Origin of the sequence: Streptomyces sp. NBC_00885, assembly GCF_045207475.1 — a bacterium.
Taxonomy (GTDB): domain Bacteria; phylum Actinomycetota; class Actinomycetes; order Streptomycetales; family Streptomycetaceae; genus Streptomyces.
Window position 1 is genome coordinate 6,369,248 of sequence record NZ_CP108796.1, and the last position, 56,542, is coordinate 6,425,789.

Consider the following 56,542-nt stretch of genomic DNA (forward strand, 5'->3'; position numbering starts at 1 on the left):
CGCCCCCTTCGGGCGAGGGAGCAAAGGGCTCCTTCGCATCATCTCCCCAGGTCCTCCGTACGCTTCGCGTGTGTCCGAGAAGCATTCCGTGAAGAACGTGCCGGCGCCGTACCACGAGCATCCCGCCGAACAGCCCCGCGGTCCGAGACGTCTGCCGACGCTGCTGGCTCTGCTTCTGCTCGTACTCGCGGGCTGCACCACATCGCGTCACAGTGACAAGCCGACTCCCGGGCCGACCGCCGGGCGCTGGCAGCCCGAGCCCGGTGTGGCCTGGCAGTGGCAGCTCAGCGGCAGGCTCGATCCGACCGTGGATGTGCCGGTGTACGACATCGACGGCTTCGACCGTCCCAAGTCCGCGGTCGACGATCTGCACCGCCGTGGCCGCAAGGTCATCTGCTATCTCTCCACCGGCGCCTGGGAGGACTTCCGCCCGGACGCCGGGAAGTTCCCGAAGTCGGTGCTCGGCCGTGGCAACGGCTGGGACGGCGAGCGCTGGCTCGACATCCGGCGTACCGACATCCTCGAACCCCTGATGGCGGCGCGCATCGACATGTGCCGCACCAAGGGGTTCGACGCGGTCGAGCCGGACAACATGGACGGCTACGCCAACACCACCGGCTTCCCCCTCACCGCCGCCGACCAGCTGCGCTACAACCGCCTGATCGCCCGCCTCGCCCACGACCGCGGCATGTCCGTGGGCCTCAAGAACGATCTGGACCAGATCCCGCAGCTGGTGGGGGACTTCGACTTCGCGGTCAACGAACAGTGCGCGGAGCACGGGGAGTGCGAGGAGATGACGCCGTTCATCGAGGCGGGCAAGGCGGTCTTCCATGTCGAGTACGAGCTGAAGACCAGTGAGTTCTGTCCCGAGGCCCGGCGGCTGAAGCTCAGCTCGATGCTGAAGAAGTACGAACTGGGGGTATGGCGCGTGCCCTGCTAGCCGAGGGCCAGCGTGATCAGCGCAGCCGTCGCCGCGGTCTCGGCCAGCGCGCCGAAGACGTCCCCGGTCACCCCGCCGAAGCGCCGTACGCAGTGACGCAGCAGCAGTTGGGCCGCGCCCAGACCGGCCAGGACCGCCAGGGCCTGGTGCAGTGCGCCGCCGTATCCGCCAAGGAGCGTGCCCGCGGCCGCGCAGCCGGCGGTGGCCAGCGCCGCGACGGTCAGCCCGGTGCGTACGGGAACGCTCTCCGTGACCGCCGCGCCGAGGCCCTCCGGGCGGGCCGCCGGGATGCCCGTGCGGGAGGCGAGAGTCAGGGCGAGGCGGGCCGTCACGGCCGAGACCGCCGCGCCGACCGCGCCGTACGCCCAGCCCTCGGCGTACAGCCCGGCCACCGCCGCGACCTGCGCGAGGAGCACGAACAGCAGCGTGATGACCCCGAACGGACCGATGTCCGACTGCTTCATGATCCGCAGCGCGTCCTCGGCGGGCTTGGCGCTGCCGAGACCGTCGGCCGTGTCGGCGAGGCCGTCGAGATGAAGGCCGCGGGTGAGCGCCGCCGGGACGGCGACGGTGGCCACGGCCGCGAGCAGCGGGCCCGAGCCCAGCAGCGTCAGCACTCCGCCGATGCCTGCCGCGAACAGGCCCACGACCAGACCGGCCAGCGGCGCGCACAGCATTCCGGCGCGTGCCGCGTCCCGGTCCCAGCGCTTCACACGGACCGGAAGGACGGTCAGGGTGCCGAAGGCGAAACGTATACCGGCCGAAGAGATCACCGGCGAAGGGTAGCCCGGCCCACCAGTCGGCCCGACAGAGGGTAAATTGCGCAAAGAACCACATATCGGGAGCAGGTGGCATGGGTCACTGGTTTTACCGCAACATCACAGAGCCGGGAAAGCTCCCGATGCTGCTCGCGCTGACCTCCTTCGTGCTCACCTTCCTGATCACCCGCACGATCGTCCGGATGATCAGGGCGGGGCGCGGGCCCTTCCGGAACGTCACGCCCGGCGGCATGCACATCCACCATGTGGTCCCCGGCGTCATCCTCACCGTCATCGGCGGCTTCGGCGCGGTCGGCAGCGGACGGCACGGCGTCGCCGCCGCCGTCTGCGCGGTCATCTTCGGCATGGGCGCGGGTCTCGTCCTGGACGAGTTCGCGCTGATCCTCCATCTCGACGACGTCTACTGGAGCGAGCAGGGGCGTCAGAGCGTGGAGGTCGTGGTGCTCGCCGCGGCCCTGGCACTGCTGGTCCTCAGCGGCTTCGCACCGCTCGGCGTCAACGACATGAGCGCCGACGAACGCCAGGACCGGGCCTCGCTGATCCTGACGCTGGTGATCAACTTTCTGCTGGTGCTCATCACGATGTTCAAGGGCAAGCCACGGATGGCCCTCATCAGCGTTCTGGTGCCGTTCGTGGGAATCTTCGGGGCGGTACGTCTTGCCCGGCCCGGCTCGCTCTGGGCCCGTCGCTTCTACCGCAACCGCCCCAAAGCACGCGCCAAGGCCCGGCTGCGCTCCTTCCGCCACGACCGCCGCTGGGACCGCAAGCGGCGCAAGCTTCAGGATCTGATCGGCGGCGCGCCCGACCGGCCCGCCGTGCGCGAGCGCTGAAGTCTGCGCCGCCTTCGCCGTCGCAGCGCCGAAATCCCGATCACCGCGAACACGGCCACGATCGCCGTCAGATGCTCCTTGCCCGCGAGGTTGTTCTTGACCAGCACCTCGATGATCATCGCGGCGATCACCAGCGAGGCCGTGAACCAGGCGTGGTAGCGCCAGCAGACGAAGAGCGCGAGACCGATGACGGCCGCGGACGGGCCGGTGTCGACGACCTGGGCGTCGGAGGCCGGCAGCCCGAGGACATGGTCGGGACCGAGCGAGACGCCGATCCGTGCGTACGTCGTCCCGGCCAGCGTCGCCACGTACGCGATGACCAGTGTCCGCCACACGCCAAGACAGATCTCCGCGATCCCGAACACCAGCAGCACCTGTGCCAGCGCTCCCCACACCGGCAGATCCAGCGCGGGCACGAACAGCGACAGCGGGGTGCGCAGCAGGGCCACCCACAGCGGGTCATCGGCTTTGACGAAGCCGGTGTCGCGGACCGGGCCGAAGCCCCAGGACTGGTTCTGCACCACCTGGAAGAACGCGGTGAGGCAGACCGCCCCGAGCGTCATCGGAACGGCCCGCCACTTCTCGGTGACGATCGCCGTCCGAAGAGTCGAGTACAGGGGCTCCCACTCGCGGCGTGCGAACGCGCGCAGTGTGCTCAACGCTTGGTCTCCAGGTGTCTGCGGTGCATCCACTTGGGCAGGCCGGGCGCCTCCAGAAAGCCCTCGGCGCGGCCAGCGGCGATACCGATGCGCAGCAGGTCGGCGCTCTTCTCGAAGAGCATGAAACGGGGCTCCCAGATCGGTCGGTACTTGGCGTTGGCGCGGTAGAGCGACTCGATCTGCCACCAGCGGGAGAAGAAGCTGAGCAGCGAGCGCCACAGCCTCAGCACCGGACCGGCGCCGAGCTTCGAGCCGCGTTCGAAGACCGACCTGAACATCGCGAAGTTCAGCGAGACCTGTGTGATCCCGATTTCGTTCGCGCGCTGCAGGAGTTCGATGACCATGAACTCCATCAGGCCGTTCTCGGAGTCCCGGTCACGCCGCATCAGATCGAGCGAGAGGCCCTTGGGGCCCCAGGGCACAAAGCTCAGCACGGCTCGCAGCACGCCGTCGCCGTCCGTGCATTCGAGTATCACGCAGCGGCCGTCACCCGGATCGCCCAGCCGGCCGAGCGCCATCGAGAAGCCGCGTTCGGTGGCCCCGTCACGCCAGTCGTCCGCCCGCCGGAGAAGGACGTCCATCTCCTCGGGCGCGATCTCCTCGTGGCGGCGGATCCGCACCTCGTACCCTGCGCGTTTGACCCGGTTGCAGGCCTGGCGCACGGTCCGCATCGCGCGCCCGTCCAGGGTGAAGTCGTCGGTCTCGACGATCGCCTCGTCGCCCAGCTCCAGCGCGTCCAGGCCGTGCCGGGCGTAGATGGTGCCCGCTTCCTCGCTCGCGCCCATCACGGCGGGGATCCAGCCGTGTTCGCGGGCCTCGGCCAGCCAGGGGCCGATCGCGCCGGGCCAGGCCTCCGGGTCGCCGATCGGGTCGCCCGACGCGAGCGAGACTCCGCCGACGACCCGGTAGACGACGGCGGCCTTGCCGGTGGGGGACCAGACCACGCTCTTCTCGCGGCGCAGCGAGAAGTAGCCGAGCGAGTCCCGGTCGCCGTGGCGCTGGAGCAGCACGCGCAGCCGTTCCTCGTCGTCCTCGCTGAGCGGGTCGACGGCCCGCCGGGAGCGGAAGGCCGCGTACAGCACGGCGAGCAGCAGCAGCGTGGACAGGACGTTGATGGTGACGTTCACCCAGCCGGGCGTCGCGATCCCGGCGAAGCGGGAGTCGTCGGCGGCGAGTGAGACCAGGCGCATCGTGCCGTAGCGCCAGCGCTCCAGGAAGGTGGAGTGCCCCGTCGAGGAGTTGGTGGCGGTGACGAGTATGGCGGCGAGCAGCGAGGTGACCAGCAGCCCGCCGGCGGCGACGGCCGCGGCCAGCCGGGGGTTGGAGCGGTCGCCCCTCGCGTAGAACTCCCGCCGCCCGAGCGCCAGGGCGAGCACGAAGGCGCTGGTCAGTCCGAGCGAGATCCAGTTCTGGACGTGCTCGCGAATGTCGGGGTCGACGGCGATCGCGAGGACGAAGAGCAGCAGAAAGAGCCCCGCCAGCACGAAGTTGAGGATCCATGCGGCCCGCTTGCGGCGGCGCATGGTGATGGCCAGGAAGAGCGTGAAGGCTCCGGAGGCGAAGCCCGCGGTCAGCAGATACGGCGTGAAGTAGTCATCGATGTTGTGGCGGCGCAGATCCTGGCCGAGAGAGACCCAGACGGCGCTCAGGAGGTTGATGAACGTCACGCCGCGCAGATACCAGACGGCGAACGCCGCGCTGCGCCGCGAGCGGTGGGTGCTACGGCTCGTGCTGGGGCTCGTCTCTACGGTGGACAAACGGACCTCTCCCATGAAACGCGATGATATGGGGCATCACGCGCCAAGATGGGCGAGGCTGCGGTCGCCCGGTTATGGGCGGCCGCGCCGTCGCGTCAGTCCGAATCGCTCTCCACCGGCTCTGTGCGCTCCGGCAGTTCGGCCGCGAGCGCGGCAGCCGCCTGCACGAGGGGGAGCGCGAGCAATGCCCCGGTTCCTTCTCCCACAGTGACGCCCTGATCGAGCAGCGGGTTGAGCGCCATCCGGTCCAGTGCCTTTGCCTGCGCCGGTTCGCCGCTCACCTGGCCCGCGAGCCACCAGTCCGGCGCGCGGAACGCGGCACGCTGCCCGACCAGCGCACACGCCGCCGATACGACTCCGTCGAGGATCACCGGCATCCGGCGTACCGCGCTCTGCAGCAGGAAGCCGGTCGTCGCCGCCAGATCCGCGCCGCCCACCGCCGCCAGCAGCTCCAGCTGATCACCCAGCACCGGCCGGGCGCGCCGCAGCGCGTCGCGGATCGCCGCGCACTTGCGCATCCACGCCAGATCGTCGATGCCCGCGCCGCCGCGCCCGGTCACCACCGAGGCGTCGGTGCCGCACAACGCGGCGATCAGCGTGGAAGCGGGCGTGGTGCCGCCGACGCTCAGATCGCCGAGTACGACAAGATCCGTGCCGGAGTCGGCCTCCTCGTCGGCGATCGCCATGCCCAGGCGTACGGCCGCCTCGGTCTCCTCGATCGTCAGCGCGTCCTCGACGTCGATCCGTCCGCTGCCGCGCCGCACCCGGTGGCGTACGACCTCCTCGGGCAGCAGCTGCGGGTCGCAGTCCAGACCGGCGTCCACGATCCGCACCGGCACACCCGCCCGGCGGGCCAGTACGGCCAGGGGGCTCCCGCCCTCCAGCGTGGCTCGCACGAGCTCGTGCGCGGAGCCGGACTCCCGGGCGGAGACGCCCAGTTGGGCCACTCCGTGATCACCGGCGAAGAGCACCACTCGCGGCTGCACGATGGGCCTGACCGGAACCGAGGCCTGCGCGGTGGAGAGCCACTCGCCCAGCTCGTCGAGCCGCCCGAGGGAACCGGGCGTCACGATCAGCCGCTCCCGGCGTTCCTCGGCGTCACGCCGGACACCGCTGTCGGGGCGCTCGATCAGATCGGAGAAGTCATCGAGATTCAGCCTGCTCATTCGCCGAACAGTACCGGCAGCCGTGCCGCGTCCGCGCGGCGCCCGTCAGCTGCGCAGCACGATGGCCTGGCCCGCGACGACCAGCAGGAGGTGCTCGCACTCGTCGGCGAAAGCGGCGTTGAGACGGCCCAGTTCGTCGCGGAAGCGGCGGCCCGAGGCGGTGGCGGGCACGACGCCGCTGCCGACCTCGTTGGTCACCGCCACGACGGTGCGCGAGGTGGCCCGTACGGCCGCGACCAGCTCGGCGACCCGCTCGCGCAGCGCGTCCTCGCCGCCCGTGGCCCAGGTCGCGTCGTCCCAGGCACCCACCTTGTCCATCGCGTCGGTCAGCCACAGGGACAGACAGTCGATCAGCAGCGGCGGCCCGTCCTCGGCGAGCAGAGGTACGAGATCGCAGGTCTCGGCCGTACGCCAGGAGCCGGGACGGCGCTCGCGGTGCAGCCAGACTCGGGACGCCCACTCGGTGTCGCCCTCCCGGCTGCCGCCGGTCGCGACGTACAGCACCTCGGGGAAGGTCTCCAGTCTGCGCTCGGCCTCCAGCGACTTGCCCGAGCGGGCGCCGCCGGTGACAAGGGTGCGGCGGGGGAGATCCGGTACGGCGTGGTACTCGCCCACGATCAGCGTCGTCCCGTCGGGCACGGCCCGCGCACCCGCGGCCGCGAGCCGGCGAGCCAGCTCCGGGGCGCCGCCGGGAACGTCGTGGTCCAGGTGCACGGCGACGACATCGGTGGTCGGGCCGATCGCCCCGGACGCGCGCAGCCGGGAGATCGCGTCGGGCCGCCCCACGACATCGCCGAGGACCATCTCGTACGCGGCCAGGCCCTCCGCGAGACCCGCGGGTGCGCCGCCCGGGGGCAGGTACAGCAGCCGCTCGCCGTCCGGTGACGTCACCTCGTACCCCGTGCCCGGGTTGTCCATCGGCACGGCCCGTACCCGGTGCCCGCTGATCAGCGTCAACTCCCGTCCGTCCGGCACCCGCCCGGCCGCGGGCAGCCCGGCGGGCAGATCGACCGCGGGCCCGCCGTGCGGATGCGTCAGCAGCACCTGCCGTACGCCGACGAGGGAATGCCCCGCCCGCGCGGCGGCCAGGGCGGCGCCGGGCGTGAGATCGAGCAGCAGGGCCCCGTCGACGAGCAGCGCCGTGGCGGCCCGCGCGGACGCCCCGCGCGCGGTGGCGCACACGGCGCACGGACAGTCGGGCCGGGGGAGTCCGGCGGGCGCGCCGGTGCCGAGCAGTGTCAGTTCCACGCCTCTGATCCTCCCGCGTCACCGCGGGGCGTGCGCGCCCGGCTACGCTGCGGGCAGCAGTGATCAGCTGGTGGCCCCTGGGAGTGGGAGGCGGACATGGCATGGACGTGGCGTTTCGAGAAGTCCGACGGAACGGAGGTCCAGCCGGCGGTGCAGCCGGAGGAGTTCACGACGCAGGGTGACGCGGAGTCCTGGATCGGCGAGGTCTGGAAGGACTTGCTGGAGGGCGGGGCGGACCAGGTGGTGCTGTCGGAGGACGGCACGAAGATCTACGGCCCGATGAGCCTGCACGCGGACCAGGGGTAGCGAAGGCTCAGGTTCGTGAGCCGGAGGGGCTGATCTTCAGCCCCTCCGGCGTTTGAGGAGCGCGGAGGTTGGGGGTCCCCCCGGACAGAGTCTGGGGGGAGGGCGGGGTGGGGAACAGGCCCGCCGCAGGCGCCCCCCGCCCCGCCCCGATCACCGCGCCGTCGCCAGGAACTGCGTCGCTGCCAGCTCCCCGTACAGCGGATCCGACGCCACCAGCTCGCCGTGCGTCCCCACCGCCCGCACCTTCCCCGCGTCCATCACCACGATCCGGTCCGCCAGCGTCACCGTCGACAGCCGGTGGGCCACCACCAGCACCGTCACCTCGCGCGACACCTCGGCGACCACATCCCGCAGCGCCATCTCGTTGACCGCGTCCAGCTGCGAGGTCGCCTCGTCCAGAAGCAGCAGCCGCGGCCGCCGCAGCAGCGCCCGCGCGATCGCCACCCGCTGACGCTCGCCGCCCGACAGCTTGGAACCGCGGTGCCCGACCACCGTCTCGAGTCCGTCCGGCAGCCGGTCAACCAGAGCATCGAGCCTGGCCCGTACGAGAACGTCCCGGATCTGCTCCTCGCTCGCGTCCGGCGCCGCGAAGACCAGGTTCTCGCGCAGCGTTCCCGACAGCACCGGAGCGTCCTGCTCGACATAGCCGATCGAGGCCCGCAGATCGGCCAGCGGCCAGTCCCGTATGTCCTTGCCGTCCACGAGGATCCGGCCGCCGCCCGCCTCGTAGAAGCGCTCGATCAGCCCGAAGACCGTCGTCTTGCCCGCGCCCGACGGGCCGACGAAGGCCGTCATCCCCGCGCCGGGCACCTCGAAGGAGACGCCCTGATGGACAAAGGGAAGATCGTCCCGGTAGCGGAAGGTGACGTCCTTGAAGACGACCGAGGCGGGCCCCGTGCCGGGGACGCCCTGAGGCGGTGTCAGCTCTTCCGTCTCCAGCCGCTCCGCCTCCACGATCCGCGCGATCGCCGCCGAGCCCACCTGGTACTGCGAGGCCGCCTCCACCAGCTTCGACACCGGGTCGATCAGATAGAAGAGAAACAGCAGGAACGCCACCAGCGTCGAGACGGAGATCGCGCCCGAGGCGACCCGCGCCCCGCCGATCCCCAGTACCGCCAGGAACGACACCTGCACTGCCAGGCCCACCGACGACCAGGCCGCCGACTGCCACTTCGCGGACCGCACACCGTGCCGCCACGCCTCCCGCGCCGCCTTGGCCACGACCTCCGTCTCGCGCTCCTCCGCGCCCGAGGCCTTGACCGTACGGAAGGCTCCGAAGGCCCGCTCCAGCACGGTGGATATCTCGCCGACCGCTTCTTGCGAGCGCTTCGTCGCCTGCGCGATCTTCGGCATCAGCAGCCCGACACAGCCGCCGATCAGCACGATCACGCCGAGCGTGACACCGAGCAGGACCACGTCCATCAGGCCCATCATCACGATCGTGGCGAGAAAGGCGAGCCCGCCGGTCGCCGCCGAGACGATCGACTGGGTGGTCACCGCGCGCAGCAGCGTGGTGTCGGAGGTGACCCGGGACATCAGATCGCCGGGCTGGGTGCGCTCGACCTCGGGCAGCTTCAGCCGCAGCAGCCGCCCGATCAGCGAGCGGCGTGCGGCGAGGACCACGGACTCGGCGGTGCGCTCCAGGATGTACGTGCCCACCGCCTCGATCGCCGTGCCGAGCACCACCAGAGCGGTGAGCAGCAGCAGGACGCCGGTGATCGACTCGTCCTGGCCGAGCTTGTCGACCAGGGACTTGGCGGCGAGCGGCTGGGCGAGAGCGGTCACCGTGCCCACCAGGGCCAGGGACGCGCCGAGCGCGACGACCCAGCGGTGCGGCCGGAAATGTGCGTACAGCGCCCGCCAGGTCTCCCGGGCCGGGAGTCTGACGGGCGGCTTCTCTGTGGCTTCTGCGGTGGTCACTTCAGTGAGGACGCGAAAAACCCCAACATGCCTGTGCCGAAGCCGAATTCAGCCACGAATTCGGCCGGAAGCGCCCTAGGTCCTGTCCGGTCGATCTTGCCGGGTTCGCGTGCCCTGGCACGGCACTCCCCCGTAGCCCTTCGGGCACGGGAGGTACCCCCACGCTGCGTTGTCGTCAGTCGCCTACGCTCCGCGTGGGCTCGCCCCCTGCCTTCGGCGGGGGGACCCCCATCCTCCGGCCTGCGATGCACCACGCCAGGCCCCGCTCGCTGATCCGGCCTGATCGACCCGACAGGGCCTAGATCGTGTCCGCAAGGTCTCGCCCGGCCGCGCGGCGGCGCAGCCGCACCCGCGTCCTCAGCCCCGTACTCCGCACAGATGCAGGAGCGCCGCCACCCGGCGGTAGGGCTCCGTGCGCCCCGCCCGGTCCTCGGCGGCCAGCAGCCGTTCCAGCTCTGTCGCGGCGGGCAGCTGGGCGTCGTTCGGCACGTTGTCGGTGAAGACCCGGACGCCGTACCAGGTGTGCAGCGGCGCCGCGATCCCCGCCAGGGTCGCCGTCAGCGCCTCCAGACGGTCCGCCCGCACCGACAGTCCGAGCCGGTTGGTGTACGTGTCCGAGTCGAAGGCGGTCAGTGCCCCCGGCCAGTCCCCGGCCAGGCCGGGCCGCATGGCGAGCGCGTCGCCGTTGCGCACCAGCAGGGAGAGCAGGCCCCCCGGCGCGAGCATTCTGGCCAGCCCCGCGAGCATCGCGTCCGGCTCCTGGACATACATCAGCACTCCGTGACAGAGCACCACGTCGAAGCTGCCGGGCAGGAAGTGCACCCCGGTCTCGCGGCCGTCGCCCTCGATCAGCCGGACCCGCTCGCGGATCCCGGCCGGCTCGCCCGCCAGCGACTCATGGGCCGCCTTGAGCATCTCGGCGTCCGACTCCAGGCCCGTCACGGTGTGACCCGCGCGCGCCAGGCGCAGGGCCTGGGTGCCCTGGCCCATGCCGACGTCGAGGATCCGCAGCCGCTGTCCGACCGGATAGCGCGCGGCTATCTGCTCGTCGAGCTGCCGGGCGACAAGCTCCTGGCGGACCATGTTGCGCAGTCCGCCGAGCCCGGCCAGCCATTCGGCCGAAGCGCCCCCGAATCCGGAGACTTCCGGGCTCAGGGCCGCTCTCCGCGCTTGACCTGCGGCTTCGGCAGACGCAGTCGGCGCATCTGGAGCGTACGCATCAGGCCGTAGGCGACCGCGCCGCGCTTGGGCTCGTTCGGGAAGCGCTCGTTCAGCTGCTTCTTCAGACGGAACGCCAGGCCGATGGAGTCGACGATGATCAGCACGATCACGCCGAGCCACAGCAGCAGTGCGATGTTCTGCAGGGAGCCGACCCGGACCATGCTCAGGACCAGGATCACCACCGCGAGCGGCAGGAAGAACTCGGCGATGCAGAAGCGGGAGTCGACGAAGTCCCGCACGAACCGGCGGACCGGTCCCTTGTCACGGGCCGGCAGATACCGTTCGTCGCCGCTGGCGAGAGCCTCGCGCTGCCGGGCCAGGTCGGCACGGCGGGCCTCCCGCTGGCGCTTCGAGGCCTCCTTGCGGTCGGCCGGCGCGCTGGAGGCACGGCGACGCTGGGTCTGGGCCTCACTGCGCTTGGGCGTGGGGCGGCCCTTCGGGGCCTCGGGGTCGCGGGGCTGCTTGGAGAGGTCTACCTGCACCTTGCCGGTGGGGGACTTCTCTTCCTTGGAACGGCTACCAAACACAAAGCCCAAGGGTACGGGGTAAAGAGGAGGTGCGGGACCGCAGGTCCCCCTTTGGAACGGCGGTGGGGGAGACGGGCGGGCGCATGGACCCCACGCCGGTGGGGAACGATCCCGCAACACCGAGCGTCAGTACAGAACAGAAGCCGGTCACAAGCCGGACAGAGCGGACGTCACCCGTGGTTTCCCTGACGGTCACCTACTCCTTGGGCCTGATCGGCCCCGTGAGCAGTCGTCCTTGGGGAGGAGCGCATCCGCTCCCGAACAGTGCGGTAATGGATGCAGGGCCCGTACTGTGGGTTCTGTTGGAGTGCTGAAGCTGAGTCCGTCAGAAGGGGGCGCGCGAAGCCCATGAGCGGTGTCATGAAGCGTATGGGGATGATCTTCCGCGCGAAGGCAAACAAGGCCCTTGACCGGGCCGAGGATCCGCGCGAGACCCTCGATTACTCGTACCAGAAGCAGCTGGAACTGCTGCAGAAGGTGCGCCGCGGAGTCGCCGATGTGGCGACCTCCCGCAAGCGGCTGGAATTGCAGCTGAACCAGCTGCAGGGACAGTCGACCAAGCTGGAGGACCAGGGCCGCAAGGCGCTGGCGCTCGGCCGTGAGGACCTGGCGCGCGAGGCGCTGTCCCGCCGTGCCTCGCTCCAGCAGCAGGTCACCGACCTCGAGACGCAGCACCAGACGCTGCAGGGCGAGGAGGAGAAGCTCACTCTCGCGGCCCAGCGGCTGCAGGCCAAGGTCGACGCCTTCCGTACGAAGAAGGAGACCATCAAGGCCACGTACACAGCGGCCCAGGCACAGACCCGGATCGGCGAGGCCTTCTCCGGTATCTCCGAGGAGATGGGTGACGTCGGCCTGGCGATCCAGCGGGCCGAGGACAAGACCGCGCAGCTGCAGGCCAGGGCGGGCGCGATCGACGAGCTGCTCGCCTCCGGCGCCCTGGACGACCAGTCCGGGATGGCGAAGGACGACATCGCCGCCGAGCTGGACCGCATCTCCGGTGGTACTGATGTAGAGCTGGAGCTGCAGCGGATGAAGGCCGAGCTGGCGGGCGGCCCGAGTTCCTCGCAGCAGGCGATCGAAGGCGGAAACGGCACGCAGGACGCCGCTTCGCAGCAGAACCGCCCGAAGTTCGACAAGCAGTAGGGACTCGTCATGATCGTACGGATCATGGGGGAGGGTCAGCTGGAGGTGGCCCAGAGCCATCTCGCCGAACTGAACAAGCTCGACGACGAGCTGCTGGCCGAGATGGTGAGCGGCGACAGCCCCGGCTTCCGCCGCACTCTGCACGCGCTCCTGGGGAAGGTCCGGGAGCTCGGCGAGCCGCTGCCGGACGACTCCCTGGAGCCGTCCGAGCTGATCCTTCCCGCTCCGGACGCGACGCTCGAGGACGTACGGGAACTGCTCGGCGACGACGGCCTCATTCCGGGCTGACGACCTTCGGCAGACGGCCCCCGGCCGGCCTCCTCACTCCAACACACGGCGTGCCCCGCCCCGGTTGATCCGGAGCGGGGCATTCTGCTGTTTTCTGCTGTGCTCGCGGGTGTACGCGGCTGCCGCGGCACGCCGTACCGTTGCTGGATGTGACCTCACTCGCCACCGGGTTCGCCCGCACCCAGCACTGGCTCCGCGCGCATCCGCTGGCGCTGGACGGCGCGCTGGCCGCGGTTGTGCTGATCTGCATGATCGCGGGGTCCTTCGCCGACCCGAACGGGCGGCACGGCCCGGAGTTCGGCGGCCGCACCCCCGAGCTGCGCAGTGTGGTGCTGATGGTCCTGGTGGCCGGGGCGCTCGTCTTCCGCCGCCGCAACCCGATGGCCGTCCTGGTCTTCACCGGAGTGGTGTCCGTCTTCGAGCTGGTCGTGGGGGAGCCGCCGGCCCCTGTCGCGATGAGCGCGGTGATCGCGCTCTACACGGTCGCCTCGCGCACCGACCGGCCCACCACCTGGCGGGTCGGCCTGCTGACCATGACAGTGCTGACCGGCGCGGCGATGTTCTTCGGCTCGCCCCCCTGGTACACGCAGGAGAACCTCGGCATCTTCGCCTGGACCGGGATGGCGGCGGCCGCAGGCGATGCCGTGCGCAGCCGCCGCGCCTTCGTCGACGCAATAAGGGAACGGGCCGAGCGCGCCGAGCGCACCCGCGAGGAGGAGGCCCGGCGTCGGGTCGCCGAGGAGCGGCTACGGATCGCCCGCGATCTGCACGACGTGGTCGCGCACCACATCGCCCTGGTCAATGTGCAGGCCGGAGTAGCGGCGCATGTCATGGACAGACGCCCCGACCAGGCCAAGGAGGCCCTCGCCCATGTGCGGGAGGCGAGCCGCTCAGCGCTCAACGAACTGCGTGCCACGGTCGGACTGCTGCGGCAGTCCGGCGACCCGGAGGCCCCCACCGAACCGGCCCCCGGCCTGGACGTCCTCGACGAGCTGGTCCTCACCTTCCGGCAGGCCGGACTGCCGGTCGAGGTGGCCCGCGCCGACGACGGCGTGCGGCTTCCGGCCGCCGTCGACCTCGCGGCGTACCGGATCATCCAGGAGGCGCTGACCAATGTGCAGAAGCACGCGGGCTCGGACGCCAAGGCCGAGGTCAGCGTAATCCGGGTGGGTCCGACGCTGGAGGTCACGGTCCTCGACAACGGCGTGGATCCCGACGGGCAGACGGACGGCGGCGGCCACGGTCTGCTCGGGATGCGCGAGCGGGTCACGGCGCTCGGCGGGGCGCTGACCGCGGGCCCCCGTTACGGCGGCGGCTTCCGTGTGCAGGCGATACTTCCTCTCAAGACCCGTACGGGGGAGGACAGATGACGATCAGGGTGCTGCTCGCCGACGACCAGACACTGCTGCGCAGCGCGTTCCGGGTCCTGGTGGACTCCGAACCCGACATGGAGGTCGTCGCCGAGGCCGCGGACGGCGCCGAGGCTCTCGCCCTGGCACGCTCCGCCAAAGCCGATGTGGTCCTGATGGACATCCGGATGCCCGGTACGGACGGGCTCGCCGCGACCCGCATGATCAGCGCGGACCCGGAGCTGGCTCATGTACGCGTCGTCATGCTCACCACCTTCGAGGTCGACGAGTACGTCGTGCAGTCGCTGCGGGCCGGGGCCTCGGGCTTCCTCGGCAAGGGCGCGGAACCGGAGGAACTGCTCAGCGCCATCCGGATCGCCGCCGCGGGCGAGGCACTGCTCTCGCCGGTCGCCACCAAGGGCCTGATCGCCAAGTTCCTCGCGCAGGGCGGCACGTCGGACGACGGGCAGGAGACCCAGGCGTACTCCGAGCGCCTTGCCGGGCTCACCGGCCGCGAGCGCGAGGTCCTCGTCCTGGTCGGCGGGGGCCACTCCAACGACGAGATCGCCGAGCGTCTCGCGGTCAGCCCGCTGACGGTCAAGACCCATGTGAACCGGGCGATGGCGAAACTGGGCGCCCGCGACCGCGCCCAATTGGTGGTTGTCGCGTACGAGTCCGGCCTGGTACGTCCAAGGGTGGAGTGAGCCGGCGGCCCGCATACTCCAGCTGCGGGCTTCGGAGGCGGTACGGGCCGAGGTCGCGAAACTCGACGACGTCACCGACGTACAGAGCGACCTGGCACAGAGCATCCCGCGGATCTCCGTCCGGGCGAACGCGAAGGCCGCGGACGCGGGCTTCAACGAGACCACGCTGGGTCTGGCGGTCGGCCAGGCGGTGCGCGGCACCCCCTCGGGCAAGGCGATCCTCGACGACACCGAGCGCGATGTCGTCATCACCTCCGCCAAGCCGGCCAAGACGCTGGCCGAGCTGCGCGAGCTCCCGCTCGGCCCGGTGAAGCTCGGTGAGATCGCCGATGTGAAGCTGGTCCCCGGCCCGGTCTCCATGACCCGGATCGACGGCTCGCGGGCCGCGACGATCACGGCGAAGCCGGCCGGCGACAACGCGGGCGCGGTCTCCGCCTCGCTCCAGAGCAAACTGAAGTCCCTGGACCTTCCGGAGGGCGCGACCGCCTCTATCGGCGGCGTCTCCTCCGACCAGGACGATGCGTTCGCCTCGCCGGGCCTGGCGATGCTGGCGGCGATCGCCATCGTCTTCATGCTGCTGGTGGCTACGTTCCGGAGCCTGGTCCAGCCGCTGATCCTGCTGGTGTCCATCCCCTTCGCGGCGACCGGCGCGCTCGGTCTGCTGATCGTGACGGGTACGCCGATAGGCGTACCGGCGATGATCGGCATGCTGATGCTCATCGGCATCGTGGTCACGAAGCACCGCACCCGGCGGCGGTCCCTTGCGGGGGACGCTGCCGGGTGTGGTGCTTTTCGGGTCATTTCGGGGTAAGGAGAGCCGCATGACGAGGTACGTACTGATCCCCGGCGCGGACGGCCGCGCGTGGTACTGGCACCTGGTCGTGCCCGAGCTGCGCGCACGTGGCCATGACGTGGTGACGGTGGACCTGCCCCAGGAGGAGTCCGCGGGGCTCGCCGAGTACACCGACGCGGTCGTGCGGGCGATCGGCGCGCCGGCGGGCGGCGAACTCGTCCTCGTCGCGCAGTCGCTGGGCGGATTCATCGCCCCGCTCGTCTGCGAGCGCATCGCCGTGGACGGGCTGATCCTGGTCAACCCCATGGTGCCTGCCCCCGGCGAGAGTGCGGGGGACTGGTGGGCGAACACCGGTCAGGCAAAGGCCCGTGCGACCTTCGCGGTGCAGGAGGGCCGGAGCCCGGACGCGGCCTTCGACATGCTGACCGACTTCTTCCACGACGTTCCGCAGGAGGTGACCGTGGAGGCCATGACCCAGGGCGAGGCCGGACCGACGGTGGCCGTGTTCACCCAGCCCTGGCCGCTCGGCTCCTGGCCGGACGTCCCCACCCGCTGCATCCAGGGGCGTGAGGACCGCTTCTTCCCGCTCGACTTCCAGCGCCGCGTCGTGCGAGAACGACTGGGCATCGCCGTCGAGGAGATGCCCGGCGGCCACCTCCTCGCACTGAGCCGCCCGGCGGAACTGGCCGAGCTGATCTGCCGCTGAGCCCTGCCCCCTGTCCGCAAAGGGGGGTGCCCCGGCCGCGATCGGCCGGGGCGCCCCCTCACAGGCACAGCGCAAGCCTTACGGCAGCGCCAGCATCCGCTCCAGCGCGAGCTTCGCGAAGCTCTCCGTCTCCTTGTCGACCTGGATCCGGTTGACCAGGTTGCCCTCGGCCAGCGACTCCAGCGCCCACACCAGGTGCGGCAGGTCGATGCGGTTCATCGTCGAGCAGAAGCAGACCGTCTTGTCGAGGAAGACGATCTCCTTGTCGGGGTGCGCGTTCGCGACGCGGCGGACCAGGTTGAGCTCGGTGCCGATCGCCCACTTGGATCCGGCCGGGGCCGCCTGAAGCGTCTTGATGATGTACTCCGTCGAGCCGACGTAGTCCGCGGCGGCCACGACCTCGTGCTTGCACTCGGGGTGGACGAGGACGTTCACGCCCGGGATCCGCTCGCGCACGTCGTTGACCGAGTCCAGCGAGAAGCGGCCGTGCACCGAGCAGTGCCCGCGCCACAGGATCATCTTGGCGTCCCGCAGCTGCTCGACACTCAGCCCGCCGTTCGGCTTGTGCGGGTTGTACAGGACGCAGTCGTCGAGCGACATGCCCATCTCGCGCACCGCGGTGTTGCGCCCCAGGTGCTGGTCGGGGAGGAAGAGCACCTTCTCGCCCTGCTCGAAGGCCCAGTCCAGCGCACGCTTCGCGTTCGACGACGTGCAGATCGTGCCGCCGTGCTTGCCGGTGAAGGCCTTGATGTCCGCCGAGGAGTTCATGTACGAGACGGGCACGACCTGCTCGGCTATGCCGGCCTCGGTCAGCACGTCCCAGCACTCGGCGACCTGCTCGGCCGTCGCCATGTCGGCCATGGAGCAGCCGGCGGCCAGGTCGGGCAGTACGACCTTCTGGTCGTCGGAGGTCAGAATGTCAGCGGACTCGGCCATGAAGTGCACACCGCAGAACACGATGTACTCGGCCTCCGGCCGGGCCGCGGCGTCCTTGGCCAGCTTGAAGGAGTCGCCGGTGACGTCGGCGAACTGGATGACCTCGTCGCGCTGGTAGTGGTGGCCGAGGACGAAGACCTTGTCGCCGAGCTTCTCCTTGGCCGCGCGGGCGCGCTCCACCAGGTCCGGGTCGGACGGGGACGGCAGGTCGCCGGGGCACTCCACGCCGCGCTCGCTCCTGGGGTCGGCCTCGCGGCCGAGCAGCAGCAGGGCGAGCGGCGTCGGCTGGACGTCGAGCTCAGGGCGGGCTTGGGCGGTGGTCACGTCACGCACCCTTTCTCTTCTGCAGAGGCACTTCTCGTCTATTTGACGCTATCTATCATAACTGCTTCACGTCACTTTGACGATGTCCATAGCGTCGATGTGACGCACCCCCCTGCTCCCTCCCGTACACCCCCGGTACACCCCGCTGTCCACAGGTCGCTGCCCCTCGCTGGGCCGGTGTGCGAGCATGAAGGGGAAAGACCAGGGCTCGCCCGGAATGAATCCCGGGCCCCGCCGGTTGCAACCGTCGGCAAGCAGTCTCCGTACAACCCGGGAGAGAAGCAGATGTCCGTATCGGACGAGACCACCACCGTGAGCGACGGCATCCTCCTGTCCGACGCCGCCGCCGCCAAGGTCAAGGGCCTGCTGGAGCAGGAAGGCCGGGACGACTTGGCGCTGCGCGTGGCCGTTCAGCCCGGCGGCTGCTCGGGCCTGCGCTACCAGCTGTTCTTCGACGAGCGCTCGCTCGACGGCGATGTCGTCAAGGACTTCGACGGCGTGAAGGTCGTCACCGACCGGATGAGTGCCCCGTACCTGGGTGGCGCGTCCATCGACTTCGTGGACACGATCGAGAAGCAGGGCTTCACGATCGACAACCCGAACGCCACCGGCTCCTGCGCCTGCGGCGACTCCTTCAGCTGAGGCTTCGTACCTCGCACGTACGAAAGGCGGCGGCCCCGATGCCGGGGCCGCCGCCTTCGTCTGCTGCTTTTCCTGTGCCCGCGTGCTATTTCGCCGGGACGGACGGCCTCGCCGGCACGGCCTCACCCGTCGCCGCGTCCACGACCTTCCGGTCTCCCAGCGGCTTGTCCAGCGACACCTTCGCGGTGATCTCCTTGGCGATGGCGATGCAGACCCGGCCGGGGTCGGGATTCGTCTCGACGATCCGGACCGTCACCGAGGTGCCGCTCTCGCTCGCCTTCGCCGCGTAGTCGCTGCACACACCGCCCCAGAAGGTCAGGGCCAGAGTCCGCCCGCTCACGGTGTAGGACTCGATGCGCCGGTCGGACGGCGCCGGGGGAGTCTGCGGTGGCTCGGTCGGCCTGATGTCCTGCTGCGGCGGAGTGGTCTCCTTCAGATACTTCGGGTCCACCGCGAGCTGTGTGACCGTGAACGGCTGGGCGCCGCCCTTCGGCTTCACCTCGAACAGCCACGAGGGTACGAGCGCCTGCTGCCCGTCCACGTACTGCGCGGCCAGACCGAAGACGGCCTTGGTGACCGTCAGTTGCTCCGGACCCTTCACCGCGCTCTTCGGCATGCAGGGGGACTCGGGCTTCTGCTCGCCCTCCAGCGGAACCGGCGTGGCGCAGCCGCCGATCCCGGTCGTGCCGCTGCCCCGTGAATCCTTGTTCAGCTGCTTCAGCGCCGCCTGGGCCGAGATCACCGGGTACTCGTCGCTCTTCACGGGCGTCTTCAACTGCCCGCTGCCGCCCACCACATGACCGTCCGCGCCGACCTGGATCCCGGTCGTCCAGCCGTAGGTCGGCAGCCCGTCGACCAGCGGGTCGGCGTTCACCACGCGCACCGCGCCCATCAGTTGGCGTGCGTCCAGATCGGCGTCGCTCTGACCGAGCGCCTTCAGCACGGGCGACGCGGCCTTCTTCGCGGCCTCCTCACTCACCGGGCTCGCGCCCGTGGGCGAGGTCTCGCCGCGCGCAGGGCACTCCTTGCCCTTCAGACAGTTGTCGCCACCCGGTACAGCCATGAACCGGGCGAAGGTCCAGGTGCCCGGAGCCTGCTTGTTGACCTGGAGCAGGGGGCCCGCGCCGTCCTTGTCCGCCCCGATCTTCCAGGCCGGGCCGACCAGCCGGGGTGCGCCCGGCAGACCGAGCGCCTTCGCCAGCCGGGTCACCTCGGCCGCGGTCACGGCGCCCTTCGTACGGTGGACAGCGGCCTCGGCCGGTCCGGCCGGCAGCTTGCCCTCGGCCGTGTAGACCGCTCCGCCGCCCGAGGGGTCGGGTTCACCGGGCGCGATGCCGCCCCGGTCCCCGCCCTCCGTACGGCCTTCGACCGCGAGCGGGGGCGGATTCCCGTCGTGGCCCGGCGCGCCGCTCTTGGCGTCGGCGCTGTCGTTGCCGCCCCCGAAGCCCGCGGTCGCGAAGTACGTACCCCCGCCTGCGACCAGCACCGCCGCCGCCACCGAGGCGACGGCGAACGGGGAACGCCGGCGGCGGGGGCCGAGTTGCGTGTCCTGCGTACTGCTCACCGCATCGCTCCTTGTCTCCGTGACCCCGTCGGGCGGGGTCACGGATGGGACGGAGCGGGGGAGCGCACGGTTCCCTTGTGCGCGCTCAGTTGTGCGCTCTGGGTTGTACGCCCTTGACTCAGTCGCCGTATTCGGACATGGCGTCGAGCAACCTGGCCGAAGACGCCGGTACCACGACACCATGGATCTGCGACGGAGGCACGGGAGCGGGAACGGCGGCGGCGGGAACCACCCAGTGGGGCGCCATTCGCGCGCAATCTCCGCGGAGCTGGGCCAGACTGATCTCGGACTCTCGCGGCTCGCGCCGGGCGATGGGCTTCGTCATATCCGCACCGTATGCATCGAGAGTCCATGACAAAAGACCTACTATCGGGTAGTTTCCGCACTTCAGTGCGGGCGCCCAAACCCGGTAGCGTTAACTGTCAACGCCACCCCGCCACAGGAGCGTCCTCGCCGTGCGAATCGCAGTCACCGGCTCCATCGCCACTGACCACCTCATGACTTTCCCCGGCCGCTTCGCCGACCAGCTGGTCGCGGACCAGCTGCACACGGTCTCCCTCTCCTTCCTGGTCGACAACCTCGATGTCCGCAGGGGCGGTGTCGGCGCCAACATCTGCTTCGGCATGGGCCAGCTGGGCAGCGGGCCCATCCTCGTCGGCGCGGCCGGATCCGACTTCGACGAGTACCGCGCCTGGCTCGACCGCCACGGCGTGGACACCTCGTCCGTCCGGATCTCTGAAGTCCTGCACACGGCGCGATTCGTGTGCACCACGGACGCCGACCACAACCAGATCGGCTCCTTCTACACCGGCGCCATGAGCGAGGCCCGCCAGATCGAGCTGAAGTCCGTCGCGGACCGGGTCGGCGGCCTCGACCTCGTCCTGATCGGCGCGGACGACCCCGAGGCGATGCTCCGCCACACCGAGGAGTGCCGGACCCGCTCCATCCCGTTCGCCGCGGACTTCTCCCAGCAGATCGCGCGGATGAGCGGCGACGACATCCGCACGCTCCTGGACGGCGCCACCTACCTCTTCTCCAACGAGTACGAGAAGGGGCTCATCGAGTCCAAGACGGGATGGACCGACACCGAGATCCTGGGCAAGGTCGGCACCCGGGTCACCACTCTCGGCTCGAACGGCGTCCGTATCGAGCAGGAGGGCGAGGAGCCGATCGAGGTCGGCTGCCCCGAGGAGGACGCCAAGGTCGACCCGACCGGCGTCGGTGACGCGTTCCGCGCGGGCTTCCTGTCGGGCCTGTCCTGGGGCGTGGGCCACGAGCGCGCGGCGCAGGTGGGCTGCATGCTGGCGACGCTGGTGATCGAGACGCTGGGCACCCAGGAGTACACGCTGCGCCGGGCGCACTTCATGGACCGCTTCACGAAGGCGTACGGCCACGACGCGGCGGCCGAGGTCCGGACCCACCTGAAGTAGGACCCGGGGGCTCCGCCCCGGACTCCCGCGCCGTATTCAGCCCGTCCGGCGTTCGAGGACGTGCGGCCGAAGCCGGTGTACGGGGGTCCGGGGGCGGAGCCCCGGTTCACACCACCCGCCGCACCACATACGCCACGCCCCGCTCCGCCCCTTCCTCCCCGACATACTCCTGCCCCCGCATCTCGCACCACGCCGGAATGTCCAGCCGCGCCGCTTCGTCGTCCGAGAGCACCGTCACCGTGCCCCCCACCGGCACGTCCCCGATCACCTTCGCGAGTTCGATCACCGGGATCGGGCATCGCTTCCCGAGCGCGTCCACGACCAGGGACGCCGTGCCCGCGGTCGCGGTGTGCGAGACGGGCGCGCCGAGGCGTTCGCGTACCTCCGCGACCACCCCCGGCAGGACCTCCAGGAAGCGGTCGACGTCCTCCTCCGGCGTCCCGAGGGGGAGCGAGACGCGGACATTGCCCTCCGAGAGCACCCCCATCGCCCTCAGCACATGGCTCGGCGTGAGCGTGCTGCTCGTACAGGAGGAGCCGGAGGAGACGGAGAACCCCGCCCGGTCCAGTTCGTGCAGCAGAGTCTCTCCGTCGACATAGAGACAGGAGAACGTGACGAGGTGGGGGAGCCGGCGCACCGGGTCGCCCACCACCTCCACATCCGGGACCAGCTCCGGCACGCGCGCGCGGATCCGGTCCACCAGGGCCCGCAGTCGTACCGCCTCGTCCGCCGCCTCCGCCCGCACCGCCCGCAGCGAGGCCGCCGCCGCCACGATCCCCGGGATGTTCTCGAAGCCCGCCGACCGCCCCGACTCCCGTTCGTCGGCGGGACCTTGGGGGGCGAACCGGACACCCTTGCGTACGGCGAGCAGCCCCACCCCCGCCGGGCCGCCCCATTTGTGCGCGCTGCCCGTGAGCAGCGACCAGTCCCCGGCCACCGGTCCCCACGCGAGTGACTGCGCCGCGTCCACCAGCAGCGGCACCCCGGCAGCCCGGCAGGCGTCGGCGACCTCGGAGACCGGCTGCTCCGTGCCGACCTCGTGGTTGGCGGACTGCAGACAGGCCAGTGCGGTGTCCTCGCGCAGGGCCGCGCCGAACGCGGCCGGGGACACCGCGCCCGCCCGGTCCACGGGGACCTCGGTCACCGTCCCGCCCTCCGCCCCCTCGTACGCGCCCGCCGAATGGAGCACCGAGGAGTGCTCCACCGCGGAGACGACCAGGTGACGCCCGACACGCCGACGCGCGGCGAGCGCGCCGGAAATTCCCAGGTGAACCGCGCGCGTCCCCGAAGGAGTGAACACGAGCTCGTCCGGGCGGCAGCCCACGGCCTGAGCCGCCGCCTCCCGCGCCGCGTCCAACAGCAGCCTGGCGCGCCGCCCCTCGCGATAGAGCCGGGCCGGGTCGGCCCAGCCCTCGTCGAGGGAAGCCTGCAGGGCCTGCCGGGCGACCGGGTGCAGCGGAGCGGAGGAAGCGACATCGAAGTAAGGCACATCGCCACGCTAACTCCAGTACGCGGAAGGGGCGTCAGAAGCCTGCCGGAGGCCGGGATTCCAGGGGCTTTCCATCCCTTCGGGGTGTCGGACGGCGCGTTGGGCACCCTCCCCGCGCGACCCCAAATAGCGTCCAGTAGGGTTTGGTCCGCATAAACATCCAAACCCCTGCCCGCGTCAGGGCCGGCGACCGACCAGCGAGACGGCCGCGGCATGCCGCGCGGGCCGAGACTCTCGGGAAGGCGCTACGTGAGTCCCAACGGCTCCGACCGCTCGTCGCGGCGCCCGATGCGGCGGAAGCTGCTCCAGGTGCTTACCGCGGGCGTGGTCCTGGCGACCGCCTCTGGTTGCACATACAAGGACTTCCCCCGCCTGGGTATGCCCACCCCGGTAACGGAAGAGGCCCCTCGGATCCTCTCCCTCTGGCAGGGCTCGTGGGCGGCAGCGCTCGTCACGGGCGCGCTGGTGTGGGGTCTGATCATCTGGAGCATCATCTTCCACCGGCGCAGCCGCACCAAGGTGGAGGTACCTCCGCAGACCCGGTACAACATGCCCATCGAGGCCCTGTACACGGTTGTTCCGCTCATCATCGTTTCGGTGCTCTTCTACTTCACCGCGCGTGACGAGACGAAGATCCTCGCTCTCTCCAAGCCCGCCCACACGGTCAATGTGGTCGGCTACCAGTGGAGCTGGGGCTTCAACTACATCGAGAACGTGGCTGGCTCCACGGGTGACGCCAAGGCCGACAAGAACCTGGGCGCCATTCCGGACAAGTACCGCGCGGACTTCCCGGCGAACGCGGGCGGCGTCTACGACGCCGGTGTCCCGGGCACCCGGAACCCGCAGACCGGCAACCCGGGCCCGACCCTGTGGCTGCCCAAGGGCGAGAAGGTCCGGTTCATCCTGAGCTCTCGCGACGTCATCCACTCCTTCTGGGTCCTCCCCTTCCTCTTCAAGCAGGACGTCATCCCGGGGCACACCAACGTCTTCGAGGTGACCCCCACCCGTGAGGGCACATTCAGGGGCAAGTGCGCCGAGCTCTGCGGCGTCGACCACTCCCGGATGCTCTTCAACGTCAAGGTCGTCTCCCCGGAGCGTTACCAGCAGCACCTGAAGGAGCTGGCGCAAGAGGGGCAGACCGGCTACATCCCGTCGGGCATTGAGCAGACGGACCCGGCCAGGAATGCGGAGAAGAACCAACTGTGAGCATCCTCAACGAACCTCAGGGTGCCGCCGCAGCAGCTGACGACTCGTACGAGAACGAGCTGCCGGTACGGCGCAAGCAGCCGGGCAATGTGGTCGTGAAGTGGATGACCACCACTGACCACAAGACCATCGGCACGATGTACCTGGTCACGTCGTTCGCCTTCTTCTGCATCGGCGGACTGATGGCGCTCTTCATGCGCGCCGAGCTTGCCCGTCCCGGCACGCAGATCATGTCGAACGAGCAGTTCAACCAGGCGTTCACGATGCACGGCACGATCATGCTGCTGATGTTCGCGACGCCGCTGTTCGCCGGATTCGCGAACTGGATCATGCCGCTGCAGATCGGCGCGCCCGATGTGGCGTTCCCGCGGCTGAACATGTTCGCGTACTGGCTGTACCTCTTCGGCTCGATCATCGCGGTGGCCGGCTTCCTCACCCCGCAGGGTGCGGCCGACTTCGGATGGTTCGCCTACTCCCCGCTGTCGGACGCGGTCCGCTCGCCGGGTGTCGGCGCCGACATGTGGATCATGGGTCTGGCCTTCTCCGGCTTCGGCACGATCCTCGGTTCGGTCAACTTCATCACCACGATCATCTGCATGCGCGCTCCCGGCATGACGATGTTCCGGATGCCGATCTTCGTCTGGAACGTGCTGCTGACCGGTGTGCTGGTCCTGCTCGCCTTCCCGGTGCTGGCCGCCGCGCTCTTCGCGCTGGAGGCGGACCGCAAGTTCGGTGCGCACATCTTCGACGCGTCCAACGGCGGCGCGTTGCTGTGGCAACACCTCTTCTGGTTCTTCGGCCATCCAGAGGTGTACATCATCGCCCTGCCCTTCTTCGGCATCGTCTCGGAGATCATCCCGGTCTTCAGCCGCAAGCCGATGTTCGGTTACATCGGCCTGATCGGCGCGACCATCGCGATCGCCGGTCTGTCCGTGACGGTGTGGGCGCACCACATGTACGTCACAGGCGGCGTGCTGTTGCCGTTCTTCTCCTTCATGACCTTCCTGATCGCGGTACCGACCGGTGTGAAGTTCTTCAACTGGATCGGCACCATGTGGAAGGGCTCACTGTCCTTCGAGACACCGATGCTCTGGACGATCGGCTTCCTGGTCACCTTCACCTTCGGTGGACTGACCGGCGTCATCCTGGCCTCGCCCCCGATGGACTTCCACGTCTCCGACTCGTACTTCGTCGTCGCGCACTTCCACTACGTCGTCTTCGGCACCGTGGTCTTCGCGATGTTCGCCGGATTCCACTTCTGGTGGCCGAAGTTCACGGGCAAGATGCTGGACGAGCGGCTCGGCAAGATGACCTTCTGGACGCTGTTCATCGGCTTCCACGGCACGTTCCTGGTGCAGCACTGGCTGGGTGCCGAGGGCATGCCGCGTCGCTACGCGGACTACCTGGCCGCCGACGGATTCACGACGCTGAACACCATCTCCACGATCAGCTCGTTCCTGCTCGGCATGTCGGTCCTGCCGTTCTTCTACAACGTCTGGAAGACCGCCAAGTACGGCAAGAAGGTCGAGGTCGACGACCCGTGGGGCTACGGCCGTTCGCTCGAATGGGCGACGTCTTGCCCGCCCCCGCGGCACAACTTCCTCACCCTGCCGCGGATCCGCAGCGAATCCCCGGCGTTCGACCTGCACCACCCGGAGATCGCGGCGCTCGACCAGCTCGAGAACCACGGCGCCGGCAGCACGGCCATCACCGGCGGTAAGGAGGCAGGCAAGTGAGGATCCAGGGCAAGATGTTCCTCTGGCTGAGCTTCTTCATCCTCGTCATGGCGATCGTCTATGGCGTGTGGTCGCAGGAGCCGGCCGGTACCACCGCACTCTTCCTGGCCTTCGGGCTGAGCATCATGATCGGCTACTACCTGGCCTTCACGGCCCGGCGAGTGGACGCCATGGCGCAGGACAACAAGGACGCCGATGTGGCGGACGAGGCCGGCGAGGTGGGGTTCTTCTCCCCGCACAGCTGGCAGCCGCTCTCGCTGGCCGTCGGTGGTGCGCTCGCGTTCCTCGCCGTCGCGATGGGCTGGTGGATCCTGTACTTCTCGGCGCCGCTGATCCTGGTCGGCATCTTCGGCTGGGTGTTCGAGTACTACCGCGGTGAGAACCAGAACCAGTAGCGCTGCGTCAGCAACGCACGGGACGGGCCCGGATCCCCCTCACTCCTGAGGGGGATCCGGGCCCCCTCCATTTGCAGTCACTCGGCGCGCCGTTGCCGGGTGATCTTCATAACGTGTGCTTATGAACCACACGCCGCACATCCGCACCGTCCTCAGCTGCACTCTGCTGGTCGTCTCGCTCGGGGCGGGCGCGACCGCGTGCGTCGGCTCGGACAACCCGCTCGCCGCCAAGCCCTTCGACGCCTCCGAGCAGGTCTCCTTCAACACGCCCACCGGCAACGAGAAGGTGGACCCGGACAAGCCGCTGGAAATCACCGCCGAGGGTGACGGCGGCCGCATCACCGACGTGACCGTCATAGATGACTCCGGCCACTTCCTCGCGGGCGAACTCGACGCCGACGGCACCCGATGGCGTTCCACCGGCTCCCTGTCGGCCGGCGCCAAGTACACGGTGAGGGTGGCCACGGAGGACGCGAACGGCGCCCCGGGCGTCCGTACGCTGACCTTCGAGACCGCACCCGCCTCCAAGTTCCTGACGGTCGCGTTCGGCCCCAAGGCGGGCACGTACGGGGTCGGCCAGCCCATCACCGCCGAGCTCAGCCTCCCCGTGAAGGACAAGGCGGCCAGAGCCGTCGTCGAACGCGCCCTGAAGGTCCAGTCCAGCCCCGCCGTGGAGGGCGCCTGGTACTGGGTGGACGACAAGAAGCTGCACTTCCGCCCCAAGGAGTACTGGCCCAGCGGCGCGACCGTGAACGCCGTCAGCAACCTCCAGGGCGTCAAGGTCTCCGCCAAGCTCTACGGCGGCGCCTCGAAAGCGTTGAAGATCACCATCGGGGACCGTATCGAGGCCATCACCGACGCCGGATCGCACCAGATGACGGTCCAGCGCAACGGAGAAGTGATCAAGACCATTCCGGTGACCACCGGCAAGCCCGGCTTCTCCACCCGTAACGGAATCAAGGTGGTGCTCGCCAAGCAGTACTTCGTACGGATGCGCGGCACCAGCATCGGCATAGCGGAGGGCAGTGCCGACTCCTACGACCTGCCCGTCTACTACGCGACACAGGTCACCTGGAGCGGTGAGTACGTGCACGCCGCGCCCTGGTCCGTCGGGTCACAGGGTTACGAGAACGTCAGCCACGGCTGCACCGGGATGTCCACCGGCAACGCCGCGTGGTTCTTCGAGACCGTCAAGGAGGGCGACATCGTCAAGGTCGTCAACAGCGCCGGTGACGAGATGGACCCGTTCGGCAACGGCTTCGGCGACTGGAACCTCGACTGGCAGAAGTGGCTCAAGGGCAGTGCCCTGGTGGCCGACACCCCGGACGGCAGCAGCACCGCCGACGCGGCACGGCTGCGTCCTGAGGTCTGACCGGCGCGGGCGCTGCTCACGCCTCCACGGAGAGCCGGCCGCCGCGCAGCAGGGCGGCCAGTGTGTCCGCGAACTCCACCGGGTCGACCGGAAGGGTCACCGCTGCCTCGGCGCGGCTCCAGGTGGCCAGCCAGGCGTCCTGCGGGCGGCCGATCAGCAGCAGCACGGGCGGGCAGTTGAAGATCTCGTCCTTGATCTGCCTGCAGACGCCCATGCCGCCCGCGGGAACCGTCTCCCCGTCCAGGACGCAGACATCGATACCGCCCTCGTCCAGCCGCTTCAGCACGGCGGGAAGGGTCGCGCACTCGACGAACTCGACCGGGGGAACATCGGCCGCAGGCCTGCGTCCAGCCGCCAGGCGCACTTGCTCGCGCGTGTTGGCGTCGTCGCTGTAGACCAGGACCGTGGCGCTCGACTGCATTGTTCCTCCGAATCGACGGCGGCACTGCATCAGGAACCGATGCGCGGATGCTACTCCGATCAACTGGCTGTCAACAGCTCTTCGGACATGGCTTCGATGGGCCGTTCGGGCTGGACAGAGCCCACTGACACACCGAACGGCACCCCCCGGAGTGAGGGCGGGATAAGCGACCGACATAATGTCGGTCGTGGCGACAGCAACGACAGTAGAAACCGGGCACGCGCACCCGTCGGTCAATCGGCCGAACCTCACCAGCGTCGGAACCATCATCTGGCTGAGTTCCGAGCTGATGTTCTTCGCGGCCCTCTTCGCGATGTACTTCACCCTGCGATCGGTGACGGGCGCAGAGCACTGGAAGGAAATGGCTTCGGCCCTCAACTTCCCGTTCTCGGCGACGAACACCACGATCCTGGTGCTCTCCTCCCTCACCTGCCAGCTCGGCGTATTCGCCGCGGAGCGGGGCGACGTGAAGAAGCTCCGCGCCTGGTTCGCGCTCACCTTCGTGATGGGTGCGATCTTCATCGGCGGTCAGGTCTTCGAGTACACCGAGCTGGTCAAGAAGGACGGCCTCTCGCTGTCCTCGGACCCGTACGGCTCGGTGTTCTACCTGACCACCGGCTTCCACGGCCTGCACGTGACGGGCGGCCTGATCGCCTTCCTGCTGGTCCTCGGCAGGACCTACGCGGCCAGGAGATTCACTCACGAGCAGGCAACCGCCGCCATCGTCGTGTCCTACTACTGGCACTTCGTCGATGTCGTCTGGATCGGCCTCTTCGCCACGATCTACATGATCAAGTAACGGCGCGGGCACTCGCTGCCTGAAGCAGACACAGTCCAGAAGCATCGACGCAGAAGATCCTGACACCGGGGTAATCCGTGAAAAAGCTCTCCTCACGACGACGCCATCCGCTGGCGGCGGTCGTCGTCCTACTCCTCGCGCTGGCGGCAACTGGGGGGCTGTACGCCGCGTTCGCACCCGCGGACAAGGCGCAGGCCGATGAAACCGCCCAGTCCCTCGCCATCAAGGAGGGCAAGAAGCTCTACACCGTCGGCTGCGCGAGCTGCCACGGACCCGGCGGTGAGGGCTCCTCCGACGGCCCGTCCCTCGTCGGCGTGGGCTCCGCCGCGGTCGACTTCCAGGTCGGTACCGGCCGGATGCCGGCCCAGCAGCCCGGCGCGCAGGTGCCGAAGAAGAAGGTCATCTACACGCAGGACCAGATCGACCAGCTCGCGGCGTACATCGCCTCCTTCGGCGCCGGTCCGATCACGCCGACCAAGAAGCAGTACAGCCCCGAGGGTGCGGACATCGCCAAGGGTGGCGACCTGTTCCGTACCAACTGCGCCCAGTGCCACAACTTCACGGGTGAGGGCGGTGCCCTGACGAACGGCAAGTACGCCCCGAGCCTTGAGGGCGTGGACCCCAAGCACGTCTACGAGGCCATGCAGACCGGCCCGCAGAACATGCCGTCCTTCCCCGACACCACGATGCCGGAGAAGCAGAAGCAGGACATCATCGCGTACATCCAGACCGTGAACGGCGAGGACTCCGAGAGCCCCGGCGGCCTCAAGCTCGGTGGCCTCGGCCCCGTCAGCGAGGGACTGTTCGGCTGGGTCTTCGGACTGGGTGCGCTGATCGCAGTCGCCATCTGGGTCGCGGCCCACACCGCTAAGGCCAAGAAGTCATGAGTAGCCAAGAGATTCCAGAAGAGAACCTGCCCACAGCGCAGGACGACGCCGCGCACGGCGCGGTGGAGGTCGCGGAGGATCCGTTCGCGGACCCGGGCCTGCCGGCACACAAGCCGCGTATCCAGGACGTCGACGAGCGGGCAGCCAAGCGCTCCGAGCGCACGGTCGCCCTCCTGTTCACGCTGTCGATGCTGGCCACGATCGCCTTCATCGCCTCGTACGTGATCTTCCCGGTCGGCGAGATCGTCTACATCTGGCCGTTCGGTCATGTGAGCTCGCTCAACTTCTCGCTGGGCATGACGCTCGGCGTCGCGCTCTTCTGCATCGGCGCGGGGGCGGTCCACTGGGCCCGCACCCTGATGTCCGACCAGGAGATCGCCGACGACCGTCACCCGATCGAGGCCGAGCCCGAGGTCCGTGCCAAGGTCATGGCCGACTTCGCGGAGGGTGCGAAGGAGTCCGGCTTCGGCCGGCGCAAGCTGATCCGCAACACCATGTTCGGCGCGCTGGCCATGGTGCCGCTCTCCGGTCTGGTGCTGCTGCGCGACCTGGGCCCGCTGCCCGAGAAGAAGCTGCGCACCACGATGTGGGAAAAGGGCAAGCAGCTCATCAACATGAACACCAATGAGCCGCTGCGTCCCGAGGACGTCGTCGTCGGTTCGCTGACCTTCGCCATGCCCGAGGGCCTGGAGGAGGACGCGGAGGACTTCCAGAAGCAGATCGCCAAGGCGGCGCTCATGATCGTCCGGATTCAGCCGGACGACATCAAGGACAAGCGCGAGCTCGAGTGGTCGCACGAGGGCATCGTGGCGTTCTCGAAGATCTGCACGCATGTCGGCTGTCCGATCAGCCTGTACGAGCAGCAGACGCACCACGTGCTCTGCCCGTGCCACCAGTCCACCTTCGACCTCGCCGACGGCGCCCGCGTCATCTTCGGCCCGGCCGGTCACCGCCTTCCGCAGCTGCGGATCGGCGTGAACGCCGAGGGCAACCTCGAGGCGCTCGGCGACTTCGACGAGCCTGTCGGTCCTGCCTTCTGGGAGCGCGGATGAGTACTTCAGCAGAGTCCAAGCGCAAGGCGCCCGCCGGTGAGCGGGTGGCCGACTGGGCGGACGGCCGGCTCGGGATCTACGGCCTGGCCAAGGCCAATATGCGCAAGATCTTCCCGGACCACTGGTCCTTCATGCTCGGTGAGATCTGCCTCTACAGCTTCATCATCATCATCCTCACGGGTGTGTATCTGACGCTGTTCTTCCACCCGTCGATGAACGAGGTGGAGTACCACGGCAGTTACGTCCCGATGCAGGGTGTGCGGATGTCGGAGGCGTTCGCCTCGACGCTGGACATCAGCTTCGACGTCCGTGGTGGTCTGCTGATCCGCCAGATCCACCACTGGGCGGCCCTGATCTTCGTCGCGGGCATGCTCGTCCACATGATGCGCGTCTTCTTCACCGGCGCGTTCCGCAAGCCGCGCGAGGTCAACTGGCTGTTCGGATTCCTGCTGCTGGTGCTCGGCATGTTCACCGGCTTCACCGGCTACTCGCTCCCGGACGACCTCTTGTCCGGTACGGGTGTCCGCTTCATGCAGGGCGCGATCCTGTCGGTGCCGATCGTCGGCACGTATCTGTCGATGTTCCTCTTCGGCGGGGAGTTCCCCGGCGGCGACTTCGTGGCCAGGTTCTACTCGGTCCACATCCTGCTGCTGCCCGGCATCATGATGGGCCTGCTGGTGGGACACCTGATCCTGGTGTTCTTCCACAAGCACACGCAGTTCGCCGGTCCCGGCCGGACGAACAAGAACGTCGTCGGCATGCCGCTGCTGCCGATCTACATGGCCAAGGCCGGAGGCTTCTTCTTCCTGGTCTTCGGTGTCATCGCGGTGGTCTCGGCGGTCGCCTCGATCAACCCGATCTGGGCACTCGGTCCCTACCGGCCGGACCAGGTGTCCACCGGCGCCCAGCCCGACTGGTACATGGGCTTCTCCGAGGGCCTGATCCGGTTCATGCCGGGCTGGGAGATCAATGCCTGGGGTCACACCCTCGTACTGGGTGTGTTCATCCCGCTGGTGATCTTCCCGCTGGTACTGGTGGCGATCGCGGTCTACCCCTTCATCGAGTCCTGGGTCACCGGCGACAAGCGCGAGCACCACATCCTGGACCGCCCGCGCAACGCCCCGACCCGTACCGCCTTCGGTGTGGCATGGCTGACCTGGTACTTCGTGCTGCTGATCGGCGGTGGAAACGACATCTGGGCCACCCACTTCCATCTCTCGATCAACGCGATCACCTGGTTCGTCCGGATCTTCTTCTTCGCCGGACCGGTCATCGCCTTCGTGATCACCAAGCGGATCTGCATGGGTCTGCAGCGTCGCGACCGGGACAAGGTGCTGCACGGACGCGAGTCCGGCATCATCAAGCGCCTGCCGCACGGTGAGTTCGTCGAGGTCCACGAGCCGCTCAGCCAGGGCGCCCTGCACACGCTCACGGTGCACGAGCAGTACGAGCCGGTCGAGATCGGCCCGACGGTCGACGAGAACGGTGTCGTGCGCAAGCCCACCCGCAGCCAGAAGCTGAGGGCCAAGCTGAGCAAGAGCTACTACGGCGAGGGGAACCAGATCCCCAAGCCGACGGCCGAGGAGTTCAACGAGATCACGAGCGGCCACGGCCACCACTGATCCCACCCGGCCGCGTGCCGCGGTCGCCACAGCAGGAGCCCCGTCCATTCGCCGGACGGGGCTCTTCGCTGTGTCCGGGGCTGGATAGGGTGGGAGCATCCCTGTTCGGCTGTGGACCCTGGAGTGGACCATGAACGTTGTGACCCCGGTTGGCGGCGACAGCGTGGCGGCCCACTCCTGGCCGGGCGTGCTGGAGGCCCTTCTCAGCAACCGCGACCAGAGCGCGGATGCCACCGCTTGGGCCATGGACCGCATCCTCAGCGGCGAGGCGACGAACGCCCAGATCGCCGGCTTCGCGGTGGCCCTCCGCGCCAAGGGGGAGACGGTCGAGGAGATCTCCGGTCTCGTACGGACCATGTACGCGCACGCGAACCTGATCGAGGTGCCCGGGCCCAGCGTCGACATCGTCGGCACGGGCGGCGACGGGGCCAAGACCGTGAACATCTCCACGATGTCCGCGATCGTGGTCGCCGGGACCGGCGCGAAGGTCGTCAAGCACGGCAACCGCGCCGCGTCCTCGGCGAGCGGCGCGTCCGACGTACTGGAGAAGCTCGGCGTCAATCTGGAACTGACCCCGCAGCGGGTCGCCCAGGTCGCCGAGGAAGCGGGGATCACCTTCTGCTTCGCGGTGAAGTTCCACCCGGCGCTCAGGCATGTGGCGGCCGCCCGCAAGGAGCTGGGCATCCGCACCACGTTCAACTTCCTCGGCCCGCTCACCAACCCGGCGAAGGTGAAGGCCCAGGCCACCGGCGTCGCGGACGCCCGGATGGCGCCGATCATGGCCGGAGTGCTGGCCGAGCGCGGATCCTCGGCGCTGGTCTTCCGTGGCGACGACGGCCTGGACGAGCTGACGACGACGGCCACCTCGCGCGTCTGGGTCGTGCGGGACGGGACGGTGCGCGAGGAGGCCTTCGACCCGAGGGAGATCGGCATCGACCTGGTGCCGGTTCAGGCCCTGCGGGGCGCGGACGCCTCGTTCAACGCGGATGTCGCGCGCCGGCTGCTGAGCGGCGAGACGGGGCCCGTGCGGGACGCGGTGCTGCTGAACGCGGCCGGGGCGCTGGTGGCGCTGGAGCCGACGGACGGCACGCTCAACGAGCAGCTTGCGGCGGGCATGGCCAGGGCCGCGGAGTCGATCGACTCGGGTGCGGCGAAGGCGGCGCTCAAGCGATGGGTGGCTGTCAGCAACGTATAGGTCCTGTCCGGCCGATCTTGCCGGGCTCGCGTGCCCTGGCACGCACTCCCCCGTAGCCCTTCGGGCACGGGAGGTGCCCCCATGCTGCGTTGCGTCAGTCGCCGACGCTCCGCGTCGGCTCTCCCCCTGCCTTCGGCGGGGGGACCCCCATCCTCCGGCCTGCGATCGCACGCACCAGACCCCGCTCACTGATCCGGCCTGATCGACCGGACAGGACCTAGGCGCCCTCGGAGAGCGGGTTTTCGGAGCGCGGGCACCGGGGCGCAGTCCCCGTGCCCGCGTTCCGGGATGCGGACACGGCTTGCGGCGGCGCGAACGACTGGCATACTTCTCGGCAGGTCATGAGCGACAGCGAATAAGCCCCGGCTCGCTGTCCGGCAACCCTCCGTCCGTGGCGGGGTGCCCCGGGTGAAGACCAGGCCGCAGGCAGCAAGGTCTGCGGCAAGCGCGGACCCCTGCACACCCTGGGGTCCTGGTCCTCAAGGGAGTAGTCTCGTGAGCAAGCGAATGCGATAGGGCTTCACCGGCCCCCACTTCAGTACGCCTCCGCGCGGCGATCGCCGTGCAGTCGAGGCAACCCCCGTGCGGCGAGCGGCTGTTGAGCGCCCGCACGGGTCTGCCGAAGCCAATTCGCCTGACCTGCCGGGAGATACCGCCATGTCCGCACGCCCCAACGCCGTTGCCACCGCCACGTCTTCTGCCTCCTCCGACTCCTCCGCCGTCTCCGACTCCTCCGCGTGCTCCGGGTCCGCCGACCCCGCCTGCGCGGCGCCGCTGCCGGTGCTCGGCCGCGATGTGACCGTCCCGCTGGTCACCGGCGGCGAGGTCACCTACGCCGCCCTCGACTACGCGGCGAGTGCCCCGGCCCTGCAGCGGGTGTGGGACGACGTCGCCGCGTACGCGCCGTACTACGGCAGCGTCCACCGCGGCGCCGGGTACCTCTCGCAGCTGTCCACCGACCTTTTCGAGAGCAGCCGCGTCACGGTCGCCGAGTTCCTCGACTGCCGCCCGGACGACCAGGTCGTCTTCACCCGCTCGACCACGGACTCCCTCAATCTGCTGGCGGCCGTGATCCCCGCGGACTGCGAGGTCTTCGTCTTCGAGACCGAGCACCACGCCTCGCTGCTGCCATGGAGTGACGCCCGGGTTACCTATCTGAACGCCCCGCGCACCCCGGCCGAGGCGGTCCGCACGCTGGAGCACGCGCTCGCCGGCCGTGACCCGTACGGCACCGCGCTGGTCTGCGTGACCGGCGCGTCGAACGTCACCGGTGAACTGTGGCCCGTGAAGGAGCTGGCGGCCGCGGCGCACGCGCACGGCGCGCGGATCGTCCTGGACGCGGCCCAGCTCGCGCCCCACCACCCGGTCTCCGTGCAGGATCTGGACGTCGACTGGGTCGCCTTCTCCGGGCACAAGCTGTACGCGCCGTTCGGCTCGGGTGTGCTCGCGGGCCGCGCGGACTGGCTGCAGGAGGCCGAGCCGTATCTCGCGGGCGGCGGCGCCTCACGCAAGGTGGCCCGCCGCGCGGACGGCGGTGTCGACGTCGACTGGCACACCACGGCGGCCCGCCACGAAGCCGGCTCGCCGAACGTCATCGGGGTCTACTCCATCGCCTCCGCCTGCAAGGCGCTCACCGAGGCCGGTTTCGACCGGCTGGTGGCGCGTGAGCAGCAGCTCGTGGCGAGGGTGCGCGAGGGCTTCGCGGAGGTCCCGCAGGTGAAGGTCCTCTCGCTCTTCGGCGACGATGCCCCGCGCGTCGGCGTCATCTCGTTCGTGGTCGAGGGCTGGAACAGCTCGCACTTCGCGGCGGCGCTCTCTGCGGAGTACGGCATCGGAGTCCGGGACGGCCTGTTCTGCGCCCACCCGCTGGTGCGCACACTGCTCGGCACCGACCCGCAGGACCCGGGCGAGTGCGGCGCCCCGGAGGCGGAGCCCGGCGAGCGCTCGCTCAACGCGATCCGGGTCAGCTTCGGGGCGGGGACGCCGGACGAGCACGTGGAGCGCTTCGTACGGGCGGTGAGGGAACTGGTCGCGGACGGCGCGAAGTGGACGTACCACACGGAGGACGGCCGCTGCGTCCCGGCGGTCTGACGCCGGGCCCGGCCCCGGCCCGTGCGGCCCGGCCGCACCTTCAGCCCCGCCGGAGGCGCTACGCGTCGAGGCCGATCGCGAACGCCGCCTCCAGGTCGTGCTGCGAGTACGTACGGAACGCGACATGCGTGTCCGTGCCCTCCACCCCCGGGATCTTGCTGATCCGGCCGGGGATGACGTCCGCCAGGTCGTCGTGCTTGGCCACCCGCACCATGGCGATCAGGTCGTACGTGCCGGTGACCGAGAAGACCTCGCTCACGCTGTCGAGCGCGGCGATCGACTCGGCGATCTCGGGGATGCGGTCCACGCTGGTCTTGATGAGCACGATCGCGGTGATCACGGCTGGCGTTCTCCCTCAGTGGCCGCTGCTTGGGCCTTCACTCTAGTACTACGGCGGAAACGTCCCCAGGCGTACAGAAACCCCACCCCGAACCCCACCAGATGCGCCAGATACGCCACCCCGGGACCGCTGCCCGCGCCCTGGGCGGCCAGCCATTGCAGCACGAACCAGAAGATCAGCACGATCCACGCGGGGAAGCGCAGCGGCAGGAAGAAGAGGAACGGGAAGAGACTGGTGACCCGGGCTCTCGGGAAGAGGTAGAGGAACGCGCCGAGCACCCCCGAGATCGCCCCGGACGCCCCCACCAGGGTCTGATCGGATTCGGCGTTGGCCACCGCGTAGGCCAGCAGGGCGAGGTAGCCGCAGCCGGCATAGAACAGGGCGAACTCCAGCTGCCCGACGCGTTCCTCGGCCATCGCCCCGAAGACGTAGAGGAAGAGCATGTTGCCGAGCAGATGCAGCCAACTGCCGTGGACGAAGAGGGCGGTGAGCGGAGTGAGGAGGGCGTCGGGGGAGGCGCTGATCAGTTCTGCGGGGATCACGCCCCACCGCTCGAAGTACTCACTCTGCGCGGTGAGCAGCGCGTCACCGGTGCCGTACACCGGATTGAGGCCCGAGACCGGACTGATCACGAACACGGCACAGCAGATGGCGATCACGCCGTATGTCACCGCGGGCCCAATGACCGCGCCCCGGACCGCACCCCGCCAACCGATCATGGACAGAGCATGGCGTAGTGGGACCGAACGGTACAGGGTGCCTCGCCGCGCCCCGGGGTACCTGCGAGGCCGTAGGGTTACGGGCAGTACACCCGCAGTTCGACGGCGCACAGCGGCACCCGCACCCTGCACGACGAAAGAGGACGGAACGATGACGACGGTTCCCTCGCCGACCGCCACGACCCGCTGGCGCTGCACGCTCTGTGGCAACCTCACACGCTTCGACGTCACCCGCTCCTCCAAGGTCGTGGAGTACGTCCATCTGGACCTGGCCGGAGAGCCGACGGTCGAGGAGCGCGAGGTGGTCAGTGAGACCATCGAGTCGGTGCGCTGCCGCTGGTGCAATGCGGTGGACCAGATCGACCTGGTGGACAGGCCGGGCGCCGGCTCCTGAGGGAGCGGCCCGAACGGGTAGTGGGGTGACGGATCGTGGAGCAGCCTGAGAACGGCGCCGAGCCGGCCGGTGCGGCCGGTGACGCGGCCGAGGCGCTCGACCGCCCGCTGCCGGAAGGCGTACGGCGCCGGGTCGTCGCGCTGGTCTCGGACGCGTTCGGCGGCCTGACCGTCGCCGAACTTCCCACCCAGCTGCGGCAGTACGCCCGATTCACCCCGACTCGTCGTGCCAAGTTCGCGGGCAATGCGATGGCCGCCGCCCTGGAGAACGACCCCGTTTTCCGCCAGCGCATCGGCGAGCGGCTCAGCCAGGCGCAGCCGGAGCTGTCCGCCGCGCTGGAGTCCGGATCGCCCCCAGCGGCCGCCGATCCGGTCGATGTGGCGGCCGCCGCATATGTCCTTCGGCCCACCGGATGGGTGAAACTTGTTGCCGCCGCGGGCGAGGAGGCCCAGCGCGCCGACGCCGAGCGCGCCGACGAGGCCGGGCGGCGCGAGCTGGAGCGGCTGCGCGAGGAGCTCGCCGAGGCGCGCGGGCTGATCAAGAGCGAGACCGAGCGGCTGCGTACGGAGCTGGAGGCGGCACGCAAGGAAGCCGAGTCGCTTCGCCGCAGGCTGCGCAGCGTCGAGAACGACATGAAGCGCGCGGAGGCTGCTCTGCGCCGCAGGGACGCCGACACCGAGTCGATCAGGTCGGAGGCCGCCGCCCAGATCTCGGCGGCCGAGAGCGAGAGCCGGCGGCTCAAGGCGCGACTCGGGGAGGCGGAGTCGGCTGTAGAGGCGGGCCGCCGGGCCGCCCGCGAGGGGCGCTCGATCGAGGACATGCGGCTGCGGCTGCTGCTGGACACCGTGCTCGACGCGGCCCAGGGGCTGCGCCGTGAACTGGCCCTGCCGCCGGCCGCCCTGCACCCGGCCGACACGGTCGACGCGGTCGAGCCGGGCCGGATGTCACCCAAGGACATCGCCGCCCGCGCGCTCTCCGAGACCGATCCCGCGCTGCTCGACCAGCTGCTCGCGCTGCCCCAGGCGCATCTGGTGGTGGACGGCTACAACGTCACCAAGACCGGCTATCCGACGATGCCGCTGGAGAAGCAGCGGCTGCGGCTGCTCGGCGGGCTCTCGGTGCTCGCGGCGCAGACGGGCGCCGAGATCACCTGTGTCTTCGACGGGGCCGAGCTGGCCGCCCCGGTGCTCCTCGCGCCGCCTCGCGGGGTGCGGGTGCTGTTCTCCAAGGCGGGCGTGAGCGCCGACGAGCTGATCCGCCAGCTCGTCCGCGCGGAGCCGCCGGGCCGGCCCGTGGTGGTGGTCTCCACCGACCGGGAGGTCGCCGACGGAGTGGCGAAGGCCGGCGCCAGGCCCGTCACGTCCGCCTTGTTGCTGAAGCGGCTTTCGCGGGTCTAAGTAACTCCCGCGCCTAATGCCCGAATTCGCACCCATCTCGGCTGAACGTAGTGTCAAGTGGCCACTACTACGCGTGTGATGTGAGTAAAGAAACGCTCCGTGACGGAGATTTTTTGCGACAGGATTTGAAGTGATCACAAGAAGGTCACTAGGGTCGGGCCTCGAACCTTCGCGCGGTTGATCGCCCATCCGGGGCGAACAGCGAAGGTACCGCCGAGTCCGTGCAGTTCAGCCTGTTTTGCGGGGGTGCTGAATGCGCGGAGCCGGGGATTCAACCCCCCACAGCCCGGTAGGCGGCTCGAGGAAGAAGGAGCTCGCCTTCGTGGCGTCCCACCGTCGACCCAAGCAGCCGAGCCGCACCCGCGTGACCGTGCTCACCGCGACCGCCGCCGCGGCCGTAGCCCTGACCTCCCAGGCCGCACAGGCCCAGCCGACCCCGAGCAAGAGCGAGGTCAAGGAGAAGGTCGACAAGCTCTACGAAGAGGCGGAGAAGGCCACCGAGAAGTACAACGGGGCCAAGGAGCAGCAGGAGAAGCTCGAGAAGGAAGTCGACGCGCTGCAGGACAAGGTCGCCCGCGGTCAGGACGAGCTCAACACCCTGCGCGACGGCCTCGGTTCGGTGGCGAGCGCCCAGTACCGCTCCGGCGGCATCGACCCCGCGGTGCAGCTCTTCCTCTCCTCCGACCCGGACACCTACCTGGAGAAGGCCTCCGCGCTGGACCAGCTGGGCGCCAAGCAGACCGAGGCGCTGGCCGACATCCAGGCCAAGCAGCGGACCCTCGCGCAGCAGCGCAAGGAGGCCCAGGACAAGCTGGGTGACCTCGCCGACACGCGCAAGCAGCTGGGCGTCAAGAAGAAGGAAGTCCAGAGCAAGCTCGCCGCCGCGCAGAAGCTTCTCAACTCGCTGACCGCGTCGGAGCGCGCCGCGCTCTCCGCCGACGAGTCCCGCGCCAACCGCGACAACTCGCGTGCGGACCTCGGCAACTCGGTCCCCGCCTCGCAGCGTGCGGGCGCGGCCTTCGCCGCCGCGCAGAGCAAGATCGGTTCGCCGTACGTCTACGGCGCCTCGGGCCCCAGCTCCTTCGACTGCTCCGGACTGACCTCCTGGGCGTACTCGCAGGCCGGTGTCTCCATACCGCGCACCTCCCAGTCGCAGGCCAACGCCGGTACCCGCATCTACTCGCAGGGCGGGCTCCAGCAGGGCGACCTGGTCATCTTCTACGGCGACATGCACCACGTCGGCCTCTATGCGGGCAACGGCCAGGTGCTGCACGCCCCGAAGCCCGGCGCCAGCGTGCGCTACGAGTCGATCAACAACATGCCGTTCCAGTTCGGCGTGCGTATCTGACACGCGCCTCGCGCCCGCCCAAACGGGCGAATTACGTCACTTCCAACTGACGTCGCGCCCCGCCGGTGACCTGTGGTCTCCGGCGGGGCGTCACTTTGTGTGCCCATCACGGTCTTTGGACGCTGTGTGCTCGCACGACTACTGTCTGCCGCGCAACATCCCTCGTACATGTCGTACAGCGGAAGGGAGCGCGGCCCGTGGCGTCCCACAGACGGCCCTCACAGCCCGGCCTCACTCACACTGCCCGGGGCACCGTCCTGTCCGCGGCGGCGGCGACCGCCGCCGCGGCTCTCGGCGCCGCCCCTGCGAGCGCCGACCCGCAGGACACGACGGAGACCACCCGCACCCGTGTCGACCGGCTCTACGAGGAGGCCGAGCAGGCCACCGAGCAGTTCAACAAGGCCGGTGAACGGGTGGAGCGGCTGCGCGAGCAGGTGGCGCAGGCGCAGGACAGCGTGGCCCGCGGCCAGGAGCGCATCAACCGGATGCGGGGAGCGCTCGGTTCGGTGGCGGGCGCGCAGTACCGCTCGGGCGGCATAGACCCCGCACTCGCCCTGCTGCTCTCCGAGGACCCGGACAGCTACCTCGACAAGGCCGAGACCCTGGACCGCATCGGCGCGCTCCAGACGACCGCCCTGCACGATCTCCAGCGGGCGCAGCGACACCTCGGCCAGGAGCGCGCGGAGGCCTCCCGCGACCTCGCCGAACTGGAGCGCAGCCGGGTGGCTGTCGCCCGCCACAAACGCACCGTCGAGCGCAAACTCACCGAGGCGCAGCGGCTGCTGAACTCCCTGCCCGCCGCGGACCGCGCCGGCTACGGCCGGGCCTCGCGCTCCGGCCGCGACGCGATGCCCGAGCTCTCCGGCCTCGCGCCCGCGTCCGCGCGGGCGGCCGCCGCGGTGATGGCGGCCCGCAGCGCGGTGGGCCGCCCGTATGTGTGGGGCGCCAACGGACCCTCGGGCTTCGACTGTTCGGGCCTGACCCAGTGGTCGTACGCCCAGGCGGGAGTCGCCCTGCCGCGCACCTCGCAGGCGCAGCGGTACGCGGGCCGGCAGGTCCCGCTGTCCGAGGCGCGGCCCGGCGATCTCGTGGCATACCGCAGTGACGCGAGTCATATCGGGATGTACATGGGCAATGGCCAGGTCGTCCACGCGCCTTATCCCGGGGCGCCGGTGCGCTACGACCCGGTCGGCATGATGCCCGTCTCGTCGGTCACGCGCGTCTGAGGCCCCGTTCCGTTCGGCGCCGCGTTCCGTACGATCGGCACTGTGGCAGGTCAGGGGCGCGCACGGCGCGCGGCGATACGGCACGCGGCGGGTCTCGTACTCGCCGCGGCCCTGCTGGCGTCCGGCTGCGTAGCCCCCGAGGCGCCGGACACCACCGTGCGCGACATCCAGCGCACGCTCGAAGCGCGCGCGGCCGCCGTCGTCGGCCACGACGAGAGCGCCTATCTGGCGGCCGTGGACCCCGCTGCGGGGGCGCTGCGGGCGGTGGAGCGACGGGAGTTCAGCAATCTCGCGGATGTGCCGCTGAGCTCCTGGGAGTACCGGCTGGGGGATGTGAAGCGGCAGGGCACGCGGGCGGTGGCGCAGGCCGAACTGCGCTACCGCATAGCCGGTTACGACTCGGCTCCAGTGACCGTGTCCCGCACGCTGGAGCTCACCCGGCACGACGGCCGCTGGTACGTGACGGCCGATCGTGCGGGCAAGGGCGGCGGCCGCCAGCTCTGGCAGCAGGGCGAGGTGCAGGTGGCACGCGGCAGGCGGAGCCTGGTCCTCGCCGTCGGCCAGGACGCCAAGCGGCTGCGTGCGGTCGCCGCGACCGCGGACCGGGCCGTACCGGCCGTCTCGGCAGCCTGGCCGTCCCGCTGGGCCGGCCGCCTCGTCGTCCTGGTCCCCGCCTCGCTGGACGCCATGGGAGCGCTGCTGGGCGCGCCCTCGGCCGCGTACCGGGGGATAGCGGCGGTCACCACGGGCGAGACCGCGGCGGCGGGGTCGGCGCCCGCGGACCGGGTGATCGTCAACCCCGAGGCGTATGCGGTGCTCGGCGACTACGGCCAGGGCGTCGTGCTCACCCATGAGACCACCCATGTCGCCACCCGCGCGTACACCTCGGCGGCCACCCCGATGTGGCTCTCAGAAGGCTTCGCGGACTGGGTTGCGTACCGCGGCACGGGCAGCACCACCGGCCAGATCGCCCCGGAACTCCAGCGCGCGGTCCGGCGCGGCGACCTGCCGCCCGTGCTGCCCGCCGACGCGGACTTCGCCTTCGGCGGCGACGGGGACACCCTGGCGCGGGCCTACGAGGGCGGCTGGCTGGCCTGCGAACTGATCGCGGAGCGCTGGGGCGAGCAGAAACTGACCGCCTTCTACCGGGCGGTCGGCGGTGGCAAGCACCGGGCGAGCGCGGTCGAGAAGGCCATGGAGGACGTGCTGGGGACATCGCCCGCGGACTTCACCGTGCGCTGGCGGGAGTATCTGCGGGAACGGCTGGACGGCTAGGTCCTGTCCCGGCTCCCGTTGTCATCCGGGTGGGGAATCAGGAGGCCGTCAGCGCGTTGTCGCGGGTCGACTGAGCGGGCAGCAGCTTGCGGCGGCGCGGCTCGGTGACCGTCTGGCGCCACAGCCGCAGGCATGCCGTCAGCGTCGCCGCGACCAGCAGCCCGTTGCGTACGGCCAGCAGCGCCACGCCCAGCGGGTCGCTCGCCACCACACGCGCGAACCAGACGGGGAACTCCAGCAGCGTGACACCCGCCGCCGCCAGCACCAGCCAGGCGGGCAGCCCCATCCGGCTGCGCCGGAAGATCAGCGCGGCGGCGGCCAGACCGACCAGCCAGATCAGGTACTGGGGGCTGATCACCCGGCTCGTCGTGGTGAACAGCAGTACGGCGGTGAAGGCCGCGTCGCACGGGGTGCTCGGCGCGAACTTCTTCGCGCGCAGCCGCCACAGCAGCAGCCAGGCGAGCGCGATGGCGGTGAGTGCGAGCGCGACTGCGGAGACCAGCGAGACGTGGGGGCCGATGAACTCCACCGAGCCGTAGTTCAGCAGAACCTGGCCGTCCCATCCGTGGTGCCGGGCCACATGGAAGGCCAGCGCGCCCAGCGACTCGATCTCCGTGCCGCGCTCGCGCTGGAAGGTGACGAAGGCCAGCGCGCCCGGCATCGCCGAGACGAACAGCAGCATCAGGGCGGCCGCCGTGCCCGCCGCGGTGGCCCAGGAGCGTCTGGTCGCCCGGCCGCGCGGGGTGCCCGCGAGCACCAGCAGTGGCCAGACCTTCAGCAGCGCACCGAAGGCCGCCAGAGTGCCCAGGCAGCGTGGACGGCGCGCCCCGGCGAGGAGGGCGATGACGGCGACGGCCGTGACCATCAGGTCGTAGCGGGCGTACGCGGTGGGGCCGAGCAGCGCCACACCGGCCACCCAGACCCAGCTGCCGCGCTGGGACTTGCCCGGCCGCCCGCCCGCGTACAGCAGCAGGGAGAGGACCAGCGCGTCGCAGAGCAGGGCGAGGACGAAGAAGGCGCTGGCATAGCCGAGGAAGGGCAGCACGGCGGGGGAGAGGATCGCGAGCGCGGCGGCGGGCGGGTACTGCCAGGTGACGTCGTCCATGGGGAAGATGCCGGTCTTCAGGACCTCGTACCAGCCCTGGTAGATCCCCGAGACATCGGTGGTGACATCGGGGCCCGGGAAGGCGACGACCTTGAGGACGCAGAGCATCAGCGCGCTCCTGGTGAGGATCCACACCACGAGGGGAAGGCGCCTGCCGCCACCGCTCGCGCTGTCGCTCCCGCTGGCGACGCCGGCCATGAGCACCCCATCCCATTCGTACCGATTTATGGGTGCCCATGATGCCGGGCGAGGCGGCTCGGGAGCGGTGAGGCAGGGCCGTTCGGTACTGTCGGCGGCGATGCACAAGACCTTGATCGTGACCAACGACTTCCCGCCCAGGCCCGGCGGCATCCAGGCGTTCCTGCACAACATGGCGCTGCGCCTGGACCCGGAACAGCTCGTCGTCTACGCCTCCACCTGGAAGCGCGGACACGAGGGCCACGAGGCGACGGCGGCCTTCGACGCCGAGCAGCCCTTCACGGTCGTACGCGACCGGACGACCATGCTGCTTCCGACTCCGCGCGTCACCCGAAGGGCGACCCTGCTGCTGCGCGAGCACGGCTGTCAGTCGGTGTGGTTCGGCGCCGCCGCCCCGCTCGGGCTGATGGCTCCGGCTCTGCGCAAGGCGGGCGCGCGGCGGCTGGTGGCCACCACGCACGGCCACGAGGCGGGCTGGGCGCAACTGCCCGTGTCCCGGCAGCTGCTGCGCCGCATCGGCGAGGGCACGGACACGATCACCTATCTCGGTGAGTACACCCGCTCACGCATCGCCGCGGCGCTGACGCCCGAGGCGGCCGGACGCATGGTCCAACTCCCGCCCGGCGTCGACGAGAAGACGTTCCACCCCGGCTCCGGCGGCGACGTGGTCCGCGCCCGCCTCGGGCTGAGCAGCCGTCCGGTCGTGGTGTGCGTCTCGCGGCTGGTGCCGCGCAAGGGGCAGGACACCCTGATCCGAGCGATGCCCGCCATCCTGGCGAAGGTGCCGGACGCCGTGCTGCTGGTCGTGGGCGGTGGCCCGTACGAGAACGAGCTGAGGGGTCTCGCGGCCGAGACCGGGGTCGAGGGTTCCGTGCGCTTCACCGGCGCAGTCCCCTGGGCGGAACTGCCGGCGCACTTCGGCGCTGGCGACGTCTTCGCCATGCCCTGCCGCACCCGCCGGGGCGGCCTCGATGTCGAGGGCCTCGGAATCGTGTATCTGGAGGCGTCCGCGACCGGTCTTCCGGTGGTCGCGGGCGACTCGGGCGGCGCCCCCGACGCCGTACTCGACGGAGAGACGGGCTGGGTCGTCCGCGGCGGCTCGGCCGAGGAGTCGGCCGAGCGGATCGTGGCGCTGCTCGAAGATCCCGAGCTGCGGCGGCGGATGGGGGAGCGCGGCCGGGCGTGGGTCGAGGAGAAGTGGCGCTGGGACCTGCTGGCGGAAAAGCTGCGGACGCTTCTGTGAGGCGGGGAACGGGCCGACGGCGCGGGTCCCCGGCGCGACCGGATGCAATCCGTTCGTCACCGAGGACCCGAGAGACCGAGCGGACCCGAGGGACCGGTCAGGCGCGGTAGATCGCCTCGATCTCGTCGGCGAAGTCCTTCGCCACCACATTGCGCTTCAGCTTCAGCGACGGCGTGATGTGGCCCGCCTCCTCGGTGAACTGGGCGGGGAGAATGCGGAACTTCCGCACCGATTCCGCCTTGGACACGGCCGCGTTGCCGTCGTCCACCGCCCGCTGGACCTCCGCCAGCAGATCGGCGTCCTGGAGCAGCGACGCCGGCGTCGAACCGGCCGGCTTGCCGTGGTCCGAGGCCCAACGCCCGAGGAACTCCTCGTCGATGGTGACCAGCGCGCCCACGAAGGGCCGCCCGTCGCCCACGACCATGCACTCCGCGACCAGGGCGTGCGCGCGGATGCGGTCCTCGATCACGGCGGGAGCGACGTTCTTGCCGCCCGCGGTGACCAGGATCTCCTTCTTGCGGCCGGTGATCGCGAGGTAGCCGTCCTCGTCCAGGGTGCCGATGTCGCCGGTGTGGAACCAGCCGTCGGTCAGCGCCTCGGCGGTCGCCGCCTCGTTGTTCCAGTAGCCCTTGAAGATGTGCTCGCCGTGCAGCAGGATCTCGCCGTCGTCCGCGATCCGCACGACCGAGCCCGGCAGCGGCTGTCCCACCGTGCCGATCTTCTGCCGGTCCCACGGGCTGAACGCGGTGGCCGCGCACGACTCGGTCAGGCCGTAGCCCTCCAGGACCGTGAAGCCGATGCCGCGGTAGAAGTGGCCGAGGCGCTCGCCCAGCGGCGCCCCGCCGGAGATCGCGTACTCGCAGCGTCCGCCGAGGACCGCGCGCAGCTTGCTGTAGACGAGCCGGTCGAAGACCTTGTGCTTGAACTTGAGACCGATCGAGGGGCCCTCGGGAGTGGCCAGTGCACGGCTGTAGGCGATGGCCGTGTCCGCGGCCTTGTCGAAGATCTTGCCCTTGCCGTCCGCCCGGGCCTTGGCCCGCGCCGAGTTGTAGACCTTCTCGAAGACGCGCGGCACACCGAGGAGCAACGTCGGCCGGAAGGAAGCCAGTTCGTCGGTGAGGTTCTTGATGTCCGACACACAGCCGAGCTTGATGGGCGCCATCACGGCCGCGACTTCGACCATGCGGCCGAAGACGTGCGCGGCCGGGAGGAAGAGCAGCACCGAGCTGTCGCCCGTACGGAACAGGGGCCTCAGGCGTTCGACCAGGTTTCCACACTCCGCGAAGAAGCTGCGGTGGGTGAGCACACAGCCCTTGGGGCGGCCGGTGGTGCCGGAGGTGTAGACGATCGTCGCCGGGTCGTCCGCCTTGGCGCTCGCGCTGCGCTCGTCGACCGTCTCGTCGCCGACCTCGGCGCCCGCGGCGGTCAGTTCCTCGATCGCGCCCTGCTCGATCTGCCAGATGTGCCGCAGGCCGGGCAGCCGGTCGCGTACGGACTCGACGGCTGCGGCATGCGCGTCGCTCTCGACGACCACCGCGACCGCACCCGAGTCACCGAGGATCCACTGGACCTGCTCGGCCGAGCTGGTCTCGTACACAGGGACGGTGACGGCGCCCGCGCTCCAGATCGCGAAGTCCAGCTGCACCCACTCGTAGCGGGTGGGGGACATCAGGGCGACCCGTTCACCGGGCCGTACGCCGGCGGCGATCAGGCCCTTGGCGGCGGCGCGTACCTCGACGAGGAACTGGGTGGCGGTGACGTCCGTCCAGGCGCCTGCCACCTTTCTCCCCATCACCGCGACATCGGGGTGCATTGCGGCATTGCGGCGGATGAGATCCGTCAGATTGCCGTCTGAGGGGACCTCGTACAGGGCCGGAAGGCTGAACTCGCGCAAGACTGCTGCTCCTCATCGGGCTCCGGCGCCACGGCTCTGTGTGATGCACCGGCTGCGGTCCAAGATCGGGCAGGTGCTCATTGGGGGTGAGCACGACTGGACTGCCCGGACGTTACCCACCAGTACTCGGTTCCGGATAGGGGGTTCCGGCCAGATGTTCCCTGCGTCACACGCGTATGGCATCGCTTATGGCATCGCTCCGCGAGCGTAGTCCACACCTGTCGTGACTCGGAAGAACGGCCTGCCCGCCCCCACTACCCAGCCGTGACAGGGCCGTCCTAGGGTGATCGTCATGCGAGGCATGCGAGTCAACGTGGTCAGTGACGTGCACGGCAACGCCAAGGATCTCGCCCGGGCGGGGGACGGCGCGGATGCCCTCATCTGCCTCGGTGACCTCGTGCTCTTCCTCGATTACGCCGACCACTCGCGCGGCATCTTCCCCGACCTCTTCGGTGTCGAGAACGCCGATCTGATCGTGGAACTGCGCACCGCCCGCCGCTTCGACGAGGCCCGCGACCTGGGCCGCAGGCTCTGGGGCGAACTGCGGCAGGACCGGGACAGCGCCATCGAGTCGGCCGTTCGACGCCAATACGCCGAGTTGTTCGCGGCCTTCCCCACCCCGACGTACGCCACCTACGGCAATGTCGACATTCCTGGCCTCTGGCCGGAGTACGCGCGCCCGGGCACCACCGTCCTCGACGGAGAGCGCGTCGAGATCGGCGGCCGGACCTTCGGCTTCGTGGGCGGCGGACTGCGCACCCCGATGCGCACCCCCTACGAGATCTCCGACGAGGAGTACGCAGCCAAGATCGAGGCGATCGGCGAGGTCGACGTGCTCTGCTCGCACATCCCGCCGGAGGTCCCCGAGCTGACCTACGACACGGTCGCGCGCCGCTTCGAACGCGGCAGCCACGCGCTGCTCGACGCGATCCGCCGCACCCGCCCCCGCTACGCCCTGTTCGGCCACATCCACCAGCCGCTCGTGGACCGGATGCGCATCGGCGCCACGGAATGCGTCAACGTCGGGCATTTCGCCTCCAGCGGCCGGCCGTGGGCGCTGCAGTGGTGAGACCGGGCCCCGCGCCGGTGACCAGTCCGGTCGCGGTAGCCTGCACACCACACCACCCCCGGTCGTACCGCACTGTGAGGAGCCGCAGCGATGGCGGAACACACCAGCTCGAGCATCACGATCGAGGCGGCGCCGGCCGACGTGATGGGCGTGATCTCCGACTTCGCCCGCTACCCGGAGTGGACGGGTGAGGTGAAGGAGGCCGAGGTGCTCGCCACCGACGCCAAGGGCCGCGCCGAGCAGGTCCGCCTCGTGCTGGACGCCGGAGCGATCAAGGACGACCACACCCTCGCGTACACCTGGAACGGCGACAACGAGGTCAGCTGGACGCTGGTCAAGTCCCAGATGCTGCGCGCCATCGACGGCTCGTACACCCTGGCAGCGGTCGGCGGCGGTGACCGTACCGAGGTCACCTACCAGCTGACCGTCGACGTCAAGATCCCGATGCTCGGCATGATCAAGCGCAAGGCCGAGAAGGTCATCATCGACCGCGCCCTTGCCGGTCTGAAGAAGCGCGTCGAGAGCGGTCCGACCGCCTGATGCGCACGGTCCTCGTCACCGGCCTCGGCGGCGCGGGCCGTACCACCGTCGCCGCCGCCACCGCGCTCTGCGCCGCCCGGAGCGGCAAGCGCACGCTGTTCCTCTCCGCCGAGCCGGGCGACATCCTCGCAGCGCCCGTCACCGGCAGCCTCGGCGAACCGGCCGAGGTCACCGGCGGGCTGTGGGCCGCCCGTATCGAGGCGGGCGCCGCATTCCGCGCGGAGTTCATGGCTCTTCAGGAGCGAAGCTCCGGCGCGCTCGACCTGCTGGGCGCGAGGCCGCTGGAGGACGAGGAGCTGACCGAGCTCCCCGGCAGCGAGCAGTTCGCGCTGCTGCGCGCACTGACCGTCGCCTCGCGCGGCGACTGGGACGTGCTCGTCGTCGACATGCCGCCGCTGCGCGAGACCATCGCCGCGCTCGCCCTGCCCGAGCAGCTGCGCCGCTATCTGCGCCGGCTGCTGCCGGTGGAGCGGCAGGCCGCACGGGCGCTGCGCCCGATGCTCGCCCAGCTGGCGGGCGTACCGATGCCCGCGCAGTGGCTGTACGCGACCGCCGATCGCTGGGACACCGAACTGGCCGGTGTGCAGACGGTGATCGAAGCCCGCGGGACGACCCTGCGCGTCGTCGCCGAGCCCTCACCCGCGGCCGCGGACGTCCTGCGAACCGCCCGCCCGGGACTCGCGCTGCACGGACTGGACGTCGACACCCTCGTACCGAACCGGATCCTGCCGAGGCAGTCCCCGGACGCCTGGCTCGCCACGCTCTGCGCGCAGCAGGAGAAGCACCTGGGCGAGTGGTACGCGCAGTGGGCCCCCGGAATCCCGCTTCGCGAGGTGCGCCACCTCGGCCGGGACCCGCGCGGCCTCGACGACCTCGGCGCTCTCCTCGAGGACGGCGGACTCGCCGTCGAGCCGGCCCCGGATCCGGGGCAGCGCAGGGACGACCCCTGGCGGGTCGAGTTCCCGGGCGGCGCGGGCGACGACGGCGAGGGCCCGCTCTACGTCTGGCACCTTCCGCTGCCCGGCGCCGTGAAGGAGGACGTCTCGCTGGTACGCCGCGGGGATGAACTCCTGGTCACCGTGGGGCCCTTCCGCAGGATCGTTCCGCTGCACTCCGTGCTGCGCCGCTGCACGGTGTCCGGCGCCGGACTCACGGACGGCGCGCTGCGGGTCCGCTTCACGCCGGACCCCGAGCTGTGGCCCCGCGCCCGATGAAGGCCCTGCCTCCATTCGGGTAACGTCGAGCGTACGAACCCTCCGTTCCGCCCGTCCTTCCGCAGGAGTACGCCATGAGCGATGCCACCGAGCGTCCCGCCGTCGACGACGACGCCTGGGCCAAGGCCTGCGCCGAGGATCTCGAGGCCGAGAAGGCCCGCCGCCGCACCCAGTACGGCACGCCGCCGGCCTCCGCCGCCGAGGAGCTGCGCAAGCTCCTCGACGTCGTCGCCGAGAAGGTCTCCACCTTCCAGACGTCGCTGCCCGGCATCGCCGCGCAGAGCGCCGTACAGCAGCTGGTCAGCCAGGCGAAGTCCGCGGTCGAGCCGGTCATCGAGCGCAATCCGGAGATCTTCGACCACCTCGCGGCGGCAGGCAGCGAACTGCTCGCCGCCTATCGATCCGCAGTCGAGGGCCATGAGCGACGCTGGACCCAGGAGCGGACCCCGGATCCGGACATCTCCGGGGACGCCACGGACCCCCGCGACGAGGGCCCCGGGGCGAGCGAGCACATCGACCTGGACTGAGCCGGGCGGTGCCCGCCCTCGGGTACGGTTGGCCGTAGCGGGGCTCGACCGAAAACTGAGGGACACATGGGACTCACCATCGGCGTCGACATCGGCGGCACCAAGATCGCGGCCGGCGTGGTCGACGAAGAGGGCACCATTCTCGAGACGTACACCGTGCCCACCCCGTCGACCCCCGAGGGCATTGTCGACGCGATCTGCTCCGCCGTGGCCGGGGCCGGCGAGGGGCACGACATCGAGGCGGTGGGCATCGGCGCCGCGGGATACGTCGACGACAAGCGCGCCACCGTCCTGTTCGCTCCGAACATCCAATGGCGCCACGAGCCGCTGAAGGACAAGGTCGAGCAGCGCGTCGGCCTCCCGGTGGTCGTCGAGAACGACGCGAACGCGGCCGCCTGGGGCGAGTACCGCTTCGGGGCCGGCCAGGGGCACGAGGACGTCATCTGCATCACCCTCGGCACCGGGCTCGGCGGCGGCATCATCATCGGCAACAAGCTGCGCCGCGGACGCTTCGGCGTTGCGGCGGAGTTCGGCCACATCCGGGTGGTCCCGGACGGTCTGCTGTGCGGCTGCGGAAGCCAGGGCTGCTGGGAGCAGTACGCCTCCGGGCGCGCCCTCGTGAGGTACGCCAAGCAGCGCGCCAACGCCACCCCCGAGAACGCGACGGTGCTCCTCGGCCTCGGCGACGGCACGGTCGCGGGCATCGACGGCAAGCACATCAGCGCCGCCGCCCGCCAGGGCGACCCGGTCGCGATCGACTCCTTCCGCGAGCTGGCCCGCTGGGCAGGCGCCGGTCTGGCCGATCTCGCCTCGCTCTTCGACCCGTCCGCGTTCATCGTGGGCGGCGGTGTCTCGGACGAGGGCGAGCTGGTCCTCGACCCGATCCGCAACTCCTTCCGCCGCTGGCTGATCGGCGGCCAGTGGCGTCCGCACGCCCAGGTGCTCGCTGCTCAACTGGGCGGCAAGGCGGGCCTGGTGGGCGCGGCGGACCTGGCGCGCCAGGGCTGAGGCCCCCTTTGCGCCTAAACCGGCGCCGCTCTCGCGGAGCCGGTTGTTCGCCGTCGGGGTTGCTCAATTGATGGTTGCGGTATTCGACGGGAAGCCGTCAGCCGCGAGCCGTGTTCGCGCAGTCGCCCGTCGCGCCCCATGGGGGAGCGGCGGGCGCTGTCGTATCTTGATCGCCATGGCGACGACGAGCCCGCTGCCCAACTCCCGCACCGAGCCGGACGGTTCGGCAGTGATCCGGGTGCTCAGCTACAACATCCGCTCTTTGCGTGACGACGAGGACGCGCTGGCCCGGGTGATCCGCGCCTGCCGGCCCGACCTGGTCTTCGTCCAGGAGGCCCCGCGCTTCTTCCGCTGGCGCAAACACGCCGCCCGGCTCGCTGCCAAGAGCGAGCTCGTGGTCCTGACGGGCGGCGCGACCGCCACCGGGCCGCTCCTGCTCTGCTCGCTGCGCGCGACGGTGGAGCGCACGCAGGACGTGCTGCTGCCGCTCACCCCCGGACTGCACCGGCGCGGCTTCGCCACCGCCGTCGTACGGATCGGGGGCGCCCGGATCGGACTGCTCAGCTGTCATCTGAGCCTGCGGAGCGACGAGCGCTACGCACAGGCCGGGATGCTGCTGGACCGGCTCAACGCGATGGACGTGCCGTACGCGATCGCGGCGGGCGATATCAACGAGCGGCCCACAGGCCGCAGCTTCCGCAGGCTCGCGGATTCGCTTCAGGACTGCTGGGCTCTCGCGCCCTGGGGCGGTGAGTACACCTCGACGCCGGACGACCCGCACCAGCGGATCGACGCGATCTTCGCCACCCGGGGCGTCGAGGTGCTGGGATGCGGTGTGCCGCTCGGCCTCCCGGGGATCACCGAGGCCGACCTGCGCGCGGCGACGGACCACCTTCCGGTGCTGGCCGCGCTGCGGGTCCCGGGGACCTGAAAGGCCTGAGCGGCTACACCACCGCGCCGCGGCCCGGGTCGTCGTCGTCCTCGTCGTCGCCGTGCGACATCCGCGCCACCAGGGTGGCGAAGCCGCCCAGGAAACCGCCGACGCACAGCGTGGTCAGCCACCATGTCATGTCCCACTGCAGCAGCACCGCGATCAGCATCAGCACCGGGCCGCCGACGACAGCGAGCCAGGCGAACCTGGCCGTGACATCGGCCTCCGGCAGCGGCGGCGGCTCCGGCGGTACGAAGTGACCCTCGTCGCCGTCGTCGAGGTCCTCCTCCTGGGGCTCGGCCACCTGGTAGTCGCGCGGGCCGCCGACGCCCGGCGCGAAGGTGATGGAACTACCCAGCGCCGGCCGGTTCGCGTCCCCGTCCGCGTCGCCGGCGTCGTCCGCGTCGGGCTCCGACTCGGGCTCGGCAGCGCGCTCCTTCGGGGCGCGCTTCGGCGTCTCGTTCAGATCGCCCTCCAGCAGGGCGAGGTCGTCCACCGACTTGAACGGCTTGGCACCCGGCGGGTCGGCCGGCTCCTCGCCGTACCCCGCGACGATGGCCGCCCAGGCGGCCTCCTCGTCGATCGGCTGCGGCTCGCGGTCCGCGTCGTGCTGCTCAGCCACCGGTGGTGCTCCCCTTCTTCCCGACACTCGGAGCGAGGCGGCCGATGAACGCGTAACTCTCGTCGAAAATCCGCTCCGCATCGTGGTCCAACGTCGCCACGTGGTAGCTCTGTTCCAGCAGGATCTCCGTGACGTCGGTCGAGGAGACCCGGCTGAGGATGCGGGCCGAGTCGACCGGCGGGACCACATGGTCCTGCGGGCTGTGCAGCAGCAGCATCGGCTGTGTGACCTGCGGCAGCTCGCCGTCGACCAGCCGGAAGAAGTTCCTCAGGGAGTGCGCGGCGTGCAGCGGCACCCGGTCGTATCCGACCTCCACCGAGCCTTCCTTGGCGATGTCGCTCGTCAGTCCCTTGGTCGTGGACACCAGGTGCCGCATGACCGGCAGGGCGTGTGCGGAGAGGCCGTGGACCTTGTTCGCCGGGTTGACCACGACGATGCCGCTGACCGAGTCGCCGTGCTTCGCGGCCAGACGCAGTGTCAGCGCGCCGCCCATGGAGAGCCCGAAGACGAAGACCTGGCTGCAGCGCTCCAGCAGCACCCGCAGCTCGCGGTCCACCTCGGCGTACCAGTCCTGCCAGCCGGTGACCTGCATGTCCTGCCAGCGCGTGCCGTGCCCGGGCAGCAGCGGCAGGGACACGGTAAGGCCGCGCTCCGCCAGATACTCGGCCCAGGGCCGCAGCGACTGCGGGGAACCGGTGAATCCGTGACAGAGAAGGACGCCGACCTCGCCGCCCTCATGACGGAAGGGCTCAGCTCCAGGAAGGACCGGCACCGGGGTCTCCTTTCGGGGTTCGGGGCCCGCGGCATGGCCGCTGATGTGGCAGGCCCCGGTCAGGCACAGCGTCAGTGTCGTGAAGGTGTACTTCACCGTACGCGACCGGACTGACACCGACCAGGTCCGTAGGCCCCCCAGCACAGGGATCCCTGGCCCGCCTCGGGTTAAGGTCTGTTCGACAGCACACAGGAGGCACCAGAGTTGATCTACGGCGCAATGAAGTTCTCCATCGGAGGCTCGCTGAAGCTTGCCTTCAGGCCCTGGGTGGAGGGACTGGAGAACATTCCCGCCGACGGACCGGCGATCCTCGCAAGCAACCATCTGTCCTTCTCGGACTCCTTCTTCCTCCCCGCGGTGCTCGACCGCAAGGTCACTTTCATCGCCAAGGCGGAGTACTTCACCTCGCCCGGGGTGAAGGGCAGGCTCACCGCCGCCTTCTTCAAGGGCGTCGGCCAGCTCCCGGTGGACCGCTCGGGCGCCCGCGGCGCGGGCGAGGCGGCGATAAAGGCCGGTATCGACGTCATCGAGGGCGGCGGGCTGTTCGGCATCTACCCGGAGGGCACCCGCTCCCCGGACGGCCGTCTCTACCGCGGCAAGCCCGGCGGCCTCGCGCGCGTGGCGCTCGCGACGGGCGCTCCGGTCATCCCGGTCGCGATGATCGACACCGAGAAGATCCAGCCGCCCGGCAAGGTGGTCCCCAAGCTGATGCGCCCGGGGATCCGGATCGGCAAGCCGCTCGACTTCAGCCGCTACCAGGGCATGGAGCACGACCGCTTCATCCTGCGCTCGGTGACCGACGAGGTCATGTACGAGATCATGAAGCTCTCGGGCCAGGAGTACGTCGACATCTACGCGACCGCCGCGAAGCGTCAGATCGCGGAGGCGGAGAAGGCCGAAAAGGCGGCCGCGAAGGCAGCGGAGAAGGCAGAGAAAGCAGCCGAGGCGGAAAAGCCGGACACGGCAGAGACGACGGGCAGGCCGGCCGCGTAGCCGAGCAGTCCGTCCCGGGGTGGGGGAAATGGCCAAGCGCGAGCGTGTCGTGCGGATGTCGGTCGAGCTGCCGCTGTGGCGTGCGCTCGCCGGATACCGCGTACTGACCATGATCTACGCGGATCTGCTGTTCGCCTTCATCCCCGACAAGTTCGAGCGCCCCTGGGTCGCGATCGCCTTCCTCGCGGTGATGAGCCTATGGACGCTCCTCACGCTGCCTAAGGTGGCCAACGCGACCCGCTGCACCAAGCGGTTCCTGATCGCCGATCTCACCATCGCGCTCACCGGCATACTTCTCACCCCGCTCGCCGACTTCCAGGCGCAGCACGTCGACGGGCCCACCCTGCCGACGATTTGGACCGCGGGTTCCGTCCTCGCCTTCGCCCTCAAGGGCGGCTGGCGCTGGGCGGGCTTCGCCTCCTCCTTCGTCGCCGTGGCCAACATCATCGAGCGCGGCGAGCCCAGCCGGGACACCTTCCACAACGTCCTGCTGGTCTGGGTCGCCTCCATCGCCATCGGCTACGTCGTCGAGGTCGCCCGCGCCTCCGAACGCACCCTCGCCCGCGCCATGGAGATCGAGGCGGCGACCCGCGAGCGGGAGCGCCTCGCCCGCGACATCCACGACAGCGTGCTCCAGGTGCTTGCGATGGTGCAGCGACGCGGTACGGCTCTGGGCGGCGAGGCCGCGGAGCTCGGCCGGCTGGCGGGGGAGCAGGAGGTCGCGCTGCGCACCCTGGTCTCCAGCGGTCTGGTGCCCACGATGCGCGCGTCACAGGACGCCTCGCAGGGCGCGGTGGTCCGCACGGTCGACGTGGACGACGAGCCGTCCGGCGGGCCCGAACTCCACGATCTTCGGTCGCTGCTGGCCCGCCACGCCGGGTCGAAGGTGACGCTGTCCGAGCCGGGCGCTCCCGTCCTGCTTCCGGCCGCCGCGGCCGCGGAGCTGGCCGCCGCTGTCAGTGCCGCCCTGGACAATGTCACCAGACATGCGGGGCAGGAAGCCCAGGCCTGGATCCTGGTCGAGGACTGGCCGGACGAGGTGATCGTGACGGTACGGGACGACGGCCCGGGCATCCCGGAGGGCAGGCTGGCGCAGGCGGAGGGCGAGGGCAGGCTCGGAGTCGCCCTCTCGATCCGCGGGCGGCTGCGGGAGTTGGGCGGTTCGGCGGAGCTGATCTCCGTCCCGGGCCAGGGCACAGAAGTCGAGTTGAAGGTTCCACGGGGGAAGGCAGAGAAATGACGGAGCAGCAGACGATCAGGGTGATGGTCGTCGACGACCACCCGATGTGGCGGGACGCCGTCGCCCGGGATCTGGGTGCGGCCGGGTTCGACGTGGTCGCGACCGCCGGTGACGGCCCACAGGCCGTGCGCCGCGCCCGGGCCGTCACACCCGACGTACTCGTCCTCGACCTCAACCTCCCCGGGATGCCCGGTGTCCAAGTGTGCAAGGAGCTCGTCGGCTCCCACCCCGGCCTGCGGGTCCTGGTGCTCTCCGCGAGCGGTGAGCACGCGGACGTCCTGGAGGCGGTGAAGTCCGGTGCGACGGGCTATCTGCTCAAGTCGGCCAGTACGGAGGAGCTGACGGACGCGGTGCGCCGCACCGCCGTCGGCGATCCGGTCTTCACGCCGGGCCTCGCGGGCCTGGTGCTCGGTGAGTACCGCCGGCTTGCCTCCGAGCCCGCGCCGTCCTCCGGCGGGGACGAGCCGAAGGCCCCGCAGCTGACCGAGCGCGAGACCGAGGTGCTGAGGCTCGTCGCCAAGGGGCTCTCGTACAAGCAGATCGCCGAGCGTCTGGTCATCTCCCACCGCACCGTCCAGAACCACGTCCAGAACACCCTCGGCAAGCTCCAGCTGCACAACCGCGTGGAGCTCGTGCGGTACGCGATCGAGCGCGGCCTGGACGACGCGTGATCTTCCCGCCCTTCGGCCGCTACTCGTACGGGTGAAAGTGGGGCGTCAACCGCCGCATGACGAAGAGGAATTGACCCTTCGCCCCATCCCTTAGTGACCTGGATCACCATTAGCGTGGCGGTCATACGGCTCACCAGGCGAAGGGAAGTTTCCATGCGCGTCGGAGTACTGACCGGGGGCGGCGACTGCCCCGGGCTCAATGCGGTCATCCGTGGCGTCGTCCGCAAGGGCGTGCAGGAGTACGGATACGAGTTCGTCGGATATCGCGACGGCTGGCGAGGCCCCCTCGAAGGCGACACGGTTACGCTCGACATCCCGG

General features: G+C 70.1%; 55 protein-coding genes, 1 pseudogene and 1 riboswitch (1 of these 57 only partly in view). Of the genes and pseudogenes, 37 read left to right on the forward strand and 19 right to left on the reverse strand.

The features are described 5' to 3' along the window. Positions 1-151 precede the first annotated feature (151 nt). Positions 152-940 carry an endo alpha-1,4 polygalactosaminidase gene (locus OHA61_RS28830; protein WP_406307513.1) on the forward strand — a complete coding sequence of 263 codons (789 nt, stop codon included), beginning with the start codon at positions 152-154 and terminating at the stop codon, positions 938-940. On the opposite strand, the gene OHA61_RS28835 is transcribed toward OHA61_RS28830, so the two are convergent. Further along, positions 937-1,713: an adenosylcobinamide-GDP ribazoletransferase gene (locus OHA61_RS28835; protein WP_406305490.1), complete on the reverse strand. Its 777-nt coding sequence runs from the start codon at positions 1,711-1,713 to the stop codon at positions 937-939. The genes OHA61_RS28830 and OHA61_RS28835 overlap by 4 nt on opposite strands. A gap of 80 nt (positions 1,714-1,793) precedes the next feature. Between OHA61_RS28835 and OHA61_RS28840 the strand changes: the two genes are divergently transcribed. Then, a complete protein-coding gene (locus OHA61_RS28840; RefSeq protein ID WP_406305491.1) occupies positions 1,794-2,549 on the forward strand; it encodes a hypothetical protein in 756 nt (251 codons plus the stop codon). On the opposite strand, the gene OHA61_RS28845 is transcribed toward OHA61_RS28840, so the two are convergent. The 4 genes from OHA61_RS28845 to OHA61_RS28860 all read right to left on the reverse strand — a co-directional run bounded on the left by OHA61_RS28845 (position 2,498) and on the right by OHA61_RS28860 (position 7,379). After that, positions 2,498-3,208, reverse strand: coding sequence for a hypothetical protein (locus OHA61_RS28845; protein WP_406305492.1), 711 nt, complete (start codon positions 3,206-3,208; stop codon positions 2,498-2,500). The two genes, OHA61_RS28840 and OHA61_RS28845, sit on opposite strands and share 52 nt — an antisense overlap. After that, positions 3,205-4,980, reverse strand: coding sequence for a phosphatidylglycerol lysyltransferase domain-containing protein (locus OHA61_RS28850; RefSeq protein WP_406305493.1), 1,776 nt, complete (start codon positions 4,978-4,980; stop codon positions 3,205-3,207). Before OHA61_RS28850 ends, OHA61_RS28845 begins: the two co-directional genes overlap by 4 nt. An 80-nt stretch (positions 4,981-5,060) precedes the next feature. Continuing rightward, positions 5,061-6,131 carry a nicotinate-nucleotide--dimethylbenzimidazole phosphoribosyltransferase gene (gene cobT, locus OHA61_RS28855; protein WP_406305494.1) on the reverse strand — a complete coding sequence of 357 codons (1,071 nt, stop codon included), beginning with the start codon at positions 6,129-6,131 and terminating at the stop codon, positions 5,061-5,063. A gap of 45 nt (positions 6,132-6,176) precedes the next feature. After that, positions 6,177-7,379: a bifunctional adenosylcobinamide kinase/adenosylcobinamide-phosphate guanylyltransferase gene (locus tag OHA61_RS28860; protein WP_406305495.1), complete on the reverse strand. Its 1,203-nt coding sequence runs from the start codon at positions 7,377-7,379 to the stop codon at positions 6,177-6,179. A gap of 96 nt (positions 7,380-7,475) precedes the next feature. Here OHA61_RS28860 and OHA61_RS28865 point away from each other — a divergent pair, with 96 nt between their 5' ends. Continuing rightward, positions 7,476-7,685 carry a hypothetical protein gene (locus tag OHA61_RS28865; protein WP_324972549.1) on the forward strand — a complete coding sequence of 70 codons (210 nt, stop codon included), beginning with the start codon at positions 7,476-7,478 and terminating at the stop codon, positions 7,683-7,685. Between the two features lie 150 nt (positions 7,686-7,835). On the opposite strand, the gene OHA61_RS28870 is transcribed toward OHA61_RS28865, so the two are convergent. From OHA61_RS28870 to OHA61_RS28880, 3 genes are all read right to left on the reverse strand, one after another. Then, a complete protein-coding gene (locus OHA61_RS28870; RefSeq protein WP_406305496.1) occupies positions 7,836-9,605 on the reverse strand; it encodes an ABC transporter ATP-binding protein in 1,770 nt (589 codons plus the stop codon). A gap of 357 nt (positions 9,606-9,962) precedes the next feature. Further along, complete coding sequence (locus tag OHA61_RS28875) at positions 9,963-10,688, reverse strand: class I SAM-dependent methyltransferase (protein ID WP_406305497.1); 726 nt, start codon at positions 10,686-10,688, stop codon at positions 9,963-9,965. A 68-nt stretch (positions 10,689-10,756) separates the two neighbouring features. Next, positions 10,757-11,353, reverse strand: a complete 597-nt coding sequence (locus OHA61_RS28880) for a DUF3043 domain-containing protein (RefSeq protein WP_406305498.1) — start codon at positions 11,351-11,353, stop codon at positions 10,757-10,759. A 348-nt stretch (positions 11,354-11,701) separates the two neighbouring features. Between OHA61_RS28880 and OHA61_RS28885 the strand changes: the two genes are divergently transcribed. From OHA61_RS28885 to OHA61_RS28910, 6 genes and pseudogenes are all read left to right on the forward strand, one after another. Beyond that, positions 11,702-12,496 (forward strand): PspA/IM30 family protein, encoded by a 795-nt coding sequence (locus tag OHA61_RS28885; protein WP_266477245.1) that lies wholly within the window; start codon positions 11,702-11,704, stop codon positions 12,494-12,496. Between the two features lie 9 nt (positions 12,497-12,505). Further along, positions 12,506-12,784, forward strand: a complete 279-nt coding sequence (locus OHA61_RS28890; protein ID WP_406305499.1) for a hypothetical protein — start codon at positions 12,506-12,508, stop codon at positions 12,782-12,784. A gap of 149 nt (positions 12,785-12,933) precedes the next feature. Next, complete coding sequence (locus OHA61_RS28895) at positions 12,934-14,154, forward strand: sensor histidine kinase (RefSeq protein ID WP_406305500.1); 1,221 nt, start codon at positions 12,934-12,936, stop codon at positions 14,152-14,154. Beyond that, on the forward strand, positions 14,151-14,837 hold the full coding sequence (locus OHA61_RS28900; protein ID WP_406305501.1) for a response regulator: 687 nt from the start codon (positions 14,151-14,153) through the stop codon (positions 14,835-14,837). The genes OHA61_RS28895 and OHA61_RS28900 overlap by 4 nt, the downstream gene beginning before the upstream one ends. A gap of 25 nt (positions 14,838-14,862) precedes the next feature. Beyond that, positions 14,863-15,573: pseudogene (locus OHA61_RS28905) on the forward strand (efflux RND transporter permease subunit); the annotation flags it as partial. A gap of 85 nt (positions 15,574-15,658) precedes the next feature. Next, the gene (locus tag OHA61_RS28910) at positions 15,659-16,336 is read left to right on the forward strand and encodes an alpha/beta fold hydrolase (protein ID WP_406305502.1); all 678 of its coding nucleotides are present in this window, start codon (positions 15,659-15,661) and stop codon (positions 16,334-16,336) included. Between the two features lie 78 nt (positions 16,337-16,414). Here OHA61_RS28910 and nadA read toward each other — a convergent pair whose 3' ends face one another. Further along, complete coding sequence (gene nadA / locus OHA61_RS28915) at positions 16,415-17,605, reverse strand: quinolinate synthase NadA (RefSeq protein ID WP_406305503.1); 1,191 nt, start codon at positions 17,603-17,605, stop codon at positions 16,415-16,417. Between the two features lie 276 nt (positions 17,606-17,881). On the opposite strand from nadA, the gene OHA61_RS28920 reads away from it, so the two are divergent. Next, on the forward strand, positions 17,882-18,238 hold the full coding sequence (locus OHA61_RS28920; protein WP_030933606.1) for an iron-sulfur cluster assembly accessory protein: 357 nt from the start codon (positions 17,882-17,884) through the stop codon (positions 18,236-18,238). A gap of 85 nt (positions 18,239-18,323) precedes the next feature. Here the strand turns inward: OHA61_RS28920 and OHA61_RS28925 are convergent, their stop codons facing one another. Further along, complete coding sequence (locus OHA61_RS28925) at positions 18,324-19,802, reverse strand: hypothetical protein (RefSeq protein WP_406305504.1); 1,479 nt, start codon at positions 19,800-19,802, stop codon at positions 18,324-18,326. 118 nt (positions 19,803-19,920) lie between these two features. Beyond that, positions 19,921-20,127, reverse strand: a complete 207-nt coding sequence (locus OHA61_RS28930; protein WP_324972025.1) for a hypothetical protein — start codon at positions 20,125-20,127, stop codon at positions 19,921-19,923. A gap of 130 nt (positions 20,128-20,257) precedes the next feature. On the opposite strand from OHA61_RS28930, the gene OHA61_RS28935 reads away from it, so the two are divergent. Continuing rightward, positions 20,258-21,232 carry a carbohydrate kinase family protein gene (locus OHA61_RS28935; RefSeq protein WP_324972028.1) on the forward strand — a complete coding sequence of 325 codons (975 nt, stop codon included), beginning with the start codon at positions 20,258-20,260 and terminating at the stop codon, positions 21,230-21,232. Positions 21,233-21,338: 106 nt separating this feature from the next. On the opposite strand, the gene OHA61_RS28940 is transcribed toward OHA61_RS28935, so the two are convergent. After that, positions 21,339-22,721, reverse strand: a complete 1,383-nt coding sequence (locus OHA61_RS28940; RefSeq protein WP_406305505.1) for a cysteine desulfurase/sulfurtransferase TusA family protein — start codon at positions 22,719-22,721, stop codon at positions 21,339-21,341. A 249-nt stretch (positions 22,722-22,970) separates the two neighbouring features. Between OHA61_RS28940 and coxB the strand changes: the two genes are divergently transcribed. The 4 genes from coxB to OHA61_RS28960 all read left to right on the forward strand — a co-directional run bounded on the left by coxB (position 22,971) and on the right by OHA61_RS28960 (position 27,430). Then, a complete protein-coding gene (coxB, locus tag OHA61_RS28945; RefSeq protein WP_406305506.1) occupies positions 22,971-23,927 on the forward strand; it encodes a cytochrome c oxidase subunit II in 957 nt (318 codons plus the stop codon). Then, positions 23,924-25,663 carry a cytochrome c oxidase subunit I gene (gene ctaD / locus OHA61_RS28950; protein WP_406305507.1) on the forward strand — a complete coding sequence of 580 codons (1,740 nt, stop codon included), beginning with the start codon at positions 23,924-23,926 and terminating at the stop codon, positions 25,661-25,663. Before coxB ends, ctaD begins: the two co-directional genes overlap by 4 nt. Next, positions 25,660-26,058 carry a cytochrome c oxidase subunit 4 gene (locus OHA61_RS28955; protein ID WP_324972041.1) on the forward strand — a complete coding sequence of 133 codons (399 nt, stop codon included), beginning with the start codon at positions 25,660-25,662 and terminating at the stop codon, positions 26,056-26,058. Before ctaD ends, OHA61_RS28955 begins: the two co-directional genes overlap by 4 nt. Positions 26,059-26,179: 121 nt before the next feature. Beyond that, positions 26,180-27,430, forward strand: a complete 1,251-nt coding sequence (locus OHA61_RS28960) for an Ig-like domain-containing protein (RefSeq protein WP_406305508.1) — start codon at positions 26,180-26,182, stop codon at positions 27,428-27,430. Between the two features lie 16 nt (positions 27,431-27,446). Here the strand turns inward: OHA61_RS28960 and OHA61_RS28965 are convergent, their stop codons facing one another. Next, positions 27,447-27,851, reverse strand: coding sequence for a hypothetical protein (locus tag OHA61_RS28965; protein ID WP_406305509.1), 405 nt, complete (start codon positions 27,849-27,851; stop codon positions 27,447-27,449). A 178-nt stretch (positions 27,852-28,029) separates the two neighbouring features. Here OHA61_RS28965 and OHA61_RS28970 point away from each other — a divergent pair, with 178 nt between their 5' ends. The 6 genes from OHA61_RS28970 (at position 28,030) to OHA61_RS28995 (ending at position 35,497) form a co-directional block, all read left to right on the forward strand. Continuing rightward, positions 28,030-28,650, forward strand: coding sequence for a heme-copper oxidase subunit III (locus OHA61_RS28970; protein WP_266477278.1), 621 nt, complete (start codon positions 28,030-28,032; stop codon positions 28,648-28,650). Between the two features lie 77 nt (positions 28,651-28,727). Then, positions 28,728-29,537: a c-type cytochrome gene (locus OHA61_RS28975; RefSeq protein ID WP_406305510.1), complete on the forward strand. Its 810-nt coding sequence runs from the start codon at positions 28,728-28,730 to the stop codon at positions 29,535-29,537. After that, positions 29,534-30,589, forward strand: coding sequence for a Rieske 2Fe-2S domain-containing protein (locus OHA61_RS28980; protein WP_389373664.1), 1,056 nt, complete (start codon positions 29,534-29,536; stop codon positions 30,587-30,589). The genes OHA61_RS28975 and OHA61_RS28980 overlap by 4 nt, the downstream gene beginning before the upstream one ends. Further along, entirely contained in the window at positions 30,586-32,211 is a 1,626-nt protein-coding gene (locus OHA61_RS28985) for a cytochrome bc complex cytochrome b subunit (RefSeq protein ID WP_324973865.1), read from the forward strand. Before OHA61_RS28980 ends, OHA61_RS28985 begins: the two co-directional genes overlap by 4 nt. 130 nt (positions 32,212-32,341) lie before the next feature. Further along, the gene (gene trpD, locus OHA61_RS28990; RefSeq protein ID WP_406305511.1) at positions 32,342-33,406 is read left to right on the forward strand and encodes an anthranilate phosphoribosyltransferase; all 1,065 of its coding nucleotides are present in this window, start codon (positions 32,342-32,344) and stop codon (positions 33,404-33,406) included. 337 nt (positions 33,407-33,743) lie between these two features. After that, positions 33,744-33,860: riboswitch (SAM riboswitch) on the forward strand. A gap of 203 nt (positions 33,861-34,063) precedes the next feature. After that, a complete protein-coding gene (locus tag OHA61_RS28995; RefSeq protein WP_406305512.1) occupies positions 34,064-35,497 on the forward strand; it encodes an aminotransferase class V-fold PLP-dependent enzyme in 1,434 nt (477 codons plus the stop codon). Positions 35,498-35,555: 58 nt separating this feature from the next. On the opposite strand, the gene OHA61_RS29000 is transcribed toward OHA61_RS28995, so the two are convergent. Further along, complete coding sequence (locus OHA61_RS29000) at positions 35,556-35,837, reverse strand: Lrp/AsnC family transcriptional regulator (RefSeq protein WP_005318592.1); 282 nt, start codon at positions 35,835-35,837, stop codon at positions 35,556-35,558. After that, a complete protein-coding gene (locus OHA61_RS29005) occupies positions 35,834-36,556 on the reverse strand; it encodes a rhomboid family intramembrane serine protease (RefSeq protein ID WP_406305513.1) in 723 nt (240 codons plus the stop codon). Before OHA61_RS29005 ends, OHA61_RS29000 begins: the two co-directional genes overlap by 4 nt. A 151-nt stretch (positions 36,557-36,707) precedes the next feature. On the opposite strand from OHA61_RS29005, the gene OHA61_RS29010 reads away from it, so the two are divergent. The 5 genes from OHA61_RS29010 to OHA61_RS29030 all read left to right on the forward strand — a co-directional run bounded on the left by OHA61_RS29010 (position 36,708) and on the right by OHA61_RS29030 (position 42,196). Next, positions 36,708-36,950, forward strand: coding sequence for a hypothetical protein (locus OHA61_RS29010; RefSeq protein WP_324973875.1), 243 nt, complete (start codon positions 36,708-36,710; stop codon positions 36,948-36,950). Between the two features lie 35 nt (positions 36,951-36,985). Continuing rightward, positions 36,986-38,347: an NYN domain-containing protein gene (locus tag OHA61_RS29015; protein WP_361908383.1), complete on the forward strand. Its 1,362-nt coding sequence runs from the start codon at positions 36,986-36,988 to the stop codon at positions 38,345-38,347. Positions 38,348-38,669: 322 nt separating this feature from the next. Next, entirely contained in the window at positions 38,670-39,695 is a 1,026-nt protein-coding gene (locus OHA61_RS29020) for an NlpC/P60 family protein (protein ID WP_406305514.1), read from the forward strand. A 197-nt stretch (positions 39,696-39,892) separates the two neighbouring features. Then, complete coding sequence (locus OHA61_RS29025; protein ID WP_406305515.1) at positions 39,893-40,921, forward strand: NlpC/P60 family protein; 1,029 nt, start codon at positions 39,893-39,895, stop codon at positions 40,919-40,921. 42 nt (positions 40,922-40,963) lie between these two features. Further along, complete coding sequence (locus tag OHA61_RS29030; protein WP_406305516.1) at positions 40,964-42,196, forward strand: hypothetical protein; 1,233 nt, start codon at positions 40,964-40,966, stop codon at positions 42,194-42,196. A 37-nt stretch (positions 42,197-42,233) separates the two neighbouring features. Here the strand turns inward: OHA61_RS29030 and OHA61_RS29035 are convergent, their stop codons facing one another. Then, the gene (locus tag OHA61_RS29035; RefSeq protein ID WP_406305517.1) at positions 42,234-43,499 is read right to left on the reverse strand and encodes a glycosyltransferase 87 family protein; all 1,266 of its coding nucleotides are present in this window, start codon (positions 43,497-43,499) and stop codon (positions 42,234-42,236) included. A gap of 100 nt (positions 43,500-43,599) precedes the next feature. Between OHA61_RS29035 and OHA61_RS29040 the strand changes: the two genes are divergently transcribed. Beyond that, on the forward strand, positions 43,600-44,742 hold the full coding sequence (locus tag OHA61_RS29040; RefSeq protein WP_406305518.1) for a glycosyltransferase family 4 protein: 1,143 nt from the start codon (positions 43,600-43,602) through the stop codon (positions 44,740-44,742). Positions 44,743-44,839: 97 nt separating this feature from the next. On the opposite strand, the gene OHA61_RS29045 is transcribed toward OHA61_RS29040, so the two are convergent. Next, entirely contained in the window at positions 44,840-46,636 is a 1,797-nt protein-coding gene (locus tag OHA61_RS29045; protein ID WP_406305519.1) for an AMP-dependent synthetase/ligase, read from the reverse strand. Between the two features lie 313 nt (positions 46,637-46,949). Between OHA61_RS29045 and OHA61_RS29050 the strand changes: the two genes are divergently transcribed. The 6 genes from OHA61_RS29050 (at position 46,950) to OHA61_RS29075 (ending at position 51,925) form a co-directional block, all read left to right on the forward strand. Further along, positions 46,950-47,705: a metallophosphoesterase gene (locus OHA61_RS29050; protein ID WP_406307515.1), complete on the forward strand. Its 756-nt coding sequence runs from the start codon at positions 46,950-46,952 to the stop codon at positions 47,703-47,705. A gap of 90 nt (positions 47,706-47,795) precedes the next feature. Then, positions 47,796-48,245, forward strand: coding sequence for an SRPBCC family protein (locus OHA61_RS29055; RefSeq protein ID WP_324973900.1), 450 nt, complete (start codon positions 47,796-47,798; stop codon positions 48,243-48,245). Next, the gene (locus tag OHA61_RS29060; protein WP_361908363.1) at positions 48,245-49,459 is read left to right on the forward strand and encodes an ArsA-related P-loop ATPase; all 1,215 of its coding nucleotides are present in this window, start codon (positions 48,245-48,247) and stop codon (positions 49,457-49,459) included. The genes OHA61_RS29055 and OHA61_RS29060 overlap by 1 nt, the downstream gene beginning before the upstream one ends. A 74-nt stretch (positions 49,460-49,533) precedes the next feature. Continuing rightward, entirely contained in the window at positions 49,534-49,986 is a 453-nt protein-coding gene (locus tag OHA61_RS29065; protein ID WP_324973906.1) for a DUF5304 domain-containing protein, read from the forward strand. A gap of 66 nt (positions 49,987-50,052) precedes the next feature. Then, positions 50,053-50,994: an ROK family glucokinase gene (locus tag OHA61_RS29070; protein ID WP_324973909.1), complete on the forward strand. Its 942-nt coding sequence runs from the start codon at positions 50,053-50,055 to the stop codon at positions 50,992-50,994. A gap of 175 nt (positions 50,995-51,169) precedes the next feature. Next, positions 51,170-51,925: an endonuclease/exonuclease/phosphatase family protein gene (locus OHA61_RS29075; RefSeq protein WP_406305520.1), complete on the forward strand. Its 756-nt coding sequence runs from the start codon at positions 51,170-51,172 to the stop codon at positions 51,923-51,925. A 13-nt stretch (positions 51,926-51,938) separates the two neighbouring features. Here the strand turns inward: OHA61_RS29075 and OHA61_RS29080 are convergent, their stop codons facing one another. Further along, entirely contained in the window at positions 51,939-52,547 is a 609-nt protein-coding gene (locus tag OHA61_RS29080; RefSeq protein ID WP_324973914.1) for a hypothetical protein, read from the reverse strand. Beyond that, positions 52,540-53,319 carry an alpha/beta hydrolase gene (locus OHA61_RS29085; RefSeq protein ID WP_406307517.1) on the reverse strand — a complete coding sequence of 260 codons (780 nt, stop codon included), beginning with the start codon at positions 53,317-53,319 and terminating at the stop codon, positions 52,540-52,542. Before OHA61_RS29085 ends, OHA61_RS29080 begins: the two co-directional genes overlap by 8 nt. 219 nt (positions 53,320-53,538) lie before the next feature. Between OHA61_RS29085 and OHA61_RS29090 the strand changes: the two genes are divergently transcribed. The 4 genes from OHA61_RS29090 to OHA61_RS29105 form a co-directional block, all read left to right on the forward strand. Further along, complete coding sequence (locus OHA61_RS29090) at positions 53,539-54,312, forward strand: lysophospholipid acyltransferase family protein (protein ID WP_361908450.1); 774 nt, start codon at positions 53,539-53,541, stop codon at positions 54,310-54,312. Positions 54,313-54,340: 28 nt separating this feature from the next. Then, the gene (gene macS, locus OHA61_RS29095; RefSeq protein ID WP_406305521.1) at positions 54,341-55,552 is read left to right on the forward strand and encodes a MacS family sensor histidine kinase; all 1,212 of its coding nucleotides are present in this window, start codon (positions 54,341-54,343) and stop codon (positions 55,550-55,552) included. Further along, on the forward strand, positions 55,549-56,223 hold the full coding sequence (locus OHA61_RS29100) for a response regulator transcription factor (protein ID WP_266477318.1): 675 nt from the start codon (positions 55,549-55,551) through the stop codon (positions 56,221-56,223). Before macS ends, OHA61_RS29100 begins: the two co-directional genes overlap by 4 nt. Before the next feature lie 153 nt (positions 56,224-56,376). Further along, positions 56,377-56,542, forward strand: partial view of a 6-phosphofructokinase gene (locus OHA61_RS29105; protein WP_406305522.1) — the 5' portion only. The gene runs 863 nt beyond the window's last position; the window shows 166 of its 1,029 coding nt (coding positions 1-166); the start codon lies at positions 56,377-56,379; its stop codon lies off the right edge, out of view.

Coding starts and splice junctions, on each gene's coding strand:
- OHA61_RS29070 (WP_324973909.1), top strand. CDS start 50,053: ATGGGACTCACCATCGGCGTCGACATCGGCGGCACCAAGATCGCGGCC.
- OHA61_RS28840 (WP_406305491.1), top strand. CDS start 1,794: ATGGGTCACTGGTTTTACCGCAACATCACAGAGCCGGGAAAGCTCCCG.
- OHA61_RS28885 (WP_266477245.1), top strand. CDS start 11,702: ATGAGCGGTGTCATGAAGCGTATGGGGATGATCTTCCGCGCGAAGGCA.
- OHA61_RS29075 (WP_406305520.1), top strand. CDS start 51,170: ATGGCGACGACGAGCCCGCTGCCCAACTCCCGCACCGAGCCGGACGGT.
- OHA61_RS28910 (WP_406305502.1), top strand. CDS start 15,659: ATGACGAGGTACGTACTGATCCCCGGCGCGGACGGCCGCGCGTGGTAC.
- OHA61_RS28985 (WP_324973865.1), top strand. CDS start 30,586: ATGAGTACTTCAGCAGAGTCCAAGCGCAAGGCGCCCGCCGGTGAGCGG.
- OHA61_RS29035 (WP_406305517.1), bottom strand. CDS start 43,499: ATGGCCGGCGTCGCCAGCGGGAGCGACAGCGCGAGCGGTGGCGGCAGG.
- OHA61_RS28875 (WP_406305497.1), bottom strand. CDS start 10,688: ATGGTCCGCCAGGAGCTTGTCGCCCGGCAGCTCGACGAGCAGATAGCC.
- OHA61_RS28995 (WP_406305512.1), top strand. CDS start 34,064: ATGTCCGCACGCCCCAACGCCGTTGCCACCGCCACGTCTTCTGCCTCC.
- OHA61_RS28890 (WP_406305499.1), top strand. CDS start 12,506: ATGATCGTACGGATCATGGGGGAGGGTCAGCTGGAGGTGGCCCAGAGC.
- OHA61_RS28980 (WP_389373664.1), top strand. CDS start 29,534: ATGAGTAGCCAAGAGATTCCAGAAGAGAACCTGCCCACAGCGCAGGAC.
- OHA61_RS28900 (WP_406305501.1), top strand. CDS start 14,151: ATGACGATCAGGGTGCTGCTCGCCGACGACCAGACACTGCTGCGCAGC.
- cobT (WP_406305494.1), bottom strand. CDS start 6,131: ATGAGCAGGCTGAATCTCGATGACTTCTCCGATCTGATCGAGCGCCCC.
- OHA61_RS28865 (WP_324972549.1), top strand. CDS start 7,476: ATGGCATGGACGTGGCGTTTCGAGAAGTCCGACGGAACGGAGGTCCAG.
- OHA61_RS29100 (WP_266477318.1), top strand. CDS start 55,549: ATGACGGAGCAGCAGACGATCAGGGTGATGGTCGTCGACGACCACCCG.
- OHA61_RS29005 (WP_406305513.1), bottom strand. CDS start 36,556: ATGATCGGTTGGCGGGGTGCGGTCCGGGGCGCGGTCATTGGGCCCGCG.
- OHA61_RS29010 (WP_324973875.1), top strand. CDS start 36,708: ATGACGACGGTTCCCTCGCCGACCGCCACGACCCGCTGGCGCTGCACG.
- OHA61_RS28850 (WP_406305493.1), bottom strand. CDS start 4,980: ATGGGAGAGGTCCGTTTGTCCACCGTAGAGACGAGCCCCAGCACGAGC.
- macS (WP_406305521.1), top strand. CDS start 54,341: ATGGCCAAGCGCGAGCGTGTCGTGCGGATGTCGGTCGAGCTGCCGCTG.
- OHA61_RS28960 (WP_406305508.1), top strand. CDS start 26,180: ATGAACCACACGCCGCACATCCGCACCGTCCTCAGCTGCACTCTGCTG.
- OHA61_RS28965 (WP_406305509.1), bottom strand. CDS start 27,851: ATGCAGTCGAGCGCCACGGTCCTGGTCTACAGCGACGACGCCAACACG.
- trpD (WP_406305511.1), top strand. CDS start 32,342: ATGAACGTTGTGACCCCGGTTGGCGGCGACAGCGTGGCGGCCCACTCC.
- OHA61_RS28930 (WP_324972025.1), bottom strand. CDS start 20,127: ATGACGAAGCCCATCGCCCGGCGCGAGCCGCGAGAGTCCGAGATCAGT.
- OHA61_RS29055 (WP_324973900.1), top strand. CDS start 47,796: ATGGCGGAACACACCAGCTCGAGCATCACGATCGAGGCGGCGCCGGCC.
- OHA61_RS28970 (WP_266477278.1), top strand. CDS start 28,030: ATGTCGGTCGTGGCGACAGCAACGACAGTAGAAACCGGGCACGCGCAC.
- OHA61_RS29090 (WP_361908450.1), top strand. CDS start 53,539: ATGAAGTTCTCCATCGGAGGCTCGCTGAAGCTTGCCTTCAGGCCCTGG.
- OHA61_RS29060 (WP_361908363.1), top strand. CDS start 48,245: ATGCGCACGGTCCTCGTCACCGGCCTCGGCGGCGCGGGCCGTACCACC.
- OHA61_RS29040 (WP_406305518.1), top strand. CDS start 43,600: ATGCACAAGACCTTGATCGTGACCAACGACTTCCCGCCCAGGCCCGGC.
- OHA61_RS29065 (WP_324973906.1), top strand. CDS start 49,534: ATGAGCGATGCCACCGAGCGTCCCGCCGTCGACGACGACGCCTGGGCC.
- OHA61_RS28920 (WP_030933606.1), top strand. CDS start 17,882: ATGTCCGTATCGGACGAGACCACCACCGTGAGCGACGGCATCCTCCTG.